Raw genomic sequence first — 56,353 nt, 5'->3', positions numbered from 1 at the left:
CAGATCAGGCGCTGCAAGCTCGTCAAATTTAAGCGCGCGGCTAGTTAGGTACTCGCGCATCTGATCGTAGTCGTTATTTGAGCTAAGATGCTTGTGGCGGTAGTTTTGCTTGTTAAACTCGCCGTCTTGAAAGCTTATCATAGCTCCCACGGCTGCGGCGCCGAACATATGCGAATTGTCGAAAACCTCGATATTTACGGGCAAATTCGTAAGATTAAAATAATCCTTCAGCTCCTGTAAAAATGCGTAATCGTGCGTTTTTAGATGTTTTTTGATATTGATCTCGCAGTTTTGATATGCGATCTCGCAAATTTTACGCTTCTCGCCGATTTTCGGCGCGTAAATTTTAAAGGCTCTTTCATGCCGCTTGGATAAAATTTCGCATACCAGATCCGCATCGTCAAACTCGTCGTAAACGTAAATTTTAGCGCACGCCACGGGAGCCGCGGCCGGGAAGGCGCTTAAGATCATCTGTTTGTAGGCGTTTGCGATATCATCGGCGCTTGGGGCTTTGCAGTTGATTATGTGCGAGCTTGAGGCTGAAATTTTACCCTCGCGTATGCTAAAATGCACGGCGCAGACGAGCCCGTCGCGTGCGGCAATCGCAAAGACCTCGAAATCATCGAGCTTTGCCAGATCGACCTCCACCTTTACGTTCATCTGCTTTAAAATTTCGATCTTATCGCGGATCTGCGCGGCTTCTTCGAAATTTTCGCTCTGCGCGAGCCGCACCATCCGATCCTGAAGCTGCGGCACCATTTTTTGGGGATTTTTCAGAGCCGCAAGCGCACTCTGTACGATATGAGCGTAATCTTGCTTTGAAATTTTATCCTCGCACGGAGCGGCGCAGCGCCCGATCTGATGAAACAAACAGGCCTTTTTGCCCTTGACGCAATTTTTCTTCTGCACGAGCGGAAACTGCATGTAAAGCGTCTGTAAAATTTCCTTTGCGCCGTGAAAATAGGGGCCGAAGTATTTGATGTTTCTGCCCTTTATGATCTTTCGCGTAATCTCAAAGCGCGGAAAGTCGTCGTCTAAATTTACGTAGATATATGGATAGGTCTTATCATCGCGCAGTAGGATGTTGTATTTGGGCTTGAGCTGCTTGATGAAGGAATTTTCCAGTATCAGCGCGTCGCTCTCGCTGGGCGTTACGATGTATTCTAAATGCACAGCCTCGCTTATCATCTTGGCGATGCGCGCACTCAGCCTTGGGCTCGGCGCGAGAGCGGGCGTGAAAGAAAAGTAGCTTTTGACGCGATTTTTTAAAATTTTTGCCTTGCCGACGTATAGCAGCTTGCCCGCGGCATCGAAGTACTGATACACGCCGGGGCTAGCAGGCAGGCTCTTAATCTCCTCTATTAGCAAGGATTAGCCCTCGTATCTCTTCAAAGGCGCGGTAAATTTGCGGATCTTGGATTTTGTTTTTAAACTCCCCTTTTGCGCGCTCCAAAGATAAAGCTTCGCCATCCAGGCGCAAATGAGCTTTATAAATTTGCGCCCTTCTTCTGCTCATTACTCTATCCGCGACGAAAAATTTTATCTCTTTTACCGCGCTAAATTCGCATGCGGGATAGCTTCGCACGAACAAGCTTAATAACTCTTTTATGAATTTTATATTACTATCGCGTTTTAGTTCTTGCAGCCCCAGCGGATGCTTCAGAGCTATCATCAAATCGCCCTCTCGGACGTAGATAAACGCGATTATGCGGCGCCAATTGATCGGCAAAAGCCGCATAAACTCGATCCTATCGCTCATGGAGGCGAATAAAGGATCTTTTCTGATATGCGAAATTATATCTTTGGTGCTTTTCATAAGCGTATTTTAGCATTTTTTATCTTAGTTTTACTTAGCGGCTGCGGATACAAAGCGCCGCCTTTTTACTCGAGCGCAGATGAGCAAACCGCGAACGCAGAGGCATCCGCCGCGGACGACAATAAAACGAACGACGCGAAAGGTGGCGTTAGAATTTTACGCGACGAATAGGTCGTTTTTAGCTTTGCTTTGTTATACTTTCAAAAATTTTTATAAAGGAATTTCATGCAAACGGCAGACATTTTAGTGCTGGACTTCGGCTCTCAATACACCCAGCTGATCGCTAGGCGCTTGCGCGAACAAGGCGTTTACACCGAGCTGATCGCATACGACGCACCGATCGATAAGATAAAAGCAAAAAACCCCAAAGGCCTTATTTTAAGCGGCGGGCCCGCTAGCGTTTACGCTAAAGACGCGTATTTTTGCGACGATAGAATTTTTGAGCTTGGAATTCCGATTTTAGGTATCTGCTACGGCATGCAGCTCATCGCGCATAAATTTGGCGCCAGCGTCGTGCCTGCGGGTAAAAAAGAGTATGGCAAAGCCTCTTTGAAGCTGCTTCGCGCTAGCAAGCTATTTGGCGGCGTGGAGGATAACTCAACCGTTTGGATGAGCCATTCGGACAAGGTCGAGAGCCTGCCGGAGGGCTTTGAGGTGATGGCAAGCTCGGATGAGAGTGAGTGGTGCGTATTCGGCGACGAGATTCGTAAAATTTATGCGCTGCAATTTCACCCCGAGGTCTGCCACAGCGAGTTTGGCGATAGAATTTTAAAAAATTTCGCTAAAGAGATCTGCGGAATAACCAGCACTTGGAATATGGGCAGCTTCGCCAAAGAGCAGATGATCAAAATAAAAGAGCGCGTAGGGGGCGCCAAAGTGCTTTGCGCGGTAAGCGGCGGCGTGGATAGCTCGGTCGTAGCGGCGCTTTTGGCGCATGCGGTGCCACAGAGCCTAATAGCGGTTTTCGTCGATAACGGACTGCTCCGCACGGGTGAGCGCAAGGCGGTAGAGGAGATGTTTAGGCTCAAACTCGGCGTGAGCTTAGACGTGATCGATGCTAGCGAGCTATTTTTAAGCAGACTAAAAGGGGTGGTCGATCCGGAGCAAAAACGCAAAATCATCGGCGCGACCTTCATTGAAGTTTTCAGCAAAGAAGCGACAAAACACAAAAACGTAAAATTTCTAGCCCAAGGCACGCTCTACACCGACATCATCGAAAGCTCGGTCGCAGGCTCAAGCAAGACGATCAAAAGCCACCACAACGTAGGCGGGCTGCCCAAGGATATGAAATTTGAACTGATCGAGCCTCTGCGCGAAATTTTCAAAGACGAGGTGCGCCAGCTGGGGCTTGAACTAGGTCTTTCGCGCGAAGTCGTTTTCCGCCATCCATTCCCCGGCCCGGGTCTTGCGATCCGCATAATGGGCGAGGTAAATACGCCGAGCCTCGAGCTACTGCGCAAAGCCGACGTGATCCTACGCGACGAGCTAAAATCAAGCGGCTGGTACAACAAAACGTGGCAGGCGTTTTGCGTGCTGCTAAACGTGCACTCCGTGGGCGTCATGGGCGATAATCGCACCTACGAAAACGCCGTGTGCATACGCGTAGTGGATGCTAGCGACGGCATGACGGCTAGCTTCTCGCGCCTGCCGTACGACTTGCTAGAAAACGTCTCTCGCCGCATCATAAACGAAGTAGACGGCATCAACCGCGTAGTTTACGACATCTCGAGCAAACCGCCTGCGACGATAGAGTGGGAGTGAAATTTGGCCAGGCTTAAATTTTGAACTATCTAACAAATAAGTATGAGTATGAAAGTATTCAAACATATTGCTTTCATATCGTTTTTGATATAAACGATGAAGGACGGGTATATCAAAAAATAGATGAGTGGAATGAGGAAATTTTTAATGAAATTCCATTCTTTGCACTCGGTAAAAAAAAGAGCTTTAAAGATTTCATCGGAATCTAGTCCTAGAAAAGCTACTAGGGACGGCATGGAGTTGCTTTATAAAGTTAAAGAGATTAAAGAAGCTAACGAATATTTCATATCGGCAGATGAGGATGCAGAAGATAAATATTTAAAGCGTGGCGAATTTGGAGAGCTTATACTATATTATTTACTGGAAAGACAATTTAATAAACCACAACTTATATCCAAAATATATTTTAAAGATAGTCCAAGCGGAATGGTTCATGGTTTTGATGCGGTTCATTATGACAAAGAGAAGAATGAACTCTGGATAGGTGAGAGTAAATTTTATAAAAGCCTATCAAAAGCATTACAAAATTTGGCTAATGATTTATCGGAGCATTTTAATTGTGATTTTTTCAAGTCCGAATTTGCAATTATCAATAATAGATTAAGCGATTATTATGACGATAGAGAAGTGGGCGATGAAATAAGGAAATTAATTAAATCTAGTACTTTTATACAAAGGCTATCAAATATAAATGCTTGCTTTTTTGCACTATTTGATAGTGAAATTTTAGATAATTTTAAATTTGATAATCCTGGCAATACACATAGCGATTTTAGAGATATATTAGAGAATTTTGCGAAAGATACTAGAAAAGAATTTGACCAAAAAATTAAAGATTTTGCCAACAAAGGTAGGCTTAAAATAAATTTATTTTTATTTCCAGTAAAAAGTAAATTTGAGTTAGTAAAAAAGTTGCATGAAAAATTAAAAAAAGAGCAGAATTAATGTTTGAAATTTTAGATTTGTCAGATTTAAATAAGGGTTTTAAAATAGCCAAAGAAATTTCGGCCAATGAAGATATGGATAGCCTGATTTTAGTTTTAGAAAACTGGGAGCGTGTTAATGAAGGTATAAGGCCTATTTTTATTGATTTAATTGAAAGTTTTGGTTTTTATCCATATTTAAAAGATAAAAATGAATTGCTTAGTACTGCTGCATTAGTTAGGTGCGAATTTCACAAATCTAAATTTATAAAAGATTCTAAAAAACAATAGAGTAACGTTTCACTACTGGCAGAAAGTATTAGAAGAAAAAATCTCAAATAGACAAAATTTACTTATTTCCGCACCCACTAGTTTTGGTAAAAGCTTACTAATACAAGAATTTGTAGCAAGAAAAAAATATAGCAATATATTGATTATTCAGCCGACATTGGCACTAATTGATGAAACTAGAAAAAAGCTCCAAAATTATCAAGATTTTTGTAATATCGTGGTTAATACAAGCCAGGATATAAATGAAACAAACAACTTGTTTATTTTAACCAGTGAGCGAGTTTTAGATATTTTACCCAAAATTAACAATATAGATTTATTTATAGTTGATGAATTTTATAAAAATATCAAACCATAAACACGACGATAGAGTCAGCCAATTAAACATTGCATTTTACAAAGTAATGTTTAGAAATCCGCAATTAATATTATTGACTCCATCGGTAGATAGCGTTGATAATGATTTTATTAAAAAATATAGTCTAAATTTCTTTAAAACGGAGTATTCATTAGTAAGACAAGAATTGGAAAAAATAAGCTGTAGTTCCAAGGAAGAAAGGAAAATGAAGCTGTTTGGGCTATTAAATAGTTTAAGTGAGCCTACTATAGTTTATGTTAAATCCCCTGCTCAAGCAGAAGAATTGTCAAATGAATTTATTAGAGATAATAAAAAAGGCACAGAAAATACTTTCCCAATTTTTGAATGGATTGATGAAAACGTTTCCGTAAAATGGAATTTAAAAAAATACTTACAAAAAGGTATAGGTTTACATAACGGTCAATATCCTAGGCATATTGTTAATGCTCAACTCGACTATTTTAATAACAATAAAATAAATATATTATTTGCAACTACCTCATTAATAGAGGGTGTAAACACTGTCGCAAAAAATATTATCATATATGATATGCGCAAAGGCACAAGCAAGCTGACTTATTTTGATTTTAATAATATCAAGGGGCGTGCTGGAAGAATGATGAAATACTATACTGGAAAAGTATATTGTTTTGATGATCCTCCAAGGCAAGAGATGGAAAATATAGATGTTCCCATAGTTACTCAAGATGATAGTCTGCAGAGTGAAATTTTAATTAATCTAAATAATGAAGATATAAAAGACCAAAAGAGAAGAATATATGAAGAATTAATTAAAGATTTACCTGCAGATTTATTGCAAATTTTTAAATCGAACTATTATAGTATTGAAAAGCAAAAGCACCTTTATAATTGCTTAAAGGGTAGAAAAAAGATATTGAATCAATTGAGCTGGGATGCACCAATTCCTACTTATAAAACATTATCTCGTACATTATGTATAGTAGATCATTTATTGGAAGGCAATAAAGGAGATAGTTATAAATTCTTAGCTCAAAAATGCCATCAAATAATCCGGGGTGGAAATTTGCACTCTATTATAAGTAATGAGATTAAGTATCAGCATACGCTAGATGCCAATCGAGGTAAGAATGAAGAGAGTATCATTAACTTATCTGTTTCAAAAGTATTTGGTTTTATCAGAAATCAAGCCAAATTCGAAATACCTAAAAGGCTTAGTGTATTAGAAAGCATTGTAAATTATCTCAATGGCAAACAAGCTGCTAATTATTCTGCATTTATTTCTATTCTGGAACATGAAGGAGTGGATAATAAGTTAAGTATACTTTTAGATTTTGGAGTTCCCGCCTCCGCGTTAAAAAAGTTTAAAGATATGCCCAATAACAATATTATTGAATATGTGAAAAAGAATTTTGAAAAAATTGATTTAAGTACATATGAGGTTGACATATTAAAGAAATTATGATTTGTCATTTTTTATCATTGGTTTTTAAAAAAAAGATAACCCCTATCAACAAATCGCTTGAAAACTTTAGCTACAATGACGCGCAAATTTACAAAAGGAAGAAAATGAGTAAAATTTACAATCTAAACGCCGATATGAAAGTGATCGCAAAAAGCGTCGTTAGCAAGAGATTTTTGATTGCGGAAACACTCACGTTGAGGTGTTTGCCTTTAACGATGCCAAGTGCAAGATCTGATTAGCGCGGAACAAAAGTATCGGTAAGAGATGTCAGATAAATATAGCGCAATTGCTTTAAATTTAAAATATGCTGCCCACAAAATCTGTGCGACATAGAAATTCAACCACCTATCGGTGCATGGCCGTGAATTAATTAAAGAGAATAAACTACGTAAACGATCGAAATTTATGCGGATAAATTTGCCCGCAAAGCACGGCTAAAATGTCGATTAAATCGGTACCGAGCGCCGTGCAAATAGCGCAATTAAAAGCAATAAATTCAAAGATTAGCATGCATGCTGATAAAACCGCTAGCGCAAATTAAAGGCACTAAATCGCGCTGTGTTCTTTGCGCACAAACAAAAGGAGCGACGGATGAAAATTTTATGGCAAAGCAGGCTTCAAAATAGACTTCGCGATATCGGCGAAAACATCCTGATAAAGGGCGATCATGCAGTTTACGCAGGCGATAACGACGAGCAAAAGCAGATGAAGCTTAGAAAATTCTCGCTCGCAAGCGGCGAGCAGCTAGCCGGCGCGCCTTTCCGCGATTTTACCCGTGCCGCGACCTTTGACGATGACGGCCGCACGCTCGTAATTTTGGGCTTTGTAGACACGATTTATAAATTTAACGCCGCGGATCTCGCGCTCATCTCAAAGCACAAAAAGGGCGTGCCAATATGGCAACTTTATCGCGCTAAGTAGCAAGGATGACGATAAAAAGGCTATTACGGCAACCGACGACACGCTTTTTATTTACGATTTTGAGACGCAGACGGGCATGCGAAAGCGATTAAGGGGCTGCACGGCGATTTTTAAGCAAGATGAGCTAAATTTCTTGATTTTTACGCGCTCGGGTAAAATTTACGGCTTAAATTTGAGCGGTTGCGAGCTTAAAATTATCACTAAAACTTGCCCTATGACGCAGGCGCAGCGCGTAGAAGGCGGATATTGCATTTACGCGGGTGAGGCCGGCGAAAACGGCGAAATAGAGGGTGCTAACGAGCTTGTTTTTACAGACGCAAATTTTAACGTTAAATTCCGCGTGAAGCTCAATTTTGATTTCGATAAATTCGAGCTTGCGGCGAACGGATCAGACGGCTGGCGCGGATACTTTATAAACGAGCCGAATGAGCTGAGGGTTCTTAATCTCATGCGTAGCGAAGCGGGCGGCTTCGAGCGCGGCGGCTCCGGCGAATTTACGCAGGGCGAGGCGAGCAAATCCAGGTGCGAAGCGATGGATAAATTTGAGTGCGACGAGCCCTTTAAATTTAAACTCGGCGAGCAGGTCCAATACCTCGCGGCAAAGCCTATTTTGACGCATAAATTTAAACAAAAGGGCACAAGAATTTTAGGCGTCGTTACGGCTACTTCTTGCCGTGCTGCGAGCGCAAAATACGAAACGGAGCAAGCTGGTGCGTTTGAGGGGCAAAATTTAGCGTCCAGAGGCGGCCGCGGTATCGAAAACCGTGAATATTCACTCCTCGCTCACGGTGAAAATGAAAAATGCAGGCATCGCGCGACCGAGCGCGACCGCGATCTCGTACTAGTCGATAACGCCTACGACGAGGACGCGGAGCAAATTTTAACCTGCTATGAGATCTAAGCCATAGTCCAAGCACATCCATATTCCTGATTTAAAATTTGCAGCTATGATTTAACGCCTTTAATTAAAGCAGGTTTGCTAAAAATTTTATATAGAATTCTATCAAGACGCGGAAATACCCGTTTAAAAATTCTACAACATGAAGGCGAGATCGTTGCAAAAAATCGCGACTAGCGATAAGTACGGCGCGACGGCAAAGACAAATCTCAACGCCCTAAGTGCGAGCAAATTTAAAGCGCAATCTCAAAGAGGCATGCGCGAAATTTTATCCCGAGAAGCGGGCTAAATTTCATGACTCGCACGCCCGCACCCTATCAAATTTAAAATTTCAGATCAACGACGATTTGTACGGCGCGACCGCGCCCTTTCGCCGCTATCAGCACTTGACGTTTTTTGCCTTGCTATCTTGCATCGCGCGGAAAAATTCCGCCCTGCTTAGCGGGACTTCGTCAGGATGGGCGCTTCTGAAATGGCGCAGATAGCCCTCGTAATTGCCGAGCCCGATGAGCGGCGCAAGCGCGGCATCCGCGCGCGCCAAAAACCTCGCCACGGCCTTCGGGGCTGCGAGCGGATTAAATTTAAGCTTTTTCATAAACGCCCCTATCTATGTGCTCGCTTTCTGCCAGTTTGAAATACCCCTCGCTCGCGCCGCCTTTTGAAATTTTAAGGCACATCCTTATCGTTTGAGCGATGACGACGATCGTGACTACGACGAAAAGAGCACATAGCACGGCGTCGATGACGTTATTTCTGATGATAGCCTGCGCCTTTTCGATCGCCGCGGGATCGCTCAGGCTAGCAAGCTTGGCGGCGGTATTTTGCGCGATAGCCACATGGCTTACCGCGTCGTGCACGCGCTCGCCGTTAGCCGGCATCAGCTTTAAGATCGCCGCATAAAGCGTGGTTATAAGCACCCAAATCGCAGGAGCGATCGTGACGAAGGCGTATTTTTGCTTGCCCATTTTAAAAAGCACCACCGTAGCGAGCAGCAGCGCGATGCCCGCGAGCATCTGATTGGACGCGCCGAAAAGCGGCCACAGCGTGTAAATTCCGCCCATAGGATCGGTAACGCCGCTGTAGAGCAGATAGCCCCAGCCCGCCACGCAGATCACCGTCGCGATGATGCCGTAGAGGGAATTTTTGGTATCGGAAAAGGGCTTATAGACGTTGCCTAAAATTTCTTGCACCATAAAGCGCCCGGTGCGCGTGCCCGCATCGACCGCGGTCAGAATAAACAGCGCCTCAAATAAAATCGCGAAATGGTACCAAAACGCCATCAGCTCCTTGCCGCCGATGATCTGGTGCAGCAGCATCGTTAGCCCCATCGCAAAGGTAGGAGCGCCGCCCGTGCGGCTCATCATCGTGGTTTCGCCGACGTTTGAAGCCAAGGCGCCGATCTGCTCGGGCGTAATGCTAAATCCGATAGAATTTATGTACGCCGCGGCGCTTACCGCGTCTTTGCCGAGTACCGCGGCGGGCGAGTTGATAGCGAAGTATTCGCCCGGGCTTAGGATGCACGCCGCTACGAGCGCCATTACGCCTACAAGGCTCTCCATAAGCATCGAGCCGTAGCCGATGAAAAGAGTGTGGGTTTCGCGCTCGACCATCTTAGGCGTCGTACCGCTGGAGATCAGCGCATGAAAGCCAGAAATCGCGCCGCATGCGATAGTAATAAACAAAAACGGAAATATCGGGCCTGCAAAAACGGGACCCGTGCCGTCGATAAATTTCGTCGTAGCGGGCATTTTAAGCTCGGGCGCGACAAAGATTATCGCAACCGCCATGCCGATGATGACGCCGAGCTTAAGGAAGGTGCTTAGATAATCGCGCGGCGCAAGCAGTAGCCACACGGGCAAAATCGCCGCGATAAAGCCGTAGCCGATCGTAAGAAGCGCGAGCGTCTCGCCCTTTAGCGAAAAAACGTCGTGCCAGTACGGATCGATCGAGACGTAATGCCCACCCCAAAGCGCAAGCATCAGCAAAACAAAGCCGATGATCGATGCCTCGCTGACCTTGCCCGGGCGCAAAAACCTCATATAAATTCCCATAAATATGGCGATCGGTATCGTCATTGCGATCGTAAAAAGCCCCCACGGCGAGTTTGCGAGCGCCTTTACGACGACCATTGCTAAAATCGCCACGATGATCAGCATGATGAAAAAAATTCCGATCATCGCGATGCCGCCCGTGAGCTTACCCATCTCCTCTTTGATCATCTCGCCTAGACTCTTGCCGCCGCGTCGCGTGGAGAGCACGAGCACGATGAAATCATGCACCGCGCCTGCGAGCACGACGCCTACCAAAAGCCAAATAGTGCCGGGCAGATAGCCCATCTGTGCGGCCACTACGGGACCTACGAGCGGTCCGGCGCCTGCGATAGCGGCGAAATGGTGCCCGAAAAGGACGTATTTGTTCGTAGGGACGTAATCTCGCCCGTCGTTTCGGATCACCGCAGGAGTTGCGCGGCGGTCGTTCAGTTCAAAGACGCGATACGCGATAAAGCGCCCGTAGAAGGTGTATCCGATCAGATAGATGCACGCGCTGGCCACTACGAGCCAGACGGCGCTGATGCTCTCTCCCTTATTTAGCGCAAGTACGCCGAAACACCACGCCCCTATGACGGCGACCGCCGCCCAAAGGATCTTTTGCCAAAATTTCATGCTCACTCCTTAAAACTTAGCGAGCGGCTTCGGCGCAGTTTGCCGTTTAATAAAACGACTTACGCCTTTAAAGCGGGGCTCGTTAAATAAAATTTAGTGCGTATTTTATCGGCGTTTTTATAATTTAAAGCTGAATCGCAAAATTAAAAAGAGCTCTTTCGGCGTTTAAATTTAACGCCTAAATTTTGAATTTCAAATTTAAATAGGCGGCTTGGAGGCGCGCGAAATTTTAATATTTAATCGCCATAAATTTAACCCCGCAGCTTTTAGCCGTTACGGAATTTATCGCGGTTTAAGAAATCAAGCGATAAAATCCCATGATAACGATTTTAATTTCTTAATAAAAATCGCGAATACTTTTAGGAGGAAATTTATGCCGGATCAGGTGCGCGGCTATGTACTTTTTCGCGCTGATATCAAAAGCTATGTAAGCTGCAAAAATGATGGCGCCGGCCGCGAGAATTTCATAAATTCCGTGCGTATAAATTCCTGGCACCGCTTAAATTTTAAAAATATCCGCCGCGACGAAATCTGCGCGTATAGTTCGCCTGGTGGGCTATGAGCTTTAAATTTTATCTCTTTCTAAGCGCAGCTTTCGTATTGCTTGCTTTAGTAGCCGTTAGCAGCGGCGGAGCAAGCATTTCGCTAGGCGACATCGCGAAATTTTTCACCTTCGGCGAGATAGACGAGACCAAGCAGCTCATATTGCTACAAATGCGCCTACCGCGCCTAGTAATGGGCATCTTAGTGGGCGCGCTGCTGGCAACTTCGGGGGTGGTAGTGCAAAGCGTGTTTTTAAACCCGCTCGCAGACCCATACATCATCGGCATCGCCTCGGCAGCGACTTTCGGCGCGGTCATAGCCTATCTGCTAGGGCTTAGCGACGTTTTTTACGGAATTTTCGCATTTTTAAGCGCAAGTGCGCTGTCGATCGTGATCTTTAAGCTTGCCGCGCACACCCGCTCGATCTCGACGCTACTGATCGTAGGTATCGCTGTGTCGTCGTTTTTAGGCGCATTCACCTCCTTTGCGGTCTATCTAATCGGGGAGGATAGCTTTAGGATTACGGCGTGGATGATGGGCTATCTAGGCGGGGCGAATTGGCAAAAGATAGCGCTTTTGCTACCGCCGCTGCTGTTTTGCATGACGTATTTTTACACGAAGCGCCACGAGTTAAATATCATCTTAAACGGCGACGAGGAGGCGAAGTCGCTGGGGCTAAACGTCGAGAAGTCCAAAAAGAGCCTACTCATCGTCTCCTCGCTCATCATCGGCTTTTCGGTCGCGTTTACGGGGATGATAGGCTTTGTGGGGCTCATCATCCCGCATACCTTGCGTATGGCGCTTCGCACGTCTAGCAACGCCGTGCTGATCCCCGCTAGCGCGCTTACGGGCGGGCTTTTTCTTTTGTTTTGCGACGTAATCGCTAAAAACGCCCTCTCGCCGGTAGAAATTCCAATCGGCGTGGTGACCTCCTTTTTCGGCGCGCCCTTTTTTCTATACCTCGCGTTTAGGAAGCATGCATGAAAATTTCGGCGCTAAACTTCAGCTACGGCAAGCGAGCGATTTTGCGAGGCATCGAGCTAAATTTAAAACGGGGCAAATTTTACGGGATTTTGGGCCCTAACGGCTGCGGCAAGAGCACCTTGCTAAAAAACATCTTGCAAATTTTAAAGCCTGCAAGCGGGATCATCGAAATAAACGGCAAAAGGGCAAGCGAATACGGCCTAAAAGAGCTTGCCGCGCTGATCGGCTTCGTGCCGCAAAAAACGGCCCTTGCCGCGCCGCTTAGCGTGAAAGAAATTTTGCTCGCGGGCAGATTTTGCCGATTAAAAAGCGCTTTTAGCGGCTACGATGCGAGCGATCACGCTAAAGTGGAGCAAATGGCAGAGCTTTTGGACGTGAAAAAATTCCTAGAGCGTAGCGCATTTGAGCTAAGCGGCGGGGAGTTCGGGCGCGTGCTGCTTGCTAGAGCGCTCGTCAGCGAGCCTGAAATTTTACTGCTCGATGAGCCCACGGGCGCGCTAGATATGAACTACGCCATCGAGGCGATGAGCATCTGCGAAAACCTGACGCGCTCTTTAAATTTAACGAGCGTCATCGTGCTGCACGATCTAAATTTAGCCTCGCTATTTTGCGATGAAATTTTTATGCTAAGAGACGGTACGGTGAGATATCGCGGCAGTGCGAGCGAGCTTTTTACGCCGCAGATCATAAAAGAAATTTACGGCTTTGAAGCCTTAATAGTAGAAGAAAACGGGGTAAAGTTTATACTACCCAAAAAGGAGAAATTATGAAAAAAATTCTTATAGCTTTGACTGCGGCGAGCTTTGTATTCGCCAAAGGTCTAGTCGTACTTGATCCAGCCGCGGTCGAGATCATCTACGCCTTAGGCGCGCAGGATCAGATCGCTGCGATCGCCACCACTTCGATGAGCAAGATCCGCCCGCAGGCTGAAACCGCAAAACTGCCTAGCGTAGGCACCTACGTCAAGCCGAATATGGAAAAGATCGTCGAGCTCAAGCCCGATCTGGTTATCACGAGCTTCCACTCCGCAGGCGTTAGCGAGAATCTGCAAAAGCTGGGACTTAAGAGCCTTGCGATGGATGCAAACTCCACCGCAGACATCTGCCAAAACGTAAAGAAAATTGCGGCCATCGTAAAAAAAGAGAGCGAGGCGGATAAAATTTGCGCTCAGATGGATGGAATTTTTGCAGGCAAACCCGCTCTTCGCGGCAAAAAAGTAGCGCTATTTTTCGGCTCAAACGCCACTATGGCCTTTAACGACAAAACCCTCATCGGCGACATTTTCGCTCGTCTCGGCGCCAAAAATATCGCAGACGGCCTGAAGGGCAGCACGCCTTCAGTATCCGCAGAATACATCTTGGAACAAAACCCTGATATTATGGTCATCGTAGGCGGCGAGACGGAGGATTTTTTAAAAGCAAATCCGATCCTTAGCAACACCAAAGCGGTAAAATCGGGCAAAATTTTAAAAGCTCCGACGCTCATATTGCGCGGAAGCCCGCAGATCGGCGAGACGGTGGATGAAATTTACGCGGAGGCAACGAAATAGATGTTTAAAGAACGCATTAAATCCCACCATCGCTCCAAGCTTTTCGAGAGCGTCTCCGCGAGCGAAAACGAGCTGTTCGACGCGCTGGAGCAGCCCGCGAAAGACAGCGATTGCGTGATCTATCTGCATGTGCCGTTTTGCGACAACATCTGCTCGTTTTGTTCGATGATGCGCTCCAAACTCGGCGACGAGCTGGACGAATACGCTAAATTTTTGATACGCCAGATCAAAGACTACGGCGAGATGCCCTACTTCGACACCAAAAAGATCAAAAGTATCTACTTCGGCGGCGGCACGCCGAGCGTCTTTAGCGAGACGCACTTCGAAAAGGTTCTGGGCGCGCTGCATAAAAATTTTAAAATCGCAGAGGACTGCGAGATCAGCGTAGAGACCACGCTGCATAATTTAGACCTGCAAAAGGCGCTTGCCTTGCAAAGCTTCGGCGTAAACCGCTTTAGCATCGGCGTGCAGACCTTCAGCAGACAGGGGCGCGCGCTTCTAAACCGCGTGCATAAGCCCGCTCGCGCAATCGAGCGACTAAAAGATCTTAGAGAAAAATTTGATGGCATGCTCTGCTGCGACATCATCTACAACTTCCCGAACGAAAGCGTGGAGGAAGCACTAGAGGACGCGCGCTATGTAGATGAGCTAGGTCTAGATAGCGCCAGCTTTTACTCGTTGATGTTTTTTGAAGGCTCGGAGCTATCCAAAAAGATCGACACCTCCTACTACGACCTGCCGACCGATAAGAAGCTGCACCACGCCTTTGCGGGCGCACTACTTGTCGGAAGCGATAATTTCGAGGTTTTGGAGCTTACCAAGCTTGCTCGAAAAGGACGCGATAACTACGGCTACATCAAGCTAAGCCACAAGGGCACGGATATCCTGCCTATCGGCAACGGCGCGGGCGGACACGTAGCGGGCTTCGGAATTTACGGCGTTTCAGGCCATAAGATGATCTCGCGAATCGATGAGCGTGAAGCAAAATACGGCGTGCTAAGCAATCTATTTCAATACCCGATCGTAAGCTTAAACGAGCTAAAAGAGGCTCTAAGCGCGAGCATTTACGACGAAGTAGTACAAAAGCTCAAAGAATTTCAAAGCTGGGGGCTTTTGGAGCTTAAGGATGGAAAATCGGTCTTAAACTTGGACGGAATTTTTTGGGGCAACAACATCAACGAAGAGATAGCAAACATTATGAAAAAGGATTTTGTATGAAAAAAATCGTGCTTTATACCTCGCAAACGGGCAACACGAAAAAGGTGGGCGACGCGATCGCCGAGCAACTAAGCTGCGAGAGCCTAAATTTCCGCGACTTTGAAGGCGAGGTCGATGACTATGACTTTATAGCCTTGGGCTTTTACGTCGATAAGGGCGAGGGCGAGGCGAAATTTATGCGATTTTTGCGTAAATTTCAGGGCAAAAAGCTAGGCGTTTTCATGACGCTGGGCGCGGAACCAGACGGCGAGCATGCGCGCAAGTGCCTGGATGCTTTCGAAAAGGGGCTCAAAGAGAACGGTAATGAGATCGTAGCGGAGTTCTCCTGCCAAGGCGCGATCGATCCAAAGCTGCTTGAGACGATGCGTAAAATGGCCTCTAGCGGCAACTCGCCCCATCCTATCACCCCCGAGCGACTTGCGCGCTGGGCGGAGGCTGCGAAACACCCCGACGAGAAGGATTTGGCGGATGCGAAGGCAGCATTTGCGGGGATAAAGTAAAATTTAATTGCGTTGCGCCCCTAAATACTGCACGATGCGAACAAAATCAAATCATTACCCGTCCCCTCCCGCGATTTACACGATTTAAAATTTTATCTTTGCTAAATTTGAACGACAAATTTCATTCCTACAAGCAAATTTGCCGCTGCAAGTGCAGGTCTTGCTCTAGAATTTAAACGATAAAATTTCATTTCGCAAGCAACAGATCAAATAATACCGCTGCTTTGCGTCACTTATGCGCGCTCTGAACGCAAAAAGTGCTTTTTTAAACGACCGACTTGCGAGTACTGCGGTGGCAGCTGTCATCCAATACACCGCCTGCCATTTTGCTGCGACGGCTTGAACTTGAAAAATCCACTTCCGCGAGCAAGTAGATTGCGAGCGCTGCGATAGCGATCATCGGCTACCCCTGTTGTCACGTGACACATGTCATATCAGACGCCGTCCGCTACCGCGCGACAACCTGCCCGTCTCCGCCCATCGCTCCGCCGCTTTATCGTGGTACCAAACCCAAACCGAACCGCTAAATTTTAAATTCTACAAAAGTCTTATCGCGCGTAAATTTTAATTCGGCAAATGCGTAAAATTTAGGTAAAATTTCATCCAAACGCTTTGACGGTCAAATTTAAAGGGGTGAAAATGACTAATTTTGAGTACGCGCGCTGCATATGAGGCGATCACGGAGTGGATGATAGATTCGCCGAAACTCGATGCGAAGCTATGGGTGCTCGGCGAGGCGTACTATTCGATTAACTGCGACTACCTACTCTCGGCGTACCTGCACAGTATCCGAACTACGTGCAAAGGCCGCAGGAGGACTTTTTGAAGCCATACTTCGAGCTGTATCTGGCGGGGCGGCAGGTCGCGTTTGAGCGCGGCGAGGTTGTGGTTTTCACGCGCTAAATTTACGCGGGCAAGGGAAGCGAATGGGCACTCACGAGCGGTTAAAATTTGAGCCTTTCAAAAAAAAGGAAGCGAGCGACATCCACGAACGGCTAAAATTTAAGCTCAACAACTATGGGCACAAATGCTTATCGCATATCCAAAAAAACCTTCGTCGTAATCAAGCATCTAGCAGGTTGCCTGCGTCGCGTAAAATCGCTTAAAAATATTTCTGCTTTGCATAGCCGCCGCTTTCAGCACCTTGCTAGAGCAAAATCTCCACACATCGTTGATGTTTGGATAATTGAATTTTTCATCAATCTGCTCCATCACTTCGTTTGTGGCGCCCAAGAATTTACTTGCGCTAGCGCTTGCTAGTTAGAATTCATCTAAATTTTAAAGTAGAATTTTGACGCAGAATTTTATGGAATTTCGCTGCCGCAAATCTCACAAGCGATAAAATTCTATCGATTTACGCTCTTAAATTTGCTCAAATCGCCGCCTGTTTTATAAAATTCTTCAGCGTCGATCATAGTACCGTCAGGCAGCTTACAAACGGTGTAGTCCACGCCGTTGCCGTCTTTGCGGACGATCAGCTCGCCGCCGTTTTTGATACAAAAATCCCCCGCAACGCTAGCCTCTGCACTCACCGAAGAGAAAGCACCCACCACAAGCGCCACTGCAAAAAATCTCTTAAAACTCATTTAAATCCTTTCGTTTAATTTTGCCCGTTTTTAGGGTTAAGCTTAAATTTAGACGCTAGATACGCTAAACCTGCGCCTAAATAAATAAACCGCCTTCTATCCTCGAACACCGATAATAGCGTTTTAAATGTTAAATCCTACCTAATAAATCCCAACAGCGCCAAGTTCGCTCGCCCTGCAAAATCAAAGCAATCAAACTTCATCCAATGCAAAATTTAACATCATAAATTTTGTCTTCAATAAAATTCTAGCAGCGAAATCCAAGCCGCACCAAAGCTATTTCTGCCGTAAAATACCGGCTATAAAAGCGAGGGCTATGGCAAACACTAGCTCAGCGGCAAGGCAGGCGCGGATTCGAAACAATCCTTGTCTATAAGCGCGAGCCGTACTCAAACTCCCTAAATTTAATTGCCGTTAGCCGTTTTTGCGCGCAAACTCGCTCATAAAAGCGACTAGTTTTTCAACATCCTCGTAGTTTATCGCGTTGTAGATCGAGGCACGGATGCCGCCTAAAACGCGGTGTCCTTTAAGCCCGATCATCCCCTCCACCTCCGCCTGCGCGACGAAAACCGGCTCAAGCGCGGCATCTGCAATATTAAAGCTCACGTTCATCAAGCTGCGGCTCTCCTTTTGCGCGTGACCGCGGTAGAAGCCGCCGCTAGCATCGATCGCGCCGTAAAGCAGCGCCGCTTTGCGCTTGTTGCGCTCGTGCATCGCCGCGAGCCCGCCGATTTCGTCCTTGATCCAGCCGAGCATTAAATTTAGCATGTAAATTCCGAAAGTATTTGGGGTGTTGCTCATCGAGTCCGCGTCCGCCTGCGTCTTGTAGCGCAGGATCATCGGCGTTTTGGGATTTGCGCGATCCAGCAGATCCTTGCGGATCGCCACCATCGTAACGCCCGCGGGGCCGCCATTTTTCTGAATGCCGCCGTAAAACATCCCCACGCTGCTAAGATCCACGGGGCGCGAAAACAGATCGCTCGAGCTATCGACTACGAGCGGACAAGCACACTGCGGCAGCTGCGGATATTGCGTGCCGTAGATCGTGTTGTTCGAGCAGATGTAGCCGTAATCGGCGTCGTCAGAGAATTTAACCTCGGGGATGCGGTCGAATTTGCTCTCCTCGCTGCTTGCGACCACGCGGTAGTTTATGCCGAGCACGCCTGCTTCCTTGATCGCCTTGCTCGTCCAGTTGCCCGTGTTGGCGTATTCTGCGACGCCGCCTGCGTATAGGTTCATCGGCACCTGCGCGAATTGTAGGCTCGCGCCGCCTTGTAAAAACAAAATCGTAAAATCATCCGAAAAGCCGTAGAGATCGCGCACGCGGTCCATCGCGCTATGTAAAACTTCCTCGAAAATTTTGGTGCGGTGCGAGATCTCCATTATCGAAAATCCGCGCCCCCTGTAATTCAGCAGCTCCTCTTGTGCCTGCTTTAGCACGCCCAGCGGGATGGTGCTCGGACCTGCGCTAAAATTTAAAACCCTATCCATTTTGCCTCCTTTAGATGATTTTTGCGTTTTTACTGAGCTGCTGCGAGTAAAGGACGAACTCGTCGCCCGCGGCAAGCTCACCTAGGGCCACCGTTTTGCCGTCCTTTTGGATTTGAACGAGGTTTTTGGTGATCTCAAAAAATTTCGCCTTTTGCGCCAAAAGCTCATCCTTAGCGCTTAGCGTATGCTCTGCAGCGCTTAGCTTGGAGTCTACGAAGCTTTTAAATTTAAGCTCGAAATTTAAAAGCTTTGCAAGCGAGCCTGAAATTTTTGGCTCGACCGATTTTGATTTAAGCTGTAAAGCTGCGAGGCTCAGCACGTTTTGTGCGGATGAAATTTTATCTTTTATCATCCTATCAAACGCGTCGCTTGCGCCGTCTAAGCTCTGAAAGATCGCGCAAATATCGGGCAGCAGATCGATCATCGCGGCGGTGGGCGTGAGGCTTCGATGATCAGCTACGAAATCGCTGATGCTAAAATCGATCTCGTGCCCGACCGCCGAGATGACGGGCGTTTCGGCCGCGTAGATCGCGCGAGCCAAGGCCTCGTCGTTGAAGCACCACAGATCCTCGCGCGAGCCGCCGCCGCGAGCGATGACGATCGCATCGTAGCCCTTCTCGTCGGCTGCACGCAGCGCGCTTATGATCGAAGCAGGCGCGCCCTCGCCTTGCACTAGTGCGTTATACAGATCTATTTTACAAAGTGCGAAGCGGTCCTGCGCCGTGCGAAGCATATCCGCTTGCGCCGCAGAGCCCGCGCTCGTGATGATCGCGATGCTTTGGGAAAATTTCGGAAGCTGTTTTTTGTGCGCGGCATCAAAAAGCCCCTCGTTGCTAAGCTTCTGCTTTAGCGCAGCAAACGCCGCTTCCAGCTCGCCCTCGCCGCTTTTGCGGATATTTGAGACCTGGATCTGATACGCGCCCGTGGGGGCGTATAGCGAGACCTTGCCGCTTACGATGAGTTTATCGCCCACGGCTGGGATAAAATTTATCCGCGCGGCGTTAAATTTAAACATCGCGCAATCGATCGCCGCGCTCGCGTCTTTGATCGTAAAATACCAGTGCCCGCTCGTGCTTTGAATTCTAAACTTAGATATCTCGCCCTCGACCTCGACGAAGCTAAAGCTCGTCTCCAAAAGTGCCTTGGCTTGGGCGTTGAGCTCGCTTACGCTAAGCATCGTCGCTCTTCTGCGCGATTTTTTCCGCGATGAAAAGCGTGCTGACGTCGAAGCTGAAGCCCTTTTGCACGCGCAGCTCAAAGCCCGCGTTTTTGAGCTTTTCGCTAAAGCTCGCGGCGTCTAGGAAGCTGCCGATGGAGCTTGGCAGATACTCGTAGGCTTCTTTATTTTTCGAGATAAAGGCGCCGATTTTGGGTAAAATTTTGCTCACGTAAAAATCTCTGATTTTAAACGCGAGCCCGCCGCTTGCGGCTTTGGTAAATTCCAAAACCACGAGCGAGCCGCCCGGTTTGACGACGCGGTTAAATTCCGCAAGCGCCGCATCCAGCTCCACGACGTTTCTTATGCCGTAGCTGATGCTTAAAATATCCATGCTTGCATCATCTAACGTTGTGGCGCCCGCAGTTGCTTTGATAAATTCGCAGCTAGGGAATTTTTGCCTCGCCACCTCGAGCATTCCTTCGCTAGGATCGATCCCCACGATCCGCTCGATCTGCACGCCGTGCTGTGCCGCGCCGTCGCGCCACGAGCTTATCATATCGCCCGTGCCGCACGCGACGTCGGCTATACTCACGAGCTTTCCCTTAAGCTTTTCAAGCGTCAGCTCGACCGCCTTTTTGCGCCACGAAACGTCCACGCCGAAGCTGATGGCGCGGTTTGCCAGATCATAGGTAGGCGCGATCTCATCGAACATCTTTATGATTTTTTCCTGTTTTTGCACGGGCTTTCCTTATTCGTATGCTTTGATTTTGCGCAGCGATTTTTTTAGAGCGCGCAAAAGAGCCTCTTTTTCGCTTATGATTTTTTCCGTTAGCTCGTCTGCGCGGGCGTTTAGTCTAGCGTCCAGAGCCAGCAGGTACGCAAACGCGACGCCGCTTTTATCGCTTGCTTTTTGATAGATCGCGATGAAATTTTGCCACACGCTGATATCTTGCAGCGCGCCGAAATCCTCGCAGGCAGCCTTGGTGCGCTTAAAAAGCTCCCTGACGCAGCCTTCATCAAAGCTTCTTGCAAAAATTTCAAGCGCGTATCGTAGCCTCTTTAGCCCTATGCGCGCGTCGTGAAATGCCTGCAGCGACGAGCCTTGCTTTAAATTTTTTAGCTCCGCGCGCAAGCTTTTAATCAGCTTGCAAAGGCGGGCGGATGCGAACTTTTTTGAAATTTTTTCATATTCGCTGCGCGCGTAGATGCCGTCCGCGCCGCTTAAAAAGCCGCTAATAGCGTCGTTTAAATCTGCAAATTCCGCGCTAAAAAGAAATTCTAAAATTTTATCCTCCGAGCGCTTTGCGATAAGATTTAGCTGCTGCAAAAAGCTCGCAGGCGCGTCGTCGGCTTTTAAAAACTTCGCAAAAACGTGAAGGTCCCGCAGCTGATTGCTGCGGCTCATAAATCCTGCGAGCAGTTTTAAAATTTCGCCCCTTTTTTCCGCCTCAAAAAGCGGCGCGGATAGCTTCAAAACCGCTCTAAATTTACGAATCTGTACGCGCAGCTCGTGAAGAGCTTCGGGGGAGAGGTTTTTTTGATACTCGCTTTTTGCGGCGCACGCCCTCGTCCACGCTAACTCAAGCGCCAAACGCGCAAGCTTAACGCTGTCCGCATAGGGCGGTGCGAGAAATTTAACTCGGCTAAATTTTTTAAAAACGTTGCGTGCGTGCGCGAAATCAAGCGAGCGCGGCGGGATGCCGTAGCGCGCCAGATAGCGGCTTTTGTAGCGGTAATCGTCGGTGATCTCGCAAAAATCGGTGCTGCCGAAGGTTTTTACAAAATCAAAATTTGCGCTTGCCGCCTCGCTTTGAAATTTCGCTCGTAAAATCACGAGCGTGCTTAGCTCGCCGCCGTAAAGCTCTAACCAAAACTCCGCTTCGTCGTTAGCAAAGCCGTAGCGGTTTTTTTGCACGACGCGGGCAACCCTGCTTTTTAAAGCCTCTTTGAAATCATCTTTTGAAATTTTAAAATTTAGAGTTTGTCTGTCGAGATCCTCTTTTCTGTGGCGCAAAGAGCATTCGTCATTTTGGCGGATGTAGTAAATTTCGGGATAGAACGAAGTATAAAACCAAGCGATCTTTACCTTGCGACATTTTAGCCCCGCACGCTCTAGCGTCCGCAGAATCGAATCGTCGCTCAATAAAAATTTACGCTTAGTTTGCATACCCGCTCCAAAAATAAAGTGGGTAATAATAGCAGAAAATTCTTTAAACTATCTACACTTTTCGCAGTCTTCAACCGTAGCCGTGATATTTAGCTTGCGGATGAAATTGCCCGCTTTGCGCTCGATGTTTTTCAAAACGTCCTTATTAAAGGCATCGTCCATGAAAAGATCCGTGACGTTGCCGCATTTTTCGCAGACGACGTGAATGTGTGGCATCTGATAGATGTCGTAGCGGCTCTTTTTATTCGGTGCATTGACCTCGACTACGACGCCTTCGTCGAGCAGGGTGTTTAGATTTTTATAAACCGTCGCTAGCGAAATGGACGGATAGTCCTCTTTGATCCCCTCATACAGGGCTTCTATGCTTGGATGCTCGTGGCGATCGAGCACCTTTAGGATGCACAATCTTTGAGGAGTTGCTTTCAAACCGCAAGTTTTGAGTAGTTCTACGTGGCTCATTTTCGTCCTTCAAAAAATTTTAAAGTGATATTATCAAATTTTACTTTAAACAAAGTTGATATTAACTAATACTTTTTATCACTTAATATTCGCTCGGTTAGAGTTTGGATATCCAAGCCCAAGCTACGCTCCACGTCGGCGGTCTTGCCGTGCGGTAAAAAGATATCAGCAAATTCGAAGCTCACGATCTTTACGTCCGAAATTTCATTTTCTTGCAAAAATGCGCTTAAAATTTCACCGACGCCGCCCTTTTTGGCGTTGTCGCTAAAGACGTACCAAATTTTATCCTTGCGAGCTAAATTTCGCAAAAACTCGGCGTCCAAAGGTTTTGCAAAGACTAGATCTACGACGTCCGCCTCGATCTGCCCCTCCAGCGCCGCAGCCGTTTTATACGCTCTACCCGCGCCGTTTCCGTAGCCGATGAGAGCTACGCGCGCGCTATCGCTGCGCTTTAGAAATACCGATTTTGCAAGCCCTACCGCAGACGCGCCGATCTCGTCGCAGTCCAAAATAAAGCTTCCGCGCGGATAGCGTATCGCCAAAACCCCCTCATGCGCGTAGGAGTACTCGATGATCCGTTTAAAGCTCGCCTCGTCCCGCGGCGCGCACATGCTGACGTTCGGAATCGCATTTAAGAAGCTCACGTCAAAGACCCCCTCGTGCGTCTCGCCGTCCTCGCCCACGATGCCCGCGCGATCCATCGCAAGGACTAAATTTAAGTTCATAATCGCTGCGTCGTGAACGATCTGATCGAACGCGCGCTGCATGAAGGTCGAATATATCGTAACGTACGGCTTAAAACCCTCGCGCGCCATCGCAGCCATCGAGCTTAGCGCGTGAGGCTCGGCAATCGCTACGTCCCAGAAGCGGTGGGGAAATTTCTCGATCAGCTTATCCATGCCGGTGCCGCTTGGCATCGCAGCAGTCACGCCCACGACGTTTTCATGTTTGGCGGCTAAGCCTAAAAGCGCCTCAGCGTAAATTTGCGTGGCGCTTTTGGCGGCGGATTTTTTCTTAAATTCTCCGCTTTGAATGTCAAAAGGCCCTACGCCGTGCCAGCTCTCCAAATAGCCCTCCGCCTTGTCATATCCTTTGCCTTTGATTGTCTGAGCGTGCACGACGACCGGCTTGTGCGCGCTTTTTGCCGTCTTTAGCGCCGATATTAGATCCTCTAGATTATGCCCGTCCACGGGACCGATGTAATCAAGCCCTAGCTCCTCAAAATACATCCCAGGGATGATGAGTTTTAAGGAATTTTCAAAGCGCTTTGCCATATATGTTGCGCTTTGCGGAGCGTGGGATAGTAGCTCTCTTACGTGGGATTTAAATTTTTGATATGTCTCGCCCGCCATCGCTTGGCTTAGGTATTTGCTAAAGGCGCCGATAGGCTTGCTGATGCTCATTTTATTATCGTTTAGGATGATGATGCAGGGCAGGCGCAGATCGCCGAGCTCGTTCATTGCCTCATAAGTCATGCCGCCGCTCATAGATCCGTCGCCGATGAGCACCACCGGCACGCGATTTTCGCGCTTTAGGCTTATCGCTTTTGCCGCGCCCACGGCTAAAGAGATCGACGTCGAGGCGTGCCCTGCGACGAAGTAGTCAAATTTACTCTCGCTAGGCTTCGTGTAACCGCTGATACCGCCGAACTGCCTAAGCGAGCCGAACTCCTCCCAGCGATCCGTTAGAAGCTTGTGCGCGTAGCTTTGGTGGCTTACGTCGAAGATAAACGGATCGCTTGCGACGTCGAATACGTAGTGCATCGCCACGATGAGCTCGACCGCGCCCATATTTGAGCTTAGATGGCCGCCGTTTTTGCTCACGACTTCGATGATGCGCGCCCTGATCTGCGTGCAGAGCTCCCGTAGCTCCTCTAGGCTTTTATTTTTAATATCCACTCAAAATCTCTCCCAGCGCGCCAAAGACGCGATCGTTTTGCTCAGGCGTACCGATCGTGATGCGCACGGCGTTTAGCCCGTAACTTTTTAAATTTCGAATGATGATGCCGCGGCGCAGAAGCTGCTCGCAAAGCTCGCTACTATCTAGCGGCGGGCTAAGTTTGAACGTGATGAAATTTGCGTAGCTAGGGATAAATTCCAAATTTCGCTCGCGCGCAAAATCCTCGAAGCGGCTCATCTGCGCGGCGTTGTTTTGCAGGCTTTTTTGCACGAAAGCCTCGTCTTTTAGCGCCGCAATCGCCGCTGCGAGGCTTAGCGTCGTGATGTTAAAGGGCGGTCGCAGCTTATAAAGCGCGCTTATGATTTGCCGCGGCGCGATGCCGTAGCCTACGCGCATGCCGCCTAGGCCGTAGACCTTTGAGAAGGTGCCTAGATAGAGCACGTTTTTAAAATTCCCAATTAAAAGCTTAGGATCAAGCCTCTTGCGTTCATCTTTAAACGCCGCAAATTCGTTGTATGCGGCATCGATCACTAAAAGTGTGTTCTCATCCACGCTGCGAGCGAACTCATACACAGTCTCCACATCCAAGCACTCACCCAGCGGATTGTTCGGCACGCACAAAAAGATGACCGAAATTTCATCCCTGTGCGCGTTATAAATTTTTAAAAGTTCGGCTAGATCGTGTTCCTGTGCGCTCGTTTTGTAAACTTTAGCTTCGCAGTGGCTTGCGTAGATGCCGTACATCGCGAAAGTGACGCCCGCTTGCAGTATCGCGCGGCGCGAATTGAGCTTGGCGTGCAGCGCAAACTCGATGATCTGATCGCTGCCCGCGCCGATGATGATATTTTGCGGCTCTACGCCGAATTTCGAGGCGAGCGCGCCCTTTAGTTCATACATCGAATCATCGGGATAAAGATGCGCACAGGCGGCGTTTTGCGCGATCGCCTCCTGCACCGCCTCGCTAGTGCCGAAGGGGTTTTCGTTGCTGGCAAGCTTTAGCACGTCTTGCTTGCGAATACCAAACTCCCGCACCACAAGCTCGATCGGCTTGCCCGCTTCGTAATTGCTTAGATTTTCTACAAATTCATTAAATTTCATCACTCCCCTCCGTTTATATAGCTTCCCAGCCAGGTGATTTCGTGGCCATTTTTCTGCGCGTTTTGCAGAACGCGCGCCACGCGTTCGTCGTCGATGTGCCCCTCAAAATCGACATAAAAGACGCATTTAAAATCCCTAAGCTTAACAGGGCGGCTTTCTAATTTGGTTAAATTTATTCCTTCGTTGCGAAACATCTGCAAAAAGTCCACGAGTCCGCCCGGGCGGTCGTCGGTTTTGGCTAGGATGCTCGTTTTGTTGCGGTCGCTCTTTTGGTTTTTAAAGTCGCTCAGTACGAAAAATCGCGTGCGATTGGCGGAGTTGTCCTCGATCTTTTGAAACATCATCGGCACGCCGTAAAGATCAGCGGCGATCTTGGAGCAGATCGCGGCGGAGTGCGGCGTGGCAGCTGCCATCTGCGCCGCAAGCGCGGTAGATTTGGTCGCGGTAAATTTAATGCCGCTAAGGCCGTGATCGTCTAAAAATTTAAGGCACTGATTGTATCCTTGCGGATGCGAGAATATCTGATCCACCGTGCTTACGTCGTCGCAGTGGCTCGCAAAGCAGTGGTGGATATCCATATAAATTTCGGCGACGATCTTGACGCCCTCGTATTTTCGCAAGCAATCAAGCGTCGCGCCCACTGCGCCTTCAGTGTTGTTTTCGATCGGCACGACGCCGTATTTGGCCTCGCCGCTATCAAGCTCCTTAAAGACCGCCTCGATGTTTGAGAGCGGCAGATAGGAGCTTACCGCGCCGAAGCGGCTCTTGGCGGCTTGGTGCGAATAGGTGCCGAAAGGCCCCAAAAACGCGACGATCTGCGGCTTTTCTAAATTTCGCGAAACCGAGAAAATTTCAAAAAATATCGCCTCGATCGCTTCTTTGCTTAGATTTCGCGCCTTTTCGCCGTCCAGCCTGCTGATGATCGAGCGCTCGCGCTCCGGGCGGTAGATCGCGCTGCCCGCGGTCTGCTTCAGCTCGCCGATCTTTTTGACAAACCCCATGCGCTCGTCGATAAGGCGCAAAATTTCATCATCCAGCCTGTCGATACAAACGCGCAGATCATCGATGTTTTGCATCACAACCCTCCTTTTGCTCGCCCGCGAATTTCGGCGCGAATTTTAGAAATTTCACGCCGTCTCTTTTGCCGCACGCTTTGAAATTTTGACCTCGCGAACTTAAAATTTTATCGCTTAAGATAGCTGTGCCGCAACTTCCGCGCGCTAAGAAGGCGCGATAAAATTCGTCGCAGCGGGATCTGAAATTTAAAGGGGCGCGATTAAAATTTAAAACGGGGCTTTGTTTTGCCGTAAAATTTACAGGCGCATTTTGTTCGGATTTGAAATTTAAAGCGGGGGCGCATTCAGGCTCGGAATTTAAATCGGCGGTGCGTTTAAAATTTAAGACCGCTGCGCGCTCGGATTTGAAATTTAAAATTGCGCCATGTTTTAAGCGGCTTGCCGCGCGGATCATACGAGATCCTTTTCGAGCGCGATTAGATCATCAAAGCTTTCGCGCTTTCTAATTAGGCGGTCCTGTCCGTCGTAAACCGCGACCTCGGCAGCGCGACAGCGGGTATTATAGTTGCTCGACATCGAAAAGCCGTAGGCGCCGGCGCTTTTGATCGCGAGCAGATCGCCGCTTTGCAGGTTAGGCAAGCTCGCCCCTTTGGCTAAAAAGTCGCCGCTTTCGCATATCGGTCCCACGACGTCGCAGAGGCTCGCTGCGGCTAAATTTGCGCCGCTCAAATTTTTTTGATCTGCACACGAACCGTTTATTTGATCCGAGCCTCTGCCGCCTAAATTTACTTCGCTCGCGTCCGGTTCGTTTAAATTTATACCCTCCGAAGCGCTAACGATCTTGATGGCGTGGTGCGCGCCGTAGAGGCTCGGGCGTATGAGATCGTTCATCGCGCCGTCAACGATGACGAAGCGCTTGCCGCAGTTTTGTTTTTCGTAAAGCACGCGGGTAAGAAAGACGCCCGCAGCTCCCGTGATGAAGCGCCCCGGCTCGCATACGATCGTGACGTCTAGACCGCTTAGGCTCTTTAGAATTCCTTGCGCGTAGTCGTAGAGCACGATCTGTTTTTCATCCTCGTAGCGGATACCGATGCCGCCGCCCACGTCGAAAAATTTTATATCGATCTCAAGGGCTCGCAGCTCGCGCAGCAGATCGCTTACTATTTTTGCGGCGTCGCAGATCGGAGAAATGTCTGTAAGCTGGCTGCCGATGTGAAAGTGGATACCGACGGGATTTAAAAATTTGCTCTTTTTGGCGTAGATATACATCTTGCGCGCGGTCTCGATACTGACGCCGAATTTATTCTCATTTAGCCCCGTGGAGATGTAGGGGTGGGTCTTAGCGTCAACGTTCGGATTTACGCGGATGCTGATGCGAGCGGGCTTATTTAGCTTTTGCGCGATCTGCTCCAGGCGCAGCATCTCGGCTTCGCTTTCTAAATTTATCAGCAAGATGTCCGATTGAAGCGCAAACTCGAGCTCGCTGTCTTGCTTGCCGACGCCAGAGAATATGATCTTATAGCTCTTTGCGCCGATATACAGAGCGCGGCGCAGCTCGCCGATGCTGACGCAGTCAAAGCCGCTGCCCAGATCCGATAGAAATTTTAAAATGCTTAAATTCGAGCTTGCTTTAATCGCGAAGCAAATGAGCGACTTGTGCGCTGCGAAGGCCTCTTTGAGTGCCATGAAATTCTTTTGTATCTCGTTAAAATCGTAAACGTATAAAGGGGTGCCGTATTTGCGGGCTAAGCTTGAATAATCCATAGAATTTCCACCGATAAATTTTGCGCCATTCTAACAAATCAAGGCTTAACGATGCTTAAAAACCAAAAAGGAGGCGAAGCAAAACAGCGCGGCTATCGGTGCTATGACGCCGAGCTCGGGGACGATTACGCCGTTTAGAGAGAAGCGGATCAGCACGAAAAATACCCCCCACGCACACAGCGTGACGATGAAAAAGCCGAAGCTCATCAGCGCGAGGTTGAAAAATCGCCCCGTAACCGGCAGATAATAATAAAGTATCAAAACCATCAGAGGCGCAAATAGCGGGAAGAAAAGCATATTATAAAGGCTTGCTTTTATGGTGGAGATATTCACGCCTTGATGCGAAAAGGTGCGGATCGAACGCAAAGCATCCCTGATCGAATATACATTACTCGTATCATAAACACTCGCAATTGAGCTTGGATCAAAGCCCTTAAGCGCCTCGCTCTGCGCGCTAAACTCACTTCTTAATCCACTTCCTCCAAGCTTAAGCTGCGCTGGTAAAGTCGTGGTATTTACATCGCGCAGATGCCAAATTTTGCCTGCGTATTCGCCAAAGCTTGCGTGCGAGCGTGAAGCAACGGAGTTATCCCCTATATTAAAGATCGTTATATCATTTGCGTTTTTGCCGTTTAGAGCTTTGATATAGATATATTTACCCTCAAATTTCAAAAACATATCTCCCCCCGTAGGCGATAAATCGGTTAAATTCTTTTGAAATTTTAGCGCGTATGCAAACGAGGTGGAATTTAAAGCTATAAAGCCCGCAGTAATCGCAAGTGCGATCAAAAATGGAGGGATTATCAGGGCGTTTTTGCTAACTCCAAGCGCATAAAAGCTCACCAGCTCGTTGCTACGGATCATATTAAAACCCATCAAAATAAGCGCAAAAATAAGACTTAGCGGCAGCGTGTAGCTAAGCGCGACCGCTGCGGTTAGAGCGATATACAAAAGAGCGGTATTCGCGCTTGAGGGAAAATCTTTGAGATTGGTAAGCACATCGATGCCTACATAAAAGCACTCAAGGGCTATTAGCAGGATAAAAAAATACTTCAGATAAGAAAGAGCCGCGTATTTTACGTATAACTTCACACCCTAGCCTTTTTAATCGTAAATTTTTGCGCGATCTGCTCTATATCCGAGCAAATGAGCTCTTCTACCGCGCGCGCGACATAGGGTAAAATTTCGCTTAGCTTCTCGCGCTCGCTTTCGTTAAAATTTCCGAGCACGAAATTTGCCGCATCCTGCCCTTGCTGTTTTTTGCCCACGCCGATACGCACGCGCTCGTAATCTGCACCGATTAGCGCGTCGATCGATTTGATGCCGTTGTGCCCGCCGCTACTGCCGCCTTTTTTAAATTTAACGGCGCCCAGATCCAAATCTATATCGTCGTGCACTATGATGATGCGCTCGGGCTTATAAAAATCGTTCACTGCCTTTACGGAGTTGCCGCTTAAGTTCATAAAAGTTTGGGGTTTTAAAAGAAGCAGCGAGCCCTTTTTAAAAAGCTCGCCTTGGAATTTAGACGAGCCGAGCTCACTAAAGCCACCCGTCTTTAAAATTTCGTCAATTAGCATAAAACCGACGTTATGTCTGGTCTCTGCGTATTTCTGAGCAGGATTCCCAAGTCCTGCGATCAGTATCATAGGCGCCCCTATTTAGCCGAAGTAACTCCGACTACCGCTACCGAGCCGTCTAGGATGATGCTGACGCCCTCTTTTACCGGAATGTCTCGGATCAAAAGCGAATCGCCTACGTCAAGATCGCTTACATCGAGCGTAAAATCGTTTGGTAGATCTTTGCCTGCGCATTTTACGGCGATACGGCGCTTGGATTGCACCAAAATACCTTTGTTTTTTAGCCCTTTAGCGACGCCAGTTACCTTAACCGGCACTAAATATTTGCTTACCACGTCATCCTGAACTACGCGCAAATCTACGTGGGTTAGGGTGTTTGTGACGGGGTGCTTTTGGTATTCTTGCACTATAACGCGATATGTCTTACCGCCCACGCTAACCTCGAAAGGAAGATCTTCTTTTGCGCGCATAGCCTTGATAAAGTCGTTTACTTTAAACGCTGCGTTAATATTTTCAAATCCTTTCGCATAAATATTAGCGATTAGATAACCATCTCGTTTTAGGGATTTTGAAGCCCTTTTACCGATACTATCTCTAACGATACCTTCTAACATTAGGTTTCCTTTGTGAAAAAATGAAGCGTGATAATAGCTAAATGTTGCTTTAAATCTATTTAAGCGCCACGATGAAATTTAGAAGTAAAATTGCACGGAATTTAGCCGATTAAAATTTACGCTAAATCCTGCGAACTCAAGACATACTCGTATATGCACGAGCAAGCGAATAGAATTCCACCCGCGCGGCAGCAGGCAGAATTCTTTAAAATTCTAAATTGCAAAAATTTAGAATTTTAAAATTTATGACTTATCGGATCTCTTTTAGCTGTACGACTTCGCCGGCGAGCATCTCTTCGGCGCTCTCTCCGGATTCTGCTGCCAAATCCCTTTTTTTGGCAAGGTCCACGTTTTTTATTTGCAGATCGAGGTCGTTTCGCTTAGAGGCCTTATCCAGCGCCTCCTCGCGGGTAATAATGCCGTCTCTGTAAAGATCAAGCAGGTGCTGATCGAAGGTCTGCATGCCGTAGGTGTTGCGACCATCGGCGATCGCGTCAGGAATTTCGTCGTCGCGCGCATCAAGTATCATATCCTTAATACGGGTGTTTTTGCGTAGAATTTCAACGACGGCTACGCGCTTGCCCTCGATAGTACGGGCAAGGCGCTGAGAGATGACCGCCTCTAGGACGGATGCAAGCGTCATTCGGATACGCTCCTGTTCGGCCTGCTCAAACATCGCAATGATACGGTTTACCGTCTCTTTTGCGTCAATAGTGTGCACCGTCGAAAACACTAAGTGGCCCGTTTCCGCGGCGTGAAGTGCGGTCTCGATCGTTTCTAAATCGCGCATCTCGCCCACGAATATTACGTCCGGGTCCTCTCTCAGCGCGGCGCGAAGCGAATCTGCGAAGTTGTTGCAGTCCTCGCCGATAGCGCGCTGATTGATGATGCATTTATCGTCTTTAAATACGAACTCGACGGGATCCTCGATCGTAACGACATGGCTGGTTCTTTGCCTATTTATGCGATTTATCATACTTGCGATCGTGGTCGTCTTTCCGCTTCCCGTAGGTCCCGTAAGTAGCACGACGCCGCGCATAGCCGTGTCGCAAATATCTTTGATCGAGGGCGGCAAACCCAGCTCGTCAATCTCTGGAATTTTAACGGGGATCGTTCGGAAAACCGCGCTAATACCGTCGATTTGAAAGAAAATATTAACGCGGAAGCGATAATCTTCGTTTAGCTTGTAGGTAAAATCCACGCTCTTTCTCTCGATGAGCTCCGGAAAGCGCGTAATGAGCAGCTCTTTGGCTAGCGTCATCGCGTCTTCTTTCAAAAATGGCGTCTTGCTAAATTTTACCAGCTCGCCATGGATGCGCCCTCTAATAACCGCGCCCGACTTGATATGAAGGTCGCTACCGCCGTTTTGGATCAAAAATTCCAGATATTTATTTAGCCTATCTCGCTGCTTAAAATCCAGCGTAGAAGCGTCAACTTGATACTGCGAATAATCTATAGAACCCGCCATCATTTCTCCTTTTTAAGTGTTTTTATTATCTCTTTAAATGCCTCTTCAAAGGCCACTAGCCCGTCATCCAGCAGCTTTTTATACGCCTTTTTTATATCGATCTTCGCATCCGCTACGCGCGCGAAAAATTCCTCTATCTGCGCATCGCTCGGCGGCGTTTTGGGTTTTTGATCGCCGCTTACAAAAGCCTCTATGGTCTCAAGCGGCGCGGTGTTTACGCAGCCCGGATACATTAGCTCGCTTACGTAGTAATCCTTCGGCAGATCGTCTCCTTTTACCCCCGTGCTCGCAAACAGCGGCTTTACGTAGTTTAAATTTTCTTTAGCGATGATATTGTAGCACTTCGCGGCGTTCATCGTGCCGATTTTGCCGGTAGGAAGACCCGCCGCTGCCATTTTTTCATCCAGTAACCTATCGAAGCGGCTAACGAATATGCTAATTACGGTTTTGGGTAAATTCGCCTTCGGGAAGTAGCGACGAAAGCCTGCTATGCCCTCTTTTATCGCCTCGATGCATTTCGCGGTCTGCTCAGGCGAAAAAACCAAAGTCGCATTTACGCTGATCCCCTTTTTCAGTAGATCGCGCATCGCTTCGTAGCCCGCCTTGGTCGCAGGGATTTTGATCATAACGTTTGGCATGCCGATCGTGCCGTATAGGTGTTTGCCCTCGCGATACATCGCCTCGGCGTCGTCTGCAAAGCATGGATCAACCTCGATACTCACAAAGCCGTCATCGCCGTTAATAAAATTTTTAAGCAGGCTCTCCGCCGCGCTTCTGATGTCCGCGGTGGCTAAAATTTCATACAGCTTTTTAGGCTCCTTTTTTCTAAATTCCTCTTTGGCCGCATCGTATGCGGAGGAGCTTAGGATCGCGTTTTTAAAGATTGCGGGATTGGAAGTCGCGCCGTTAATTATCCCCTTTTTGATCAGCTCGTCGAAATCTTTATCGATAAAATCGCGCTCCAAAAAGTCGCACCAAAGGCTGAAATTTAGGGCTTTATCATACATATTTCATAATCTCCTTCAAATCCTTTTTTTCAATGCAGACGCTCGCGTGCTCTTTTAAAATTTCATTCGCGCAAAAGGCGATTTTAAGTCCCGCCTCGCGAAACATCGAAACATCGTTCGCGCCGTCTCCCACGCACATTACTTCGCTCGTCTTTAGACCCATCAGCGATTTAAGCTGCGCAAGCAACGCGCCTTTTGAGTATCCAAACATCATCTCGCCGCCAAAAAGCCCGGTTAAAATTCCGTCCTTTTCATGCAGATAGTTCGCAAAGCTCGCATCAAAGCCTAGTTTTTTCTGCGCGGCGTCGGTGGCGAGATGAAATCCGCCGCTAAAGACGATCACCTTTATGCCTTTATTTTTCAGATACGCGATGATCTCGCTAGCGCCGCAAACGAAAGGCAGGCTTTCCGCGATAGCTTCGGCATCGCTAAGCTTCATCCCCTTTATCAGCGCCACGCGCTCGCTAAGGCTTTCGAAAAAATCAAGTTCTCCCGCCATCGCACGCTTCGTGATTTCGCTAACTTGTCGCTGCGTGCCCATTTTAGCGGCGAAAAAACCTATCGTCTCGCCGTCCATCAGCGTAGAATCAAAGTCGAAAACACAAAGCTTTATCATAAATATCCTCGCAAAAATTTAGGAATTATAGCTAATTTAAGTTTAAGTTTTTTGGAATTAGCGTAAATTTTTCGCTTTTTGCGACCTCGTAAATTTTGCTCCCGACCCCGAACGAGCACAAATTTATATATTTTTTCTCGCCGAAATATAAAATTTCATCTTGATGATAATGGCCTTCGATGATTAAATTTGCCGCGTAAAAATCGATCTTCGGCGCGATTATATCCTTAAAATTTAGCATTTTTTTGTATAGATTTTTCCCCTCTTGCGATTTTAAGATTACTTTTGAAATTTTAAATTTTAAAGCGCGGTCGAGCAGATCCATAAATTTCAGAAAAGCCCTGTTTCGTAGCGAAAGCAGCGCAAACTGCGTCAGACGCGGCAAAAACAGATCGCCGTGCGCAATCTGTACCGCTTCGCCGCTCTCGCAGATAAATTTAACAGGCTGCGCGGCGTTTGGATAAACTTTTGCGCAGGGGAAAATTTCACGCAGATTAAAATCGTGGTTGCCCTCGAAGTAAAAAATTTCGCATTTTCGCGACAGCTCGTTTATTAGCGCGATCTCCTCTTCGTAGAAGCGCTGCACGTAGGTCGTGTTTGCCAAAAAATCAAACATATCGCCCATCATAAAAATTTGAGGCGGCAGGCTTTGCGTGGAACGCAGCGCGCGCAAGAATTTCAAAAATTGCGGCCTGCTCGCGCCCGCGTGTGCATCGCCGATAAAGATCGCGCCCGGTTTTATCGCCTGAATTTGATCATTTTGCATTTAGGCTCCGGCGCGTGAAGGCTTTTGCGAACGATACATCGCTTAAATTCCGTGCGCGATGCGCGGCAGCGCCGTAGCTTCGGCGAATCCGCACATTAAATTTGCGTTTGCGACCGCCTGCGACGATGCTCCGCGCAAAAGATTATCGATCGCCGAGTTGATCCAAATTTTATTGCCCGCCGTTTTTACAAAAATATCGCAAAAGTGCGTTCCTACGACGTTTTTTATACTCACGGGTTCGCTTCGAACGCGCACGAAAGGCTCGTTCGCGTAAAATTCTCGCAGCACCGCCTCTGCGTCCACGCTCTTTTGCAGCACGCCAAACGCGCTAACCAGCATTCCGCGCGTAATCGGCAGCAAATTCGGCACGAAAAGCGTGCTAAATTCGCCGCCTTTTAAAATTTGCAGCTGCTCTTTGATTTCGTCTGCGTGGCGATGCGAGATCGGCGAGTAGGCATTTGCGTTTTCGTTCGCGCTTACGAAATGGCTACTTGCTTTAAGAGCTTTGCCTGCGCCGCTTACTCCGCTTTTTGCGTCGATAAATACGCCGATACTAGGATCTAGTAGCCGCACGAACGGCGCGAGCGCCAAAATAGAGCAGGTAGGGTAGCAGCCCGGATTTGCCGTAAGCCGCGCCGCGCGGATCTTTTTGCGATTTAGCTCGGGTAGTCCGTAAACGGCGTGGGCTAAATTACGAGGGTCTAAATGCGTGGTGTAATTTTTCTCGTAAAGCTCGCGGCTTAGGCGGTAATCAGCCGATAGATCGACTACCTTGACGCTTTTAAATTTTAAAATTTCGCGAGCAAATTCCATCGCTTTTCCATGCGGCAGCGCCAAGAAAACAAGATCGCACGCTTTTGCGGCATCTGCGGCATCGGCAACTCGTACTGGCATTTGCAAAACTCCGCGAAGCTGCGGAAAAATTTCGCTTATCTCTCCATCTGTCGAAGCGCCCAAATATGAAATTTCAAAGCCTGGGTGAGAAAGTAGAGCCTTAATCAGCTCAAGCCCCGTATAGCCGCTAACGCCGATGATGCCTACTTTTTTCACGCTAATTCTCAAATTTGATCGGATTGTATTCGACGCTTAAAATTTCCACATCGCGCGTGCCTGATGGTAGCTGAAGCACCACCTCATCGCCCTCTGCTTTGCCTAAAAGCTGGCGCGCGAGCGGAGTGTTTATATTGATAAGTTTGCGCGAGATATCCGCTTCGCTAAGCCCTACGATCGTATAAACCTCCTCCCGCTCGGTCTCTACGTCCATAAAGGTAACGGTGGAGCCGAATTTTACGCGGTCGTGCTCGTAGGTTGAGGGATCGATGATCTTTGAGCGAGAGACGATGTCGCTAAGCTCGGCGATGCGCGAGAGTAGAAACGCCTGCTCTTCGCGCGCCGCGTGGTACTCGGCGTTTTCTTTCAGATCGCCGTGTCCGCGCGCGATGTCGATCTGCTGCACGATGTGAGGCAGCTTCACGCTCTGAAGCTCCTTGAGCTCGGAGGTGATCTTTTCATATCCGTAAAGCGTCATTGGTTCGGTCGTCATAATCTTCCTTTCTTTTTATCAAATTATATAAGCTTTAGCCTTAAAATTTCAGCTCGCAGGCTGCGTTAAAATTTTTGCCACGTTTTCGCTGGAGCCGAGCTTTAGATAATCTCGCAGCTTTTTGCTCGCGAGCTTAAATTTAGCGGCGTCACAGCGCTCGTATGCGGCGAGTAGGTTTTGCGCGCTTACCTCGGATTGCAAAAGCTCCTCGTGCAGAGGCTCCTCGCCCAAAAAATCAAAAATAATATTTGCAAGCCCCACGTGCTTTAGCTTTACGAGCTTTCGCGCGAGCCAAACGTCAAACGCCTTTGCTTTGTAGCACAACACGAACGGAGTGCCGATGAGCGCCGCCTCAAGCGTTGCCGTGCCCGAGCAGATGAAGGCAAAATCGCAATCCTTAAGCGTGGCAGGAGTATCGTTTGCGATGCTAAAGCCGTCCAGAGACCCGTAAATTTCATCTCTTTGATCCATCAGATGCGGCGGGATTATTAAGACCCGCTCGCTATTTTCAAATTTAGGCGCAAGGGCTCTAAAAATCGGCATCAGTCTTGAAATTTCAGCTCTGCGCGAGCCCGGCATAAAGGCGATCTTGCCCTGTTTTTCGTAACTTGTTTTTTGGAATTTTATCTCGTCAAGCAGCGGATGCCCTACGAAAAAATAGCGAGCACGGCTCTGAGCCGCTAAATTTAAAGCCGCAGAATTCTGCGCGGAGCACGGCTCGTCGGAGCTTTGCGATGCGAAATTCTGCGAGAAGCCTTGCCTGGTGAAGTTTGGCTCATTAGAATTCTCGGTCTCGGAATTTCGCTCGCAAAAATTACCGGAATTCTGTGCCTTAGAATTTTGATCCGCGAAATCAGGCGCAGAATTTGGCGAAGTGAAATTTTGCTCGCTTCGTGCGGCATGCTCTTTCGGCGCAGCCTCTTTGCTCTTCGCTTCTTGCGGCACGGCGCCCTTATCTCCCTCGCAATTCGCGCCGAAAAATTTCGCCTCAAAAGGCCAGACGGAGAGCAGATTGTCGCAAAACGCCTTCAGCTTCTCCGTTCTGTGCGGCTTCCACGCCCAAACCTGCGGCAGGATATAATATGAAATTTCCGCGCGCGCGCCGCTTTCTTTGATCGCGCGAGCAAGCGGCAGATTAAACGCGGGCGAATCGATTAAAAGCACGCGATCGCACTCCGCCGCAAGCCGCGTCATCTGTGCTACCGCGCGCTTGGCTTTTAAAATCAGCGGCAAAATTTCTATAAAGCCCATCGCCGAAAATTCGCTGCTTTTGTATATCGGCGAGCCCAGCTTTTCATCGAAAATTCCGCAAATTTCGTAAGCGGGATCGAGCTTTTTAAGATGCTCAAAAACCTCTTTGAAATGCAGGTTTGCCGAGGGTTCTAGGCAAGAGATTAAATATTTCAAATTTAGCCTTTTAAATTTTTGTTAATTATAGCAAAATGTGCTAAAATTAAGCCGACAAAGGATTTAAGATGAAAAATTTTAAAATTTTAGCGTTATGCAGCGCGTTCGCGATGTTGCTGGGCGGTTGCGGCGCGGCTAAATACCAAAAGCGTCAAGTCAATGAGGATCCCGCAGTAACGGCGCGTTTTGAGGCGCTTAGTAAGCTAGGCTCGCCCGCACTCGTCGCTAAAGCCGCAGCTAGCGAGATCGCAGCAGACGTAGGCGGCGCCAAGCCCCACGTTAAGGTCGCGCAGTTTGCCTTCCTCGAAGAAATTAGCGCACAAGGGAGCGATCTGATCTATGCCTACTCGCTAAGCCCTGACTGGGCGAGCCTAAAAAGCTCCGATCGGCAAAAATATCTCAAATTGCTAGCCAAGGATATTACCGAAAATGACTGCAATGCACCTAGTACGCGAGCTTTATTGCGAAACGGAGTGCGTGAAGTGCACCGATTTTTCTACGATTATCCAAGCTCGCACCTACTTGATTCGCAAGTAAGTGAGGAGATATGCCGTAAAGCGGGGTTGTAGAAGACCTCGAATAATTTTATGCCGCGGATTTACATCGGCGCGAAAATTTAAAAGGCGAAATTTTGTGACGAGTTGCGGAGTGCGGTCGCAAAAATTTAATTTAAGGAATTTCGAAAGCGAAATTTAGGCAATGAAATTACGTGGCAGGCTATAAAATTTGTAGCGAAAAGGCGAAATTTTTCTATGGATTTTGCGATCTAAGTTCGTGATGGAATTTTTGCGAAAAAATTTGGCGCGACGGAATTTTACGCCGCGCAAACTAAGTAGCAATTTTTGCATAGTAAAGAATTGAGCGTTAGATTTTTACAGACGAAATTCCGCCCCGATAGGTCTGTCGTGAAATTTTAGTTAAAGAAAGAATATGAAAGAAATTTTAATCACCAACGACGATGGATTCGAAGCGCGCGGGCTTTTGGAGCTAGCAAGCGCACTAAGATCGATCGCAAACGTCACAATCGTAGCGCCAAGCTCCGAAAAATCGGCATGCTCGCACTCGCTCACGCTCACGCGCCCGCTTAGATTTGTAAAGCTCGACGACGGATTTTTTAAACTCGACGACGCTACGCCCGCAGATTGCGTGTATTTGGCGCTCCGCGCGCTGTATAACCGCAAGCCCGATCTAGTGATAAGCGGCATAAATCATGGCGCCAACGTCGCGGAGGACGTGACCTATTCTGGCACTTGCGGAGGCGCGATGGAAGGGGTTTTGCAAGGCATTCCCGCGCTTGCGGTGAGCCAGTTTTACGTCGCGGACTCTCTGCAGCGATATGGGTTTGATCTCGCATGCGAGCTTGCGGTTGATCTGGTGGAAAAAATTTTCAAAAACGGCTTTCCGCTGCCGCCGAAGCAGTTTTTAAATTTAAACATTCCTGCCGTTTCAAAGCAAGATTTTAAGGGACTAACGGTTGCGCCATGCGGCGAGAAGCTCTACGACACCGATGCGCAGCTAAACCGCAATCCGCGCGGGATGGAGTATTATTGGCTCGGCAAATCTACGCTCAGCTTTGATGCGAGCAGGAACGAGAACAGCGACATTTCGGCACTTTTTGAGGGGCGGGCGACGCTAAGTCCGATTAAGTTAAATTTAACCGCGCACGAGCAGATGAGCGCGCTAGAAAGGTGGATGAAAAACGATGAGTGAGGTCGTAGTAGACCGCTTTTCGCGCTCGCGCCTACTTTTCGGCGAGGATTTTGCAAGGCTTCAAAGCGCTAAAATTTTAATCTGCGGCTGCGGCGGCGTGGGCGGAGCGGCGATAGAGGCGCTATACCGCAGCGGCGCGGTAAATCTAAGCGTGATCGATTGCGATCGCTTCGAGATCACCAACCAAAACCGCCAGCTTGGAAGCGAGTGCCTAGGCGAGCTAAAATGCGAGGTTTTCGCGCGCAAATTTAAAGGCGTGACGCCGATCGTCGCTAGGATTGATGAGGAATTTTTATCTAAATTTAATCTGGCGCAATTTGATTTCGTAATCGACGCGATCGACGACGTGGGCGCTAAGATCGCTCTTGCGCTGCGCTGTAGCGAGGCGGGCGCGGGCTTCATAAGCTCGATGGGCGGCGCAAAGAGGCTCGATCCCGCTAAAATCGAAATCCGCTCAATTTGGCGGACGCAAGGCGATCCGCTCGCGCGCAAGATCAGATACGAGCTGCGAAAGCGCGGCTTTGCGGGCGATTTTGACGTCGTCTGCTCAAGCGAGCCGCCGCGCGTCAAATCGATGGGCAGCTTCATGGGCGTAACCACGAGCTTCGGGCTTTTCATCGCAAGCTACGTCGTGCGCAGGCTGATAAGCAAGCAGGCTTAGGTGGTTAAAATTTTATAGCGCTTCGGCGTGCGGCTCCGTCTGGTCGGGTTTTGCGGTTAAATTTTAGATATTTTGAGCTTGTGATGATCTGAGCGCGCTTTGCGTGCGGTATGGCGCAGCCGGTATTTCGCAGTGCGTGTGCGGTTAAAATTTAAAACGGCAAAAGTTAAATTTTACCTAGCGACGAAGATAAAATTTGCTCGGCGCGAAGGCGGAATTTCGTTCGCCGCGAAGGATAAAATTTTATCCGCAAAGATCAGCGCAGACTCGGCACGAGATAAAATTTAAAGATCACGCAAGCTACGCGTGCATATCTATAGTATGCGGTGCGCCGTTTTAGCGGGCGCCAGATAGCGGTCTAGGATTAAAATTTAAATGGACAGGTAGCAAGCTTGCTCGTGAGCGAAATTTCGATTGAATTAAGTTCGTGCAGCTATCCTCTGCGGCGGGTTTTTAGTGATGAGGTTTGAAATTTTATCGCAGTTTCGCGCGCTTTTTGATGCAAAAAGAGGCGCGCCCAGGCAAGTAAAACCAAATTAGCGCGCATCGGTCGCTGCGTAGCGACTAAATAAGCGTAAAGTGTAAGAAAGGCTCAAACAAAGGCAGCAGCAATCTTACTTCTAAATTCCATTTTTTACAACTCGCAAAAAGCGGAATTTAGAAATTTAATTTAAAGGAGCAGCGATGAATGAAATTTTTACACGCACGAGCGTGCGAAACTTTACCGAGAAAATGCCGAGCGACGATCAGATCGAGCTCGTGCTAAAAGCCGCGATGCAAGCCCCTAGCGCGGGTAACCAACGCTCATGGGAGTTTTACGTAGTGCGCGATCGCACCGCACTTACGCTACTTAGCAGCGTCGGCACCTACGGTGGCTGCACGAAAGACGCGCCGCTTGCGATCGTAGTTTGCACGCGTAAAAGCGGCTTAAAATTCCAGCCCTACGCTCGCTACGACTGCGCTTGTGCGGCAGAAAATCTCTGGCTGGCGGCGCACCATTTGGGGCTTGGCACCACGTGGCTGGGCGTAGCGCCCGATATTTACGCGATGGAGCGCGTAAGAGAAATTTTGGATCTGCCTGGGCATTTAGAGGCATTTTGCATTATGCCTTTGGGCTTTCCGTCTCGCGTCACAAAGGCGCATTCACGCTTTGAGCCCGCTAAAATTCACTTCGTAGGCTAGAGATGTTTATTTCGCAGAGTAAAATCGACGATCTTATCGCTAGCGACGGCGCGTTTTTGGACCTTACGACCGAGCTTTTGCAGGACTTCGTGGATTTAAACGCGCCCGCGCGACTTTCGATCGTAACGAGGCAGGATCTGATCTTTAGCGGCGGAGGAATCGCGCGCGAAGTGGCGGCGCGCCTCGGCTGCGAGACGCAGCGGCTAGCGCGCGAAGGAAGCGCATTTTGCGCGGGGGATGAAATTTTTAGCGCGCGAGGGAGCTTCGAGAGCCTCCATAAGGCTTGGAAGATCGTTCAGATCGTGCTTGAGTACTCCTGCAAAATTTCTACTTACGCGCGCGAGATGGTTGCGCTGATGCGAGAGGCGAATCCGTGCTGCGTGCTGGGTGCGACACGCAAGAGCTTTCCTTTTGCGAAGGAGCTTTGCGTAAATGCGCTGATCGCGGGCGGCGGGAGCATGCACCGTCTAGGGCTGCACGACAGCGTCCTGTTTTTTTCAAACCATATCCGCGCGTTTGCGAGCTTTAGCGAGTTTTGCGCACAGATCGCTAAATTTAAAGAGCGCGCGCCCGAGCGAAAGATAATGATCGAAGTGGCGAGCGAGGGCGAATTTAGCGAGCTCTTAGGTTACGCGCCGGATGCGATAATGTGCGATAAGATGAGCCCGGGCGAGCTTAGAGCCTGCGTTTTGAGGCGCGATGAAACGGCGCCGCAGATTAAAATTTGCGCCGCGGGCGGTATAAATAAAAATAACTGCGCAGAGTTTGCAGCTACCGGCGCGGACGTGCTCGTAAGCTCGGCGGTTTGGAATCAGGGCGTGTGTGATTTGAGCGGAAAGATAGAATTTATATAAATATTAAATTTTAAATTTTAAGGTAGAAAAGTCTAAAAAAGGGCATAAAAGCGGGATTTATTAATAAATAAGATTATATTTTGTAAAATTCTTAAAATTTCAAAAAAGGATTTTCATGAAAAAAATTGCATTTATTTTGGCGCTTGCGGCAAGCGTTTCGTTCTGCGCGGATCAGCTGATCATCGCGGCCGGCGGCGGATACAAAAAGCCCGTCTCGGCCGTGATCGAAAATTTGAAAAAAGAGGGCATGGACGTGGCGGGATCGTTTGCCAACCTCGGCCAGCTCGTCATTCAATCGCGCGAGAATAAAATTTCATTCATCGTGGGCGACGAGGCGTTTTTGAAAAAAAGCGATCTAAATATCACTAAATTTGAACGTATCGGGCGCGGCACGCTCGTTTTAGTAACGCCGAAAAATATCAAAATAAACGACGTATCGGAAATCGCAAAATTCGATAAAATCGCGATGCCAGATCCTAAAAAGGCGATTTACGGTATCAGGACGAACGAGTTTTTACAAAACGCCAAGATGGATGCGGTAAAAGATAAAATTTTAGCCGTCGCGGGCGTGCCACAGGTGGTCGCATACGTCATCAACGGCGAGGTGCAGGCGGGCTTTATCAACAGCACCGAAGCGGTCGCCAAAAAAGATGAGTTCGGCTCGGTAATCTATATCGACGAGAGCCTCTACAGCCCCGCATTCATCGGTATCGCAAGGCTTAGCGCATGCGGCGAGCAGGCGCTTTGCGAAAAGGTGATGGAGGAGTTTAAATCGGACCGCTCAAAAGAGATTTTTTTAAAATTCGGTCTTAAATGAGCGACATCGCTTGGATCACGCATCCTTTGCTTTTAAGCGTCAAAGCCCTGTTTTGCAGCTTTTTGCTACTGATTACGGCAGGGCTTGCGATTGCGTATTTTTTAGCCTTTAGTAGATCGAAGTTTAAAAAAATCGTCGAAATTTTGGTGATTTTTCCGCTTATATTCCCGCCAATCGCGACGGGATTTCTGCTTCTTTACATCTTCGGAAAGAGCGGATTTATCGGCTCTGCGTTAAATTTAGACATCGTTTTTAACTTCTCTTCATTGGTAATCGCCGCATTTTTGGTCGGGCTACCGCTGTTTGTAAAGCCCGTGTGTGCGAGCTTTGAGCTCTTTCCGAAGAGCCTAATCGAAGCTGCGCAAATTTTAGGCAAAAATAGAGCTCAAATTTTCCTCTTCGTCATTCTTCCAAGCTCGCTTAAAACGCTCGGCTCCGCGCTCATTTTAGCGCTCTCGCGCGGGCTTGGCGAAGTGGGTATTACGCTGATGCTGGGCGGAAATATCTTGGGTAAAACCGACACGCTAAGCCTTGCGATCTACAACGCCGTGTATGACGGAGAAAACGAGCGGGCGCTGATTTTAAGCGTTTTGCTCGTAATTTTCAGCTTGATTTTATTCTTCGCGATAAGCCTTTTAGATAAAAAGCGAAATTTATCTAAATAAGAAAAATTATTTTTTAAGTATTTTTGGATAAAATTGTACTCGCATTTCATTTTAAAGGATTTATCATGAAGAAATTTCTAATTTCATCAATTTTAGTTGCAAGCGCCTTGATCGCTCACGAGCACGGCGATATGCAAAATTTCGACCCTAAGACCGGCAAGCACCTCATCATCGCGATGGAGCAGCTAGGCGAGAAGGGCAACATGAACGTAGGCGAGGTCGTAGCGGTCGAGACGAACTACGGCGTGGCGTTTTTCCCGAATTTAAAGGGTCTTACTAGCGGCGTGCACGGCTTTCACGTACATCAAAACGCCGACTGTGGCGCGACCGAGAAGGGCTTAGGCATGAAAGCTGGCGGCCACTGGGATCCGAGCGATACAAAAAAGCACTCGTTTGCTTGGGACGATAACGGTCACAAGGGCGATCTGCCTGCACTTTTCGTCGATGCCGAGGGCAATGCGGTCTATCCAGTGCTAGCTCCGAAGATCAAAAGCTTGGATGAGCTAAAGGGGCACTCGCTGATGGTTCACGTAGGCGGCGATAACCACAGCGACCATCCGAAACCGCTCGGCGGCGGCGGCGCTAGAATGGTCTGCGGCGTTATAAAATAAGCTTCGTTGCGGATGAAATTTAATCATCCGCAATTTCTAAATTTACTCGCCTTGCGGTTAAATTTACGCTACGAAATTTCACCGTTCGCAGTGCCGAGACACGCCCACTTTGTCGTTAAATTTACGGATGGCGGGCTTTTAATACAATCTATGTAGCGCAATTTATGTTAAATTTACGCGCTACACAACACCCCCGTTTTAAATTTTAAAATTTAACTCCATTTACGCGCATTATGCTCTGTTTTTGTCGCAGCGGCGTAAAGTTTTCTAAATTTAAATCAAAGTTTTAAATTTACGACGCCGAGTTTGACGGCGCGGCTGCTTTACTTAACTTTTTCTTCACGACTTTTTCCTACAATCACACCAATTTTCACAAAGGAGAGAGAATGAAAAAGATTGTTTTAGCAAGCGTTTTAGTCGCGGGCGTGCTGTTCGCTGCAGATTTTCAAAATAGCACTCCCGAGCAAATCAATGCCTCGATCGCCGGTGCCGACGCCAAGAGCTTAAGCGAGGCGGCGTTTGAGATCGATAAGCGCGCAGGCGAGCTAAGGGCGCAGGCAAGGGATCTTAAGCGCGGATTTAAGACGGAATTTAAAAAGAAACTGGATGCTATGAGCGTCGAGGATCGCGAGAAATTCCTAGATGAGTTTAGAAAAAACTATAACACCCGGGCGGGCAAGCTAAGCGTCGAGCAGGCGGATAGGCTGGATATTGAGCTTAAAGACCGCGGTAATTTCGGCAAATTTAAAAGGCCTGCTTGCGGGTTCGGTCCGCACAGATCGCAGATGGCACCCGGCGAGTGCGGTCATATGCCGCCTGAAGGAATGGGCGGAGGCGCAGGGCGAGCAATGCCTCCGAGGGACGCGATGCCGTGCAATCAAAACGCTGGCGACGCTGTGTGCCCTATGACGCAGCAATAGCCGTCCGTGCGCAAGCTATTTAGTTCCGCGCAGCATTTGCACGGAATTTTGTTTTAACAGATCACGGCGTAGAAATTTTAAAATTTAGCTTTGAAGCTTATACGAGCCGATGAAATTTCGGAAAATTTTATCGGTGCAGGCGAGGTTTTGAAATTCTGCGCGGCGAAATTTTAGGACGTGAAATTTTAAAATTTCGTAGCGGCGGAATTTTAAAGCCCGGCGTTTTGCCTGTAAATTTTAAAATTCCGCGGCGCGAAAATTTTATATCGTAAAATTTTAGCCTCTTGCGCCGCTTTGCGCGCTGCGCAAATTAATTACTAGGCGAGCAATCTAAATTTACGAAGCGTGCCTTAGAGCCAAGACGCGTCGTTTTCGCCACGATAAAATTTGCCGCGAAATTTTGCAATTAAATTTTACGTGGAATTTCACAGGGTATAATTTCAAAAATTCTACGCAAGGAGGCGGGCTATGGCAAGAGTTTTGATCGTCGAGGACGAGGGGATGCTGCTAGACATGATGTGCACCTATATGCGCGGCGCGGGGCACGAGGTAAGCGGCAGCAAAAGCTACGACGAGGCGCTTTCATTAGCATACGAAAAGAGCTTCGATCTGTGGATCTTCGACGTCAAAATCATCGGCGGCAACGGCTTTGCGCTGCTTCGCGAGCTGCGCGAGGCCGGGCGCGGCGCACCGTGTATTTTCACGACGTCGCTAAACACTCTGCAAGACGTCGAAAGCGGCTTTAGAAGCGGCTGCGACGACTACCTAAAAAAGCCCTTCGAGTTAAAAGAGCTAGCCCTGCGCGCGGATAATCTGCTAAAGCGCACCTTCGTCCACAACGCCGCCGGACGCGAAAATATCGGCGGAAGCTTTAGCTTCGATATGGCTCAGCGCGCGCTATATCATGCAGACAGGCTCGTGCCGATGCCGCAAAAGCAGGCGAGGCTTCTTGCGCTGCTTCTAAAAAATCGCGATAAGCTCCTTAGCAAAGATGAAATTTTCGCCGCGCTGTGGGACTACGACGAAAGTCCAAGCGAGCTTAGCCTGCGCGTTTATATCGCGGAACTGCGAAAAATTTTAGGCAAAGATCACATCATAAACGCTTCCAAGCTCGGTTACAAATATATTTAGGAGCGCGCCGTGTCCAAAATGCGTCAAATTTTACCGATTTTTTTGCTCTACACTCTTACTAGCGTCTTGTTTTTGGCGCTAGTAAGCAGCATATTTTATGAGCGGGAGAAGTTTTTTATCGCGGATCGCGATGCCTTTGCGATCAGGGATTTTAAACACGGCTTAGAGGCTAAGCTCGCTCGCGGCGGGCGCCTAAACGAGAGCGATTTCGACGCCATGCAGGCATACGCGGCGGATCTGAATAGCAGCGATGAGATCGCGCGGGATTTCGAGCCGAAGGGTGACGCGCCGCGCGTGTATATGGAGGGATCTGGCAGGATCGAGCAGTTTAATCTCACCGCTAAGGACGGCACGGAGTACTACGTAGCGATCAAAACGGAGGCGCTTGAGGGCAAGCTCGCGGCGCTGAAGCTTAAAATTTTAGCCGCGAGCGCGCTTGTTTTGGCACTTATTTTGCTAATCGCGTATTTTATCATCCGCCTTTCGCTGCGTCCGCTTTATGAAAAGATCGAGTTTCTAAATGGCTTCATCCGCGACACGACGCACGAGATAAAGACTCCGCTTAGCGTGATTTTGATGAGTATCGAGCTTTTTGAAACCGAGCCGAAAAAATATCTAGGCAATATCAGGGCTGGTGCAAATACGATAAACGCGCTATTTGAGGACCTAACCGTGCTAAGCTTAAACAAAAGCGGCAGCGGACGAGAGGTAAATTTAGGCGAGCTGTTGCAAAGCCGTATCGAATATTTTCGAATCTCTGCGGAGCAAAAGCGCATAAGCTTAAGCGCCGATCTGCGTCCGGTAGCCTTTTGCGCGGATGAGTTTAAGCTGCGAAAAATCATCGACAATCTGCTTGGCAACGCGATAAAATATTGCGACGAGCTCGGCTGCGTCGAGGTGAGCCTGCGCGAGCGTTCGCTTCGCATCAAAAACAGCGGCGCGGGCATCGCGCGACAAAATCTGCCGCATATTTTTGAGCTTTACACCCGCTTTGACGAACGTAACGGCGGTTTTGGCATCGGACTTTTTATCGTGAAAAAATACTGCGACGAGCTCGGGCTTAAAATTTCGTGCGATAGCAATGAGGACTGGACGGAATTTGAGGTGAAATTTTAACTTTACCCAAATGAAATTCTGCGCGAACGAAATTTTAGCGGGCGGGCTTGCTAGGCTTAACCGCGCAGGTTTAAATTTAGCTAGCGATTCCGTTCGTAAAAATTTGCGCTAGGTTATGATTTGACGGCGGAATTTACGCATGCAATTCGGTTGCGCTCGCAAAATTTCGCCCGCCGGTTTGCAAAATACATAGCGTAAGCCATATGAAATTTTATAAAATTTCGAGCCGTAGAATTTATCCGAAATTACGTAGCCGTTCGATAAAATAGCCACAAATTTCACCGGATGTAACAATGATAGATATTGATGAGGTAAGCTATAAAAGAACCAAGTTTAGGCAAGCTGGCTTAGAGGCTGCGGCTGGCATAGCATCAGAGGGCGATACGGCAGCAAGCGACGCGGCCAACGCTAGTGCGCCAGGGCACGTAAGAATCTCGGCAAAAAGCGGCTTTGAAGCATGGAGCGAGAAGCTGCTGCATGGCCGCGAGGCTAGCTTTCGCTACGCAGTACGCATCCCGCTCGGGCCCAAAGTGCAGCTGGACGCAGATGAATGCATCCTATGCGAGTATAAAAAGCGCGGAAGCGGGCTTGAACTAATCGCTGCTTTGCTAGTCTTAATCCCCGTTTTAGGCGTGCTTGCGCTATGTTTTAAAGCAGAATACGGCGTAGTTTTTAATATAACTATCCTGCTAGCCAGCTTTTGCATGATAATGGTGTTTTTGTAGGTCTTTTGGGATGCCGTGCACAAGGGAATTTATGTGAGTGATAAAAATTTAATCACTCAAAACGGCACAAAATTCCCGATTGAAAAAGTGCACTTTAGCGCCTTATCCAACCGCTGCGGAGATATCACGCTATATTTTTATGTCACGCCGTTTAGCCAGATTTTTACGCTAAGTATAGATGGTAGCGATGAGTTTAACGCTCTCATCTATTGCTTAGCCACGCTCTGCAATAACGATGAGCTTTTTCGCTTCGCGACGCACCGATACGTGCGCGCTAGAGCTAGCGGACGTCGTCCTCATCTAATTTTAAACGCCAGACTATGTAAGAACGCACCAAAATTCTAAAAGCTTCGAAATTTTTCGCGCCTTGGCAGAATGCGGCGCCAAAAATTTAAATAGAATTTTTAAGCACGATTCTGCACACAAATTTTGCGGTGCAAATCCGCGCACAAAATCCATAGCTCAAATTTTGCACTTAAATTTTTTGGATAAATTTCTCCCTCAAATTTCGTAAAGAATTTACGCCGCCATAGCCTAATAATAGTGCGTAGAGCCTGCAAAATTCGTAACAATGCAAGCAAAATTTGTCAAGATTAGGGATAAAATTTTAGCAGGCGAGCAAAGCTTTATTTGGTCGTAAATGGACTTCGTAACGGCACGGATTAAGCTGACACATGCTTAATGGTAAGCTTTCGTGCGAATTCTATAAAATTTTATGGCGGCGCAAACAAAATTTCGCGTAACAAGGACGAGCCAAGCACTCGCAGCTACGCTTAAATCAATGCTGTGGCTGTCCGTGTTTAGCCAGGATCACAAATATCTTGCGGCGATTTGCTTTTGCCCTAAAATTTGCACGATCTCATCTAGGCTTAAAATTTTGCCGTGCGAGTCAAAGCCTACGTTTAGTATACGCCCCTCTAGGCTGGAAGCGCGGTCGTGCAAGTGTCCGTGAAGCATAAAAGAGCCTTTGGAAGCGCGGTTGTGCTCCTCTACGGGATAGTGAAACATACAGATGCTCATACCCGTTTTGCCGTCCTTCATAGCGCCCGCACCGCCGTCAAAATTTAGCTCCTTGTAGTGCAGGATATCGCTAAAAATAGGATTTCCGTCGTCTTTTAGCTCGCGTAGCAGCGCTTCTTTGTTTTGGCTGATGAGCGTATCGTGGTTGCCTAAAATCAGCACATGCGAGCCGTTTAGCCTACGTGCGACGCTTTTTAGATCCTTCAATTTATTACAAAATGCAAAATCGCCCAGATCATAAACCGTATCTTCCGGCCCCACTACGGCGTTCCAGAGCTCTATTAGCTTTTCGTTCATCTCGCTTACGTCGTTAAAAGCCCTAAATTTAGGGCAGTATTTCATAATGTTCGCGTGATAAAAATGCAAATCGGAGGTAAAAAATATCATCATTTTTCCTTTAAGCTTTAATCGCTGCATTAAATTTACGCTTTACGTAAATTTGCGCGGTGTTAAATATTCGCACGGTAATCGTTAAATTTTTTCCAAAAATTCTTTTATAAAGCCTAGCTTGCCCTGCTCGTCAAGGGATTTGAATTCTCGCTCGTTTGCTTTGATGTGATCGACCAATGGGTGAAATTCCTCATCAAGCTTGGTTTTATCCAGTTTGCCGGAAAGCGCCTCATTTTTACTGCGAGCGAAAAATTTATTCACGAGATAATAAGGCGTTTTCATCTTAAAGCAAAAATCGTTTTGGCTCGGGATATACACCATAAAGCCCTCGAATTTCGCCTCTTTGACTATATTTTTTAGCTCCGTAAAGCTCGTTTTTAGATACTGCTCGCCATCTTTATAAAAAGGTCTTTTTAGCGCTCCGTCAGTACTTGCGGCGATCTTATCCAGTTCAAATTCGCCCTCTTGCGCGCCAGTTTTAACGTCGATAAGTCCGATAAAAGTCTCTCCAAGCTCCTCTTCTACAATGTGCGGGTCGCTCTCGTCGGTGATCTCAAATAAAAAAGTTTTATTTGGATAGCGTTTGAAAATCTCTTCAAATTTGCAGCAGTGCTCGCGCGCCATCTGTGCAAATCTACTATCGGTCGATCCCGTCGTGGAGTAGATGACGCGGCGGTTAAAGCTCGCGCCGCTTTCGTGGGCATCTACGTAGGTGCAACACCCCAAAAAGCCGTTTACCTTTCGCACGGCAAGCACGGGCGTATCGTCTGTGATATTGATAGGATAAAGGCTTTTGCGCGAGGTAAATTCCGAATAGTTATAGACCTTTTTAAACGGACGCACGATGATATTTAGATCATCGTCCATTATGAGCCCGCGCATCTCAAGCAGCGCCTTATCCCAATCGGCTTTGAAAAAGACGCGTTTTGAGTATTTGTAGGTGCGAAGCTCGGGATAAAGCTCGCTTTGACGCGCACTCCAGAGCCTTTTATCCTGCGTGGCGGCGATATATTTTTTCGTTACGTAGGTATTTTGCGCCGCATCAAAGGGCAGATCGCGCCTGTTTAGAGCCGCCGCGTCTTTAATCTTTTGCGCTACGCTTTGGCTCATAGGATTAACGGGCGGGATCAAAATTTCACCCTCAATTTTGTTGTTTGCGACCTTGATAAACATCGCTATCACAGTATTTTCATCGACGTCGTGCTCGGAGGCGAAGAAATTTTGCATTCTAAAGCATTCGAAAATAAATCCATTTTGGGCGGCCTGCTCTTTTAGGCTTAGCAGCTCTTTGGTGCGCGCACTCACGTTGCTAAGCACGATAAGAACGTCTTTGGTCTTGTTTTCCAGGGCAAATTTATACGCCTGCTTTATCTCGCAGGCGACCTTGCGCTTCGCGTCCTCCAAAAGCTTCGGCGACCAAGTATAAACTCCTGCCTCATCGGTTAAGAACATATCGTTTTCCAGATGATAAATTTGCGCCTGCGGATATTCGTTTTTAAATTCTTTAATTTTCTCTTTTGCGAAAGTCGTTTTACCTGAGCCCGCGTGTCCGCGAACGACTATAAATTTTCTCATTTTACCGCCTTGATTTTATGTGGCGATATTCTACCTGAAATTTGAGCGCTTTGGTATCAAGAAATATGGATTTTGGTAAAATTCAATTTACAGAGCCGAATTTCGCCGCCTAGCTCGCGCGCTTTTTGGCGCGAATTAGACGGAGCGGCGCTCGTATCTATGCGGGCTGCTGTCGATGCGCGCTTTTTGGCGCGAAATTGAGCGAGGATAAAATTTGCGGCGAAGCCGCCCAGCGGCCTAAATTTAAACCTCAAAGCTTAAATTTACAAAAGGATAGAATTTAATCTCTTTATGGGCTTATCGAAGCATAAAAATTTATTGTTTTGGCTAATTTGAATACAAGAAAAAAGATGGCGATATATATGTTAGGTTTAAAATTTTAAATAAATAGAAATTTGCGCTTTGCCGAGGTGTTGAAATTAAAATTTGACCGAATTTATTCTCGCCGAAGCGCTCGATTGATGAAAGCGCCAAATTCGATAGACGTGCGATAAAAGCGTATTTATCCTCGCTATTTGATTTAAATTTAGCCCCGTAAAGGGGCTAAATACGCTTATTTGTCTCCTAGCGGCCAATAAACGATCGGTTTAGCTCCGAGTCTTGCTTCGCCGTGATACATTCCGAGCTTGTCTTTCGTCCACGCAAAGCCCGTGTGTCCGTGCTTGTCGATCGAGATGATGCCGCCGCTGCCACCGAGTGCTTTGACCTCTTTTACCGCTTCTTCAGCGGCCTTTTGCACGTCGGAGGTTTTGTATTTATACAGAGCTGAGACCTCGTGCGCGGCGTTTACGCGCATGTAGATGTCGCCCGTGCCGGTGCATGAAACCGCCACCGAGTCGTTGTCGGCGTAGGTTCCAGAGCCTATTATCGGGCTATCGCCGATGCGGCCGGTCATTTTATTTGTCATGCCGCCCGTGCTGGTTGCTGCAGCTAGGTTGCCGTTTTTGTCCAGCGCGATCGCGCCTACGGTGCCAAGATACGGACGCTCGTGTAAATTTAACGACGTCTTTTTCGCCTTTTCGCTATCAAGTAGCAACTTTTGCTTCTCTTTGGCTTTTTGTAACGCGTCGTATCTAAACTGCGTGAAAAAATACTTCTGATCGACCATCTCTAGGCCGTTTTCTTTAGCGAGCTTGTCGGCTCCCTCGCCGGCGACTAGCGTATGCCACGTCTTATCCATCACGAGCCTGGCGCCTAGGATAGGGTTTTTGATATGCCGTGCCATCGCGACCGCGCCCGCTTTTTTGGTCGAGCCGTCCATTATCGAGGCGTCGAGTTCGTTAAATCCGTCGGCTGTAAAGACCGCGCCCTTGCCCGCGTTGAAATTCGGATCGTCCTCAAGCACCATAATGGCCGCCGTTACGGCATCCATCGCGCTGCCGCCCCGTTCAAGCACGGCTTGACCCGCCAAAAGCGCTTTTTTCATCGGCTCCTCGCGGATTTTAAATTCCTCCTTGGTTAGATCAAGCCCGCTAGTGCCGCCGTGAATGACGATAACGGGGGAAAATTTCTCCTGCGCATTCGCAACCGTTAGCCCGAGCAGAGCCAAACTCGCCGCCATAAAAACGGCCTTTGAGAGTGAAAAGTGCTTCATATCTCATCCTTTCGAAAAAATTGCAGAATTTTTAAGAAATGATATAACTTTGCGCTTTTCGTTTCGCTTAATCAAATGCGAATTCGGCTGGATCTAAATCTAATGCTTTGAGCTTAGGATTAAGCTTTCGCCGTCAAATTTAACGTGGTTTAATTTGTGGCACAATCTGATGGATCGATTTAAATTTTATAAATTTTGGTTTGAGCGTTGGCAAAATTTAATTACCGCAGCTCGATAAATTTCAACCGCGCGTCATAAAATTTTAGCGCGCGGCCGTATTTTAAACGGCGCTACGCAAGCAAGCTCAAGCACGCACCCCGCCGGCAAAGCAGGCTTCAAATCAAAAGCCTCAAGCTCGCCGTGCGCGATCATTTAGTATTGCGTCGGAACCGACGCCAGTATGTTTTGACGGCTCAATCGCAGCTTTTTTCTCCGCGGCAAAGGCGCGCCAGGTCGTATTTTAGCAGCACCAAGCCAAGGCCTAGCAAGAAAAGGTCTTTAAAGATAAAGCCGTCGATCTTGCCTAGCTGCGGCAGTAGACTGAGCGTAGTAAGCGCCATGACGATCACGATGAGATCGCCCACGATACCCGCCTTCGGCTTGAAAAAGCCTGCGATGAGCGAGAGATAGCCCACGGTCTCCACCACGCCCAAAAAATAGCTCGCGCCGGCGTCCCCGAGCGCTGAGGGCAAAAACGAAAGCCACGTCTGCGAAAAGAGCGGCTTTAAAGCCTCCACCTCAAACTCAAACCACTTGTAGTTGCCCATCACGGCAAGCACGACGATAACGGAAAGTCTAGCGAATATAATATCCGCGTCGCCTGCGACAAATTTTTTTACGATCTCCCTCATACGGCTTCCTTTGTAAATTATGTAGCGGTATGATAGCGAGCTTGCGTGTAGGCTACGTGAAGGGGCGAAATTTCAAATTCCAAATTCCTCGGCTCTATAAAATTCCGCGCCTCAGCAAATTTCTACGACTCCGCAAAATTTCGTGAAATTTTTTAAAAATTACGGCATTTTGTGAAATTCAAAATTCCGTGGCTCCGCAAAATTTGAAATTCCATGCCGCGCGCCGTAAAATTTCAACGCGCATACAAAATTTTAAAATTCGCGCCTAAATTTAAGCTATAATCACTTCAAATTTTAAGGAGCCGAAATGCTAAAATCATATCCTCTTACGATGCAGGGCGTGGAGTTTCGCGGACACGGCGTGACGGTAAGGGCGGGCACCTATACGCCGTAGACGCGGCAAGCGGCGAGGTGATCTTTAAGCTTGATACCGGCGGCACCGAGCATTTTGCGTGGTACGAGGATAAAATTTTACTCGCAGATCGCCGCGGCAAGCCGGTTTTGATTAGCGCTGAGGGCGGCTCGATCTTAAAAGAGGTGGAATTCGACAAGTTTCAATTCGGCTCGGATCAGATCATGCTCGCTAGCGGCGGGCGCCTCTACGCTGTGGCAAACGACGGAGCCGCGATGTACGCCGTTTGCGCGGATATTTAAATTGGACATATTAAAATTCGGCTTGCAGTTGTGGATTAAATTAAACGCCAGGCTTGAACCGCCGAACATTTTGGATATGGAATTTACCTAGTTAAGGCTCATGCCCGCTGGCCGAAGCACCCTTGCGAGCCGCATCCATCTCTCACCCATTCGGCAAATGCCAAAAACCGCGAATTCTTTGGTATAAAGCACGCCGTAGCTCACTTGCTAAGTAAAATTTACTCGCTTTGCATGCCGTTTCAGATTGAAATTCAAATCCCGTGCCTTAAAATTTAAAGCGGTCGCGGCAAAATTTCAAGACGCGAAGTGGTGCGAGCTGCCACGAAATTCCATCGAACTTTGCGGCGTGCGCGGGCAAACCTCGGCGATGATATTGATCGAAACGCCCGCCTTAGCGGCAATCGCGTAGATTTTAGGCAAAAACTTCGGCGCGAAGCTGAACAAAATCTCGTACTCCTCGCCGCTTTGCAGCGCAGCCTCGCTAGGGCGAGCGATCCAGCGCGCACCCACGCCGCTAGCCTCCAGCAGGCGGGGCAAGTCCTGTGCGAGCCCATCGCTAATGTCCATCGCCGCGCTGATGAGCTTCGCCGCCTTGTAAAAAAACTTATCGCGCAAAACAGGCCTGACGAAGCGCGAATTCTTTGAAATTTTTGCGCGCAGATCCTCGCGCAAGCGATATGAGCCGCTACCCGGCACAGGATTTTCGCCTGCAGAGCTTTGCGACGTAGAATTTTTGCATGCGAGGCTTTGCGACATAGGGCTCTTGCGATCCTCTCCGCTTCGTGACACGGAATTTTGCGCCGAAATTTCGGCGTTCAGGCTCTGCGGTTTGACATACGCAGGTAAAATTTTATCGTCCAGACTTTGCGGCTCAAGGTCCAAAATTTGCATTGCCGAAGTTTCAGCGCCCAGGCTCTGTAACTTAGCATGCGCAGGTAAAATTTTATCGTCCGGGCTTCGCACCTCATCGCCAGGATTTTGTGCAGCCGAAGCCTCGGCGTTTAGACCCTGCGGCGCGGTGCTTGAGCTTTGCACCGACGAAATTTTATCGTTTCGGTTTCGCGTCTGCGAGCTAGCGGGCGAAATTTCATCTCTTAAAAGCACCGCCAGATCGCGCCCGACGCTGCCTAGCTCGCCCGTATGCGCGATGAGATCGCCCACGCGCGCGCCGCTGCGAAACACGGGGTGCTTGCATTTGCCGATCAGGCTCACGCTAAGCGCGATACGATCCGAGCCGATCGTGTCGCCGCCGATGATCCGTATGCCCCACTCGCGCGCCGTCTCGCTCACGCCCGCGCACAGCTCGTCGATCTCGCGCGTGCCGATCTCGCGCGGCAGTGCAAGCCCCAGCAGGGCGTATTTGGCGCGCGCATTCGTCGCGATCATATCCGAGATATTTACGAGCATCGCCTTTGCGCCGATCTCGCGCAGGCTCAGCCAGCCGCGGCGAAAGTGCACGCCCTCGACGAAAAGGTCCTTGCAATATGCCCGCTCGCCGATTACGGCGCAATCATCGCCGTTAAGCTTCGATCTAAATTTCTCAAAAATATACCGCTCTTTATCCATGCTCCCTCCGTTAAATTTAGCGTTACGCCGCAGCCATGTGAAAGCTAAGAAACCCGAATTTGCGGGCTCCTGTTTAATTTCGTCGCACACGCGCAGCAGGAGTTCTACGCTCCGCTTTGCAAGATTATAGCGTAAATTTAGATTTTCGCCGCGCGAGTTTGGCTGCAGTTCGGTGCGGCTCGATAGCAAAATTAGCAATCGCATGGATTTTGGGGCTTTGGCGCGGCTAGGTATGGACGGATACCCGTGATAAAACTGCGTTCGAAGCTATTTCTTGCATGCGCCCGCCTACGTGCGCTAACATAGATGGCAGGTCTTTAAAACGGCGAGCTTGAAATTTTAAAATTTAGCGTAACCACAGCGAGATTAAATTTAAACGCTGCGTAAGCATAGCGAAGTTAAAATTCGCCTAAATATTTTATATAAACGGAGGGCAAATGGGTATTTGTCATGACCTAGCTAGAGGCTGGTTTATATTTCTGCTACTTGGCGTGATTCTGCTCAATAGCGTTTATGTAAAGGGTAATTATATAAAGCATTTTTTTGATTTTAATGTATTGATTGAATCTATGAAAGAAACCAAAGAAAATTTAGGTTTTGCACACAAATTTGTGGGTGTATTTTATTGCGTAATATCATTTATCGCCTATTTTTGCATTTATTTGGGACTTTTTGCATTAATATTAAAAATATTTATTTATTAAATTTTGAAAATCAAGGAATTCCAATGAACGATTCGAAACCGAGTGAGCCGCTACTAATCGTAAAAAGAGCGAGGCGTTTTTACGGGCCTTTTTATTCGGTA

At 48.0% G+C, this 56,353-nt stretch carries 61 protein-coding genes and 2 pseudogenes (1 of these 63 cut by a window edge); 31 read left to right on the top strand and 32 right to left on the bottom strand.

All coding sequences use genetic code 11. The features are described 5' to 3' along the window. Positions 1 to 1,368: the 5' portion of an excinuclease ABC subunit UvrC gene (uvrC, locus tag KH703_RS04195; protein ID WP_304294412.1), read on the bottom strand. Its footprint begins 435 nt before the window's first position; only the first 1,368 of its 1,803 coding nucleotides appear in the window; its start codon is at positions 1,366 to 1,368; the stop codon falls past the left edge of the window. After that, complete coding sequence (locus KH703_RS04190) at positions 1,349 to 1,759, bottom strand: hypothetical protein (protein ID WP_304294410.1); 411 nt, start codon at positions 1,757 to 1,759, stop codon at positions 1,349 to 1,351. The genes uvrC and KH703_RS04190 overlap by 20 nt, the downstream gene beginning before the upstream one ends. Positions 1,760 to 1,786: 27 nt before the next feature. On the opposite strand from KH703_RS04190, the gene KH703_RS04185 reads away from it, so the two are divergent. The 11 genes from KH703_RS04185 (at position 1,787) to KH703_RS04135 (ending at position 8,701) form a co-directional block, all read left to right on the top strand. Further along, positions 1,787 to 1,987, top strand: a complete 201-nt coding sequence (locus tag KH703_RS04185; RefSeq protein ID WP_304294408.1) for a hypothetical protein — start codon at positions 1,787 to 1,789, stop codon at positions 1,985 to 1,987. Between the two features lie 54 nt (positions 1,988 to 2,041). Beyond that, positions 2,042 to 3,577 (top strand): glutamine-hydrolyzing GMP synthase, encoded by a 1,536-nt coding sequence (gene guaA, locus KH703_RS04180; RefSeq protein WP_304294407.1) that lies wholly within the window; start codon positions 2,042 to 2,044, stop codon positions 3,575 to 3,577. Between the two features lie 20 nt (positions 3,578 to 3,597). Continuing rightward, positions 3,598 to 3,786 (top strand): hypothetical protein, encoded by a 189-nt coding sequence (locus KH703_RS04175; protein WP_304294405.1) that lies wholly within the window; start codon positions 3,598 to 3,600, stop codon positions 3,784 to 3,786. 25 nt (positions 3,787 to 3,811) lie between these two features. Further along, entirely contained in the window at positions 3,812 to 4,522 is a 711-nt protein-coding gene (locus KH703_RS04170; RefSeq protein WP_304294403.1) for a DUF1837 domain-containing protein, read from the top strand. Continuing rightward, on the top strand, positions 4,522 to 4,791 hold the full coding sequence (locus KH703_RS04165) for a hypothetical protein (RefSeq protein WP_304294401.1): 270 nt from the start codon (positions 4,522 to 4,524) through the stop codon (positions 4,789 to 4,791). Before KH703_RS04170 ends, KH703_RS04165 begins: the two co-directional genes overlap by 1 nt. Continuing rightward, the gene (locus tag KH703_RS04160; RefSeq protein WP_369692724.1) at positions 4,775 to 5,149 is read left to right on the top strand and encodes a DEAD/DEAH box helicase; all 375 of its coding nucleotides are present in this window, start codon (positions 4,775 to 4,777) and stop codon (positions 5,147 to 5,149) included. Before KH703_RS04165 ends, KH703_RS04160 begins: the two co-directional genes overlap by 17 nt. 205 nt (positions 5,150 to 5,354) lie before the next feature. Beyond that, complete coding sequence (locus tag KH703_RS04155; RefSeq protein WP_304294399.1) at positions 5,355 to 6,593, top strand: helicase-related protein; 1,239 nt, start codon at positions 5,355 to 5,357, stop codon at positions 6,591 to 6,593. A 104-nt stretch (positions 6,594 to 6,697) separates the two neighbouring features. Next, positions 6,698 to 6,832, top strand: coding sequence for a hypothetical protein (locus KH703_RS04150; protein WP_256640061.1), 135 nt, complete (start codon positions 6,698 to 6,700; stop codon positions 6,830 to 6,832). A gap of 352 nt (positions 6,833 to 7,184) precedes the next feature. Next, entirely contained in the window at positions 7,185 to 7,514 is a 330-nt protein-coding gene (locus KH703_RS04145; protein WP_304294397.1) for a hypothetical protein, read from the top strand. Positions 7,515 to 7,590: 76 nt separating this feature from the next. Continuing rightward, on the top strand, positions 7,591 to 8,415 hold the full coding sequence (locus tag KH703_RS04140; RefSeq protein ID WP_304294395.1) for a hypothetical protein: 825 nt from the start codon (positions 7,591 to 7,593) through the stop codon (positions 8,413 to 8,415). A 154-nt stretch (positions 8,416 to 8,569) separates the two neighbouring features. Beyond that, positions 8,570 to 8,701 (top strand): hypothetical protein, encoded by a 132-nt coding sequence (locus KH703_RS04135; RefSeq protein WP_304294393.1) that lies wholly within the window; start codon positions 8,570 to 8,572, stop codon positions 8,699 to 8,701. A gap of 90 nt (positions 8,702 to 8,791) precedes the next feature. On the opposite strand, the gene kcuS is transcribed toward KH703_RS04135, so the two are convergent. Both kcuS and KH703_RS04125 read right to left on the bottom strand, forming a co-directional pair. After that, on the bottom strand, positions 8,792 to 9,007 hold the full coding sequence (gene kcuS / locus KH703_RS04130) for a KCU-star family selenoprotein (protein WP_304294391.1): 216 nt from the start codon (positions 9,005 to 9,007) through the stop codon (positions 8,792 to 8,794). Next, positions 8,994 to 11,075 carry a carbon starvation CstA family protein gene (locus KH703_RS04125; RefSeq protein ID WP_304294389.1) on the bottom strand — a complete coding sequence of 694 codons (2,082 nt, stop codon included), beginning with the start codon at positions 11,073 to 11,075 and terminating at the stop codon, positions 8,994 to 8,996. The genes kcuS and KH703_RS04125 overlap by 14 nt, the downstream gene beginning before the upstream one ends. A 558-nt stretch (positions 11,076 to 11,633) precedes the next feature. Here KH703_RS04125 and KH703_RS04120 point away from each other — a divergent pair. From KH703_RS04120 to KH703_RS04100, 5 genes are read left to right on the top strand one after another with little or no spacing between them, the layout of a single operon-like run. Next, a complete protein-coding gene (locus tag KH703_RS04120) occupies positions 11,634 to 12,602 on the top strand; it encodes an iron ABC transporter permease (RefSeq protein WP_304294387.1) in 969 nt (322 codons plus the stop codon). Then, entirely contained in the window at positions 12,599 to 13,372 is a 774-nt protein-coding gene (locus KH703_RS04115; protein ID WP_304294385.1) for an ABC transporter ATP-binding protein, read from the top strand. The genes KH703_RS04120 and KH703_RS04115 overlap by 4 nt, the downstream gene beginning before the upstream one ends. Next, complete coding sequence (locus KH703_RS04110) at positions 13,369 to 14,151, top strand: ABC transporter substrate-binding protein (protein WP_304294383.1); 783 nt, start codon at positions 13,369 to 13,371, stop codon at positions 14,149 to 14,151. Before KH703_RS04115 ends, KH703_RS04110 begins: the two co-directional genes overlap by 4 nt. Continuing rightward, positions 14,152 to 15,369, top strand: a complete 1,218-nt coding sequence (locus KH703_RS04105) for a radical SAM protein (RefSeq protein ID WP_304294381.1) — start codon at positions 14,152 to 14,154, stop codon at positions 15,367 to 15,369. Next, positions 15,366 to 15,869, top strand: a complete 504-nt coding sequence (locus KH703_RS04100) for a flavodoxin family protein (RefSeq protein ID WP_304294379.1) — start codon at positions 15,366 to 15,368, stop codon at positions 15,867 to 15,869. The genes KH703_RS04105 and KH703_RS04100 overlap by 4 nt, the downstream gene beginning before the upstream one ends. Before the next feature lie 1,071 nt (positions 15,870 to 16,940). Here the strand turns inward: KH703_RS04100 and KH703_RS04095 are convergent. The 23 genes and pseudogenes from KH703_RS04095 to KH703_RS03985 form a co-directional block, all read right to left on the bottom strand. After that, on the bottom strand, positions 16,941 to 17,102 hold the full coding sequence (locus KH703_RS04095) for a hypothetical protein (protein WP_304294377.1): 162 nt from the start codon (positions 17,100 to 17,102) through the stop codon (positions 16,941 to 16,943). A 113-nt stretch (positions 17,103 to 17,215) separates the two neighbouring features. Next, positions 17,216 to 17,455: a DUF333 domain-containing protein gene (locus tag KH703_RS04090; RefSeq protein ID WP_304294375.1), complete on the bottom strand. Its 240-nt coding sequence runs from the start codon at positions 17,453 to 17,455 to the stop codon at positions 17,216 to 17,218. Between the two features lie 414 nt (positions 17,456 to 17,869). Beyond that, positions 17,870 to 18,946, bottom strand: coding sequence for a 3-phosphoserine/phosphohydroxythreonine transaminase (gene serC, locus KH703_RS04085; protein ID WP_304294373.1), 1,077 nt, complete (start codon positions 18,944 to 18,946; stop codon positions 17,870 to 17,872). Between the two features lie 10 nt (positions 18,947 to 18,956). Next, on the bottom strand, positions 18,957 to 20,123 hold the full coding sequence (gene xseA / locus KH703_RS04080) for an exodeoxyribonuclease VII large subunit (RefSeq protein ID WP_304294371.1): 1,167 nt from the start codon (positions 20,121 to 20,123) through the stop codon (positions 18,957 to 18,959). Next, the gene (gene ubiE, locus KH703_RS04075) at positions 20,116 to 20,844 is read right to left on the bottom strand and encodes a bifunctional demethylmenaquinone methyltransferase/2-methoxy-6-polyprenyl-1,4-benzoquinol methylase UbiE (RefSeq protein ID WP_304294370.1); all 729 of its coding nucleotides are present in this window, start codon (positions 20,842 to 20,844) and stop codon (positions 20,116 to 20,118) included. The genes xseA and ubiE overlap by 8 nt, the downstream gene beginning before the upstream one ends. Positions 20,845 to 20,853: 9 nt before the next feature. After that, positions 20,854 to 22,272 (bottom strand): CHAD domain-containing protein, encoded by a 1,419-nt coding sequence (locus tag KH703_RS04070; RefSeq protein WP_304294369.1) that lies wholly within the window; start codon positions 22,270 to 22,272, stop codon positions 20,854 to 20,856. Positions 22,273 to 22,320: 48 nt separating this feature from the next. Beyond that, complete coding sequence (locus tag KH703_RS04065; protein WP_304294367.1) at positions 22,321 to 22,731, bottom strand: Fur family transcriptional regulator; 411 nt, start codon at positions 22,729 to 22,731, stop codon at positions 22,321 to 22,323. Positions 22,732 to 22,796: 65 nt separating this feature from the next. Further along, on the bottom strand, positions 22,797 to 24,629 hold the full coding sequence (gene dxs, locus KH703_RS04060) for a 1-deoxy-D-xylulose-5-phosphate synthase (RefSeq protein WP_304294365.1): 1,833 nt from the start codon (positions 24,627 to 24,629) through the stop codon (positions 22,797 to 22,799). Continuing rightward, on the bottom strand, positions 24,619 to 25,728 hold the full coding sequence (hisC, locus tag KH703_RS04055) for a histidinol-phosphate transaminase (RefSeq protein WP_304294363.1): 1,110 nt from the start codon (positions 25,726 to 25,728) through the stop codon (positions 24,619 to 24,621). The genes dxs and hisC overlap by 11 nt, the downstream gene beginning before the upstream one ends. Then, positions 25,728 to 26,804: a prephenate dehydratase gene (gene pheA, locus KH703_RS04050; RefSeq protein WP_304294361.1), complete on the bottom strand. Its 1,077-nt coding sequence runs from the start codon at positions 26,802 to 26,804 to the stop codon at positions 25,728 to 25,730. The genes hisC and pheA overlap by 1 nt, the downstream gene beginning before the upstream one ends. Then, on the bottom strand, positions 26,788 to 27,198 hold the full coding sequence (locus tag KH703_RS04045) for a hypothetical protein (protein WP_304294359.1): 411 nt from the start codon (positions 27,196 to 27,198) through the stop codon (positions 26,788 to 26,790). Before KH703_RS04045 ends, pheA begins: the two co-directional genes overlap by 17 nt. Beyond that, positions 27,195 to 28,508, bottom strand: a complete 1,314-nt coding sequence (lysA, locus tag KH703_RS04040) for a diaminopimelate decarboxylase (RefSeq protein WP_304294358.1) — start codon at positions 28,506 to 28,508, stop codon at positions 27,195 to 27,197. Before lysA ends, KH703_RS04045 begins: the two co-directional genes overlap by 4 nt. Before the next feature lie 45 nt (positions 28,509 to 28,553). Then, positions 28,554 to 29,600, bottom strand: a complete 1,047-nt coding sequence (locus KH703_RS04035) for an LptF/LptG family permease (protein ID WP_304294357.1) — start codon at positions 29,598 to 29,600, stop codon at positions 28,554 to 28,556. After that, positions 29,597 to 30,154, bottom strand: coding sequence for an aminoacyl-tRNA hydrolase (gene pth / locus KH703_RS04030; RefSeq protein ID WP_304294355.1), 558 nt, complete (start codon positions 30,152 to 30,154; stop codon positions 29,597 to 29,599). Before pth ends, KH703_RS04035 begins: the two co-directional genes overlap by 4 nt. 8 nt (positions 30,155 to 30,162) lie before the next feature. Next, a complete protein-coding gene (locus KH703_RS04025; RefSeq protein WP_177388523.1) occupies positions 30,163 to 30,699 on the bottom strand; it encodes a 50S ribosomal protein L25/general stress protein Ctc in 537 nt (178 codons plus the stop codon). A 250-nt stretch (positions 30,700 to 30,949) separates the two neighbouring features. Beyond that, on the bottom strand, positions 30,950 to 32,167 hold the full coding sequence (locus KH703_RS04020; RefSeq protein WP_304294352.1) for a type IV pilus twitching motility protein PilT: 1,218 nt from the start codon (positions 32,165 to 32,167) through the stop codon (positions 30,950 to 30,952). Beyond that, entirely contained in the window at positions 32,167 to 33,174 is a 1,008-nt protein-coding gene (locus KH703_RS04015) for a transaldolase (protein WP_304294350.1), read from the bottom strand. The genes KH703_RS04020 and KH703_RS04015 overlap by 1 nt, the downstream gene beginning before the upstream one ends. After that, positions 33,167 to 33,790 carry a phosphoserine phosphatase SerB gene (gene serB / locus KH703_RS04010; RefSeq protein WP_304294348.1) on the bottom strand — a complete coding sequence of 208 codons (624 nt, stop codon included), beginning with the start codon at positions 33,788 to 33,790 and terminating at the stop codon, positions 33,167 to 33,169. The genes KH703_RS04015 and serB overlap by 8 nt, the downstream gene beginning before the upstream one ends. A gap of 31 nt (positions 33,791 to 33,821) precedes the next feature. Beyond that, on the bottom strand, positions 33,822 to 34,556 hold the full coding sequence (locus tag KH703_RS04005; protein WP_304294346.1) for a UDP-2,3-diacylglucosamine diphosphatase: 735 nt from the start codon (positions 34,554 to 34,556) through the stop codon (positions 33,822 to 33,824). A gap of 42 nt (positions 34,557 to 34,598) precedes the next feature. After that, entirely contained in the window at positions 34,599 to 35,606 is a 1,008-nt protein-coding gene (argC, locus tag KH703_RS04000; RefSeq protein ID WP_304294344.1) for an N-acetyl-gamma-glutamyl-phosphate reductase, read from the bottom strand. A gap of 1 nt (position 35,607) precedes the next feature. Further along, entirely contained in the window at positions 35,608 to 36,099 is a 492-nt protein-coding gene (greA, locus tag KH703_RS03995) for a transcription elongation factor GreA (protein ID WP_304294343.1), read from the bottom strand. 48 nt (positions 36,100 to 36,147) lie between these two features. After that, a pseudogene (locus KH703_RS03990) lies at positions 36,148 to 36,744 on the bottom strand (DUF354 domain-containing protein); the annotation flags it as partial. A 330-nt stretch (positions 36,745 to 37,074) separates the two neighbouring features. Next, positions 37,075 to 37,506 (bottom strand): annotated as a pseudogene (locus KH703_RS03985) (lipid-A-disaccharide synthase); the annotation flags it as partial. 68 nt (positions 37,507 to 37,574) lie between these two features. Between KH703_RS03985 and KH703_RS03980 the strand changes: the two are divergent. The 13 genes from KH703_RS03980 to KH703_RS03920 all read left to right on the top strand — a co-directional run bounded on the left by KH703_RS03980 (position 37,575) and on the right by KH703_RS03920 (position 48,243). Then, positions 37,575 to 38,075: a hypothetical protein gene (locus KH703_RS03980; RefSeq protein ID WP_304294341.1), complete on the top strand. Its 501-nt coding sequence runs from the start codon at positions 37,575 to 37,577 to the stop codon at positions 38,073 to 38,075. A 361-nt stretch (positions 38,076 to 38,436) separates the two neighbouring features. Further along, on the top strand, positions 38,437 to 39,216 hold the full coding sequence (gene surE, locus KH703_RS03975) for a 5'/3'-nucleotidase SurE (protein ID WP_304294339.1): 780 nt from the start codon (positions 38,437 to 38,439) through the stop codon (positions 39,214 to 39,216). Continuing rightward, positions 39,209 to 39,877 carry a ThiF family adenylyltransferase gene (locus KH703_RS03970; RefSeq protein WP_304294337.1) on the top strand — a complete coding sequence of 223 codons (669 nt, stop codon included), beginning with the start codon at positions 39,209 to 39,211 and terminating at the stop codon, positions 39,875 to 39,877. Before surE ends, KH703_RS03970 begins: the two co-directional genes overlap by 8 nt. Before the next feature lie 684 nt (positions 39,878 to 40,561). Further along, positions 40,562 to 41,059, top strand: coding sequence for a nitroreductase family protein (locus tag KH703_RS03965; RefSeq protein ID WP_005869576.1), 498 nt, complete (start codon positions 40,562 to 40,564; stop codon positions 41,057 to 41,059). 2 nt (positions 41,060 to 41,061) lie between these two features. Beyond that, the gene (gene modD / locus KH703_RS03960; protein WP_304294335.1) at positions 41,062 to 41,913 is read left to right on the top strand and encodes a ModD protein; all 852 of its coding nucleotides are present in this window, start codon (positions 41,062 to 41,064) and stop codon (positions 41,911 to 41,913) included. Positions 41,914 to 42,028: 115 nt separating this feature from the next. Beyond that, positions 42,029 to 42,730 carry a molybdate ABC transporter substrate-binding protein gene (modA, locus tag KH703_RS03955; protein ID WP_304294334.1) on the top strand — a complete coding sequence of 234 codons (702 nt, stop codon included), beginning with the start codon at positions 42,029 to 42,031 and terminating at the stop codon, positions 42,728 to 42,730. Beyond that, positions 42,727 to 43,395: a molybdenum ABC transporter permease gene (locus tag KH703_RS03950; RefSeq protein ID WP_304294332.1), complete on the top strand. Its 669-nt coding sequence runs from the start codon at positions 42,727 to 42,729 to the stop codon at positions 43,393 to 43,395. Before modA ends, KH703_RS03950 begins: the two co-directional genes overlap by 4 nt. A gap of 65 nt (positions 43,396 to 43,460) precedes the next feature. Further along, positions 43,461 to 44,006 (top strand): superoxide dismutase family protein, encoded by a 546-nt coding sequence (locus KH703_RS03945; protein ID WP_304294330.1) that lies wholly within the window; start codon positions 43,461 to 43,463, stop codon positions 44,004 to 44,006. Between the two features lie 386 nt (positions 44,007 to 44,392). Next, positions 44,393 to 44,926 (top strand): DUF1104 domain-containing protein, encoded by a 534-nt coding sequence (locus KH703_RS03940; protein ID WP_304294329.1) that lies wholly within the window; start codon positions 44,393 to 44,395, stop codon positions 44,924 to 44,926. Positions 44,927 to 45,394: 468 nt separating this feature from the next. Continuing rightward, positions 45,395 to 46,057 (top strand): response regulator transcription factor, encoded by a 663-nt coding sequence (locus KH703_RS03935; protein ID WP_304294327.1) that lies wholly within the window; start codon positions 45,395 to 45,397, stop codon positions 46,055 to 46,057. 18 nt (positions 46,058 to 46,075) lie between these two features. Beyond that, positions 46,076 to 47,173: a HAMP domain-containing sensor histidine kinase gene (locus KH703_RS03930; RefSeq protein WP_304294474.1), complete on the top strand. Its 1,098-nt coding sequence runs from the start codon at positions 46,076 to 46,078 to the stop codon at positions 47,171 to 47,173. 293 nt (positions 47,174 to 47,466) lie between these two features. Next, positions 47,467 to 47,898 (top strand): hypothetical protein, encoded by a 432-nt coding sequence (locus tag KH703_RS03925; protein ID WP_304294325.1) that lies wholly within the window; start codon positions 47,467 to 47,469, stop codon positions 47,896 to 47,898. Between the two features lie 33 nt (positions 47,899 to 47,931). Beyond that, entirely contained in the window at positions 47,932 to 48,243 is a 312-nt protein-coding gene (locus tag KH703_RS03920; protein ID WP_304294323.1) for a hypothetical protein, read from the top strand. 465 nt (positions 48,244 to 48,708) lie between these two features. Here KH703_RS03920 and KH703_RS03915 read toward each other — a convergent pair whose 3' ends face one another. The 4 genes from KH703_RS03915 to KH703_RS03900 form a co-directional block, all read right to left on the bottom strand. Further along, positions 48,709 to 49,305, bottom strand: coding sequence for a metallophosphoesterase (locus tag KH703_RS03915; protein WP_304294321.1), 597 nt, complete (start codon positions 49,303 to 49,305; stop codon positions 48,709 to 48,711). 84 nt (positions 49,306 to 49,389) lie between these two features. Further along, on the bottom strand, positions 49,390 to 50,883 hold the full coding sequence (locus tag KH703_RS03910; RefSeq protein WP_304294319.1) for an RNA ligase: 1,494 nt from the start codon (positions 50,881 to 50,883) through the stop codon (positions 49,390 to 49,392). A gap of 553 nt (positions 50,884 to 51,436) precedes the next feature. Then, positions 51,437 to 52,477, bottom strand: a complete 1,041-nt coding sequence (locus KH703_RS03905; RefSeq protein ID WP_304294317.1) for an isoaspartyl peptidase/L-asparaginase family protein — start codon at positions 52,475 to 52,477, stop codon at positions 51,437 to 51,439. Positions 52,478 to 52,890: 413 nt separating this feature from the next. After that, on the bottom strand, positions 52,891 to 53,328 hold the full coding sequence (locus KH703_RS03900; RefSeq protein WP_304294315.1) for a DUF417 family protein: 438 nt from the start codon (positions 53,326 to 53,328) through the stop codon (positions 52,891 to 52,893). A gap of 411 nt (positions 53,329 to 53,739) precedes the next feature. Here KH703_RS03900 and KH703_RS03895 point away from each other — a divergent pair, with 411 nt between their 5' ends. Continuing rightward, positions 53,740 to 53,982, top strand: coding sequence for a hypothetical protein (locus KH703_RS03895; RefSeq protein WP_304294313.1), 243 nt, complete (start codon positions 53,740 to 53,742; stop codon positions 53,980 to 53,982). A gap of 294 nt (positions 53,983 to 54,276) precedes the next feature. Here the strand turns inward: KH703_RS03895 and KH703_RS03890 are convergent, their stop codons facing one another. Then, the gene (locus KH703_RS03890) at positions 54,277 to 55,548 is read right to left on the bottom strand and encodes a thiamine-phosphate kinase (RefSeq protein ID WP_304294311.1); all 1,272 of its coding nucleotides are present in this window, start codon (positions 55,546 to 55,548) and stop codon (positions 54,277 to 54,279) included. A 437-nt stretch (positions 55,549 to 55,985) separates the two neighbouring features. Between KH703_RS03890 and KH703_RS03885 the strand changes: the two genes are divergently transcribed. Beyond that, entirely contained in the window at positions 55,986 to 56,252 is a 267-nt protein-coding gene (locus KH703_RS03885; protein WP_304294310.1) for a hypothetical protein, read from the top strand. Positions 56,253 to 56,353: the final 101 nt, after the last annotated feature.

It is taken from the genome of Campylobacter gracilis (assembly GCF_018374135.1).
GTDB classification, from domain to species: domain Bacteria; phylum Campylobacterota; class Campylobacteria; order Campylobacterales; family Campylobacteraceae; genus Campylobacter_B; species Campylobacter_B gracilis_A.
The sequence above is the reverse complement of the archived record's forward strand: the minus strand, read 5'-3'. Positions and strand labels throughout refer to the sequence as shown.

Coding starts and splice junctions, on each gene's coding strand:
- modD (WP_304294335.1), top strand. CDS start 41,062: ATGTTTATTTCGCAGAGTAAAATCGACGATCTTATCGCTAGCGACGGC.
- KH703_RS03970 (WP_304294337.1), top strand. CDS start 39,209: ATGAGTGAGGTCGTAGTAGACCGCTTTTCGCGCTCGCGCCTACTTTTC.
- KH703_RS03930 (WP_304294474.1), top strand. CDS start 46,076: ATGCGTCAAATTTTACCGATTTTTTTGCTCTACACTCTTACTAGCGTC.
- KH703_RS04125 (WP_304294389.1), bottom strand. CDS start 11,075: ATGAAATTTTGGCAAAAGATCCTTTGGGCGGCGGTCGCCGTCATAGGG.
- KH703_RS04100 (WP_304294379.1), top strand. CDS start 15,366: ATGAAAAAAATCGTGCTTTATACCTCGCAAACGGGCAACACGAAAAAG.
- surE (WP_304294339.1), top strand. CDS start 38,437: ATGAAAGAAATTTTAATCACCAACGACGATGGATTCGAAGCGCGCGGG.
- KH703_RS04115 (WP_304294385.1), top strand. CDS start 12,599: ATGAAAATTTCGGCGCTAAACTTCAGCTACGGCAAGCGAGCGATTTTG.
- KH703_RS04150 (WP_256640061.1), top strand. CDS start 6,698: ATGAGTAAAATTTACAATCTAAACGCCGATATGAAAGTGATCGCAAAA.
- pheA (WP_304294361.1), bottom strand. CDS start 26,804: ATGCAAAACATCGATGATCTGCGCGTTTGTATCGACAGGCTGGATGAT.
- KH703_RS04185 (WP_304294408.1), top strand. CDS start 1,787: ATGCGAAATTATATCTTTGGTGCTTTTCATAAGCGTATTTTAGCATTT.
- serC (WP_304294373.1), bottom strand. CDS start 18,946: ATGGATAGGGTTTTAAATTTTAGCGCAGGTCCGAGCACCATCCCGCTG.
- KH703_RS03905 (WP_304294317.1), bottom strand. CDS start 52,477: ATGAAGCACTTTTCACTCTCAAAGGCCGTTTTTATGGCGGCGAGTTTG.
- KH703_RS03885 (WP_304294310.1), top strand. CDS start 55,986: ATGGGTATTTGTCATGACCTAGCTAGAGGCTGGTTTATATTTCTGCTA.
- modA (WP_304294334.1), top strand. CDS start 42,029: ATGAAAAAAATTGCATTTATTTTGGCGCTTGCGGCAAGCGTTTCGTTC.
- KH703_RS04065 (WP_304294367.1), bottom strand. CDS start 22,731: ATGAGCCACGTAGAACTACTCAAAACTTGCGGTTTGAAAGCAACTCCT.
- greA (WP_304294343.1), bottom strand. CDS start 36,099: ATGACGACCGAACCAATGACGCTTTACGGATATGAAAAGATCACCTCC.
- KH703_RS03950 (WP_304294332.1), top strand. CDS start 42,727: ATGAGCGACATCGCTTGGATCACGCATCCTTTGCTTTTAAGCGTCAAA.
- KH703_RS04045 (WP_304294359.1), bottom strand. CDS start 27,198: ATGATCCGCGCGGCAAGCCGCTTAAAACATGGCGCAATTTTAAATTTC.
- serB (WP_304294348.1), bottom strand. CDS start 33,790: ATGATAAAGCTTTGTGTTTTCGACTTTGATTCTACGCTGATGGACGGC.
- KH703_RS03935 (WP_304294327.1), top strand. CDS start 45,395: ATGGCAAGAGTTTTGATCGTCGAGGACGAGGGGATGCTGCTAGACATG.
- KH703_RS04145 (WP_304294397.1), top strand. CDS start 7,185: ATGAAAATTTTATGGCAAAGCAGGCTTCAAAATAGACTTCGCGATATC.
- KH703_RS04155 (WP_304294399.1), top strand. CDS start 5,355: ATGAAGCTGTTTGGGCTATTAAATAGTTTAAGTGAGCCTACTATAGTT.
- KH703_RS04015 (WP_304294350.1), bottom strand. CDS start 33,174: ATGTATGATAAAGCCCTAAATTTCAGCCTTTGGTGCGACTTTTTGGAG.
- KH703_RS04140 (WP_304294395.1), top strand. CDS start 7,591: ATGCGAAAGCGATTAAGGGGCTGCACGGCGATTTTTAAGCAAGATGAG.
- KH703_RS03900 (WP_304294315.1), bottom strand. CDS start 53,328: ATGAGGGAGATCGTAAAAAAATTTGTCGCAGGCGACGCGGATATTATA.
- KH703_RS04190 (WP_304294410.1), bottom strand. CDS start 1,759: ATGAGCGATAGGATCGAGTTTATGCGGCTTTTGCCGATCAATTGGCGC.
- xseA (WP_304294371.1), bottom strand. CDS start 20,123: ATGCTTAGCGTAAGCGAGCTCAACGCCCAAGCCAAGGCACTTTTGGAG.
- KH703_RS03940 (WP_304294329.1), top strand. CDS start 44,393: ATGAAAAAGATTGTTTTAGCAAGCGTTTTAGTCGCGGGCGTGCTGTTC.
- KH703_RS04120 (WP_304294387.1), top strand. CDS start 11,634: ATGAGCTTTAAATTTTATCTCTTTCTAAGCGCAGCTTTCGTATTGCTT.
- KH703_RS03910 (WP_304294319.1), bottom strand. CDS start 50,883: ATGAGAAAATTTATAGTCGTTCGCGGACACGCGGGCTCAGGTAAAACG.
- KH703_RS04025 (WP_177388523.1), bottom strand. CDS start 30,699: ATGTTAGAAGGTATCGTTAGAGATAGTATCGGTAAAAGGGCTTCAAAA.
- KH703_RS04070 (WP_304294369.1), bottom strand. CDS start 22,272: ATGCAAACTAAGCGTAAATTTTTATTGAGCGACGATTCGATTCTGCGG.
- KH703_RS04020 (WP_304294352.1), bottom strand. CDS start 32,167: ATGGCGGGTTCTATAGATTATTCGCAGTATCAAGTTGACGCTTCTACG.
- KH703_RS04005 (WP_304294346.1), bottom strand. CDS start 34,556: ATGCAAAATGATCAAATTCAGGCGATAAAACCGGGCGCGATCTTTATC.
- KH703_RS04090 (WP_304294375.1), bottom strand. CDS start 17,455: ATGAGTTTTAAGAGATTTTTTGCAGTGGCGCTTGTGGTGGGTGCTTTC.
- KH703_RS03980 (WP_304294341.1), top strand. CDS start 37,575: ATGAAAAATTTTAAAATTTTAGCGTTATGCAGCGCGTTCGCGATGTTG.
- KH703_RS03925 (WP_304294325.1), top strand. CDS start 47,467: ATGATAGATATTGATGAGGTAAGCTATAAAAGAACCAAGTTTAGGCAA.
- kcuS (WP_304294391.1), bottom strand. CDS start 9,007: ATGAAAAAGCTTAAATTTAATCCGCTCGCAGCCCCGAAGGCCGTGGCG.
- guaA (WP_304294407.1), top strand. CDS start 2,042: ATGCAAACGGCAGACATTTTAGTGCTGGACTTCGGCTCTCAATACACC.
- KH703_RS03915 (WP_304294321.1), bottom strand. CDS start 49,305: ATGATATTTTTTACCTCCGATTTGCATTTTTATCACGCGAACATTATG.
- pth (WP_304294355.1), bottom strand. CDS start 30,154: ATGATACTGATCGCAGGACTTGGGAATCCTGCTCAGAAATACGCAGAG.
- KH703_RS03965 (WP_005869576.1), top strand. CDS start 40,562: ATGAATGAAATTTTTACACGCACGAGCGTGCGAAACTTTACCGAGAAA.
- hisC (WP_304294363.1), bottom strand. CDS start 25,728: ATGAAATTTAATGAATTTGTAGAAAATCTAAGCAATTACGAAGCGGGC.
- lysA (WP_304294358.1), bottom strand. CDS start 28,508: ATGGATTATTCAAGCTTAGCCCGCAAATACGGCACCCCTTTATACGTT.
- KH703_RS03945 (WP_304294330.1), top strand. CDS start 43,461: ATGAAGAAATTTCTAATTTCATCAATTTTAGTTGCAAGCGCCTTGATC.
- KH703_RS03890 (WP_304294311.1), bottom strand. CDS start 55,548: ATGGATAAAGAGCGGTATATTTTTGAGAAATTTAGATCGAAGCTTAAC.
- KH703_RS04170 (WP_304294403.1), top strand. CDS start 3,812: ATGGAGTTGCTTTATAAAGTTAAAGAGATTAAAGAAGCTAACGAATAT.
- KH703_RS04110 (WP_304294383.1), top strand. CDS start 13,369: ATGAAAAAAATTCTTATAGCTTTGACTGCGGCGAGCTTTGTATTCGCC.
- KH703_RS04105 (WP_304294381.1), top strand. CDS start 14,152: ATGTTTAAAGAACGCATTAAATCCCACCATCGCTCCAAGCTTTTCGAG.
- KH703_RS04165 (WP_304294401.1), top strand. CDS start 4,522: ATGTTTGAAATTTTAGATTTGTCAGATTTAAATAAGGGTTTTAAAATA.